This window comes from Streptomyces sp. NPDC059850 (assembly GCF_042731515.1).
GTDB lineage: Bacteria > Actinomycetota > Actinomycetes > Streptomycetales > Streptomycetaceae > Streptomyces.
Genome location: NZ_JBHWJI010000055.1, coordinates 1 through 57,671, shown reverse-complemented (window position 1 = coordinate 57,671; position 57,671 = coordinate 1). Strand labels below are relative to the sequence as shown.

At 71.2% G+C, this 57,671-nt stretch carries 44 protein-coding genes and 3 pseudogenes (1 of these 47 running past the window's edge); 11 read left to right on the top strand and 36 right to left on the bottom strand.

What is annotated here, in order from left to right; translation table 11 throughout:
• The 20 genes from ACFV9T_RS33745 to ACFV9T_RS33650 form a co-directional block, all read right to left on the bottom strand.
• Positions 1–754, bottom strand: partial view of a DUF6519 domain-containing protein gene (locus ACFV9T_RS33745; RefSeq protein ID WP_385446315.1) — the 5' end (the start) only. 806 nt of this gene lie to the left of the window's left edge; the window shows 754 of its 1,560 coding nt (coding positions 1–754); it begins with the start codon at positions 752–754; the stop codon falls past the left edge of the window.
• An 82-nt stretch (positions 755–836) separates the two neighbouring features.
• Positions 837–3,005 (bottom strand): hypothetical protein, encoded by a 2,169-nt coding sequence (locus ACFV9T_RS33740; protein WP_385446314.1) that lies wholly within the window; start codon positions 3,003–3,005, stop codon positions 837–839.
• The gene (locus tag ACFV9T_RS33735; protein ID WP_385446313.1) at positions 3,002–6,829 is read right to left on the bottom strand and encodes a putative baseplate assembly protein; all 3,828 of its coding nucleotides are present in this window, start codon (positions 6,827–6,829) and stop codon (positions 3,002–3,004) included. Before ACFV9T_RS33735 ends, ACFV9T_RS33740 begins: the two co-directional genes overlap by 4 nt.
• Positions 6,826–9,969 (bottom strand): putative baseplate assembly protein, encoded by a 3,144-nt coding sequence (locus ACFV9T_RS33730; protein WP_385446312.1) that lies wholly within the window; start codon positions 9,967–9,969, stop codon positions 6,826–6,828. The genes ACFV9T_RS33735 and ACFV9T_RS33730 overlap by 4 nt, the downstream gene beginning before the upstream one ends.
• Positions 9,966–10,349 carry a GPW/gp25 family protein gene (locus ACFV9T_RS33725; RefSeq protein ID WP_385446311.1) on the bottom strand — a complete coding sequence of 128 codons (384 nt, stop codon included), beginning with the start codon at positions 10,347–10,349 and terminating at the stop codon, positions 9,966–9,968. The genes ACFV9T_RS33730 and ACFV9T_RS33725 overlap by 4 nt, the downstream gene beginning before the upstream one ends.
• Positions 10,346–10,696 (bottom strand): hypothetical protein, encoded by a 351-nt coding sequence (locus tag ACFV9T_RS33720; protein ID WP_385446310.1) that lies wholly within the window; start codon positions 10,694–10,696, stop codon positions 10,346–10,348. Before ACFV9T_RS33720 ends, ACFV9T_RS33725 begins: the two co-directional genes overlap by 4 nt.
• Positions 10,697–10,728: 32 nt before the next feature.
• The gene (locus ACFV9T_RS33715) at positions 10,729–11,262 is read right to left on the bottom strand and encodes a phage baseplate assembly protein V (protein ID WP_385446309.1); all 534 of its coding nucleotides are present in this window, start codon (positions 11,260–11,262) and stop codon (positions 10,729–10,731) included.
• Positions 11,263–11,291: 29 nt separating this feature from the next.
• Positions 11,292–12,431, bottom strand: a complete 1,140-nt coding sequence (locus ACFV9T_RS33710; protein ID WP_385446308.1) for a hypothetical protein — start codon at positions 12,429–12,431, stop codon at positions 11,292–11,294.
• The gene (locus ACFV9T_RS33705; protein ID WP_385446307.1) at positions 12,424–12,792 is read right to left on the bottom strand and encodes a LysM peptidoglycan-binding domain-containing protein; all 369 of its coding nucleotides are present in this window, start codon (positions 12,790–12,792) and stop codon (positions 12,424–12,426) included. The genes ACFV9T_RS33710 and ACFV9T_RS33705 overlap by 8 nt, the downstream gene beginning before the upstream one ends.
• 6 nt (positions 12,793–12,798) lie before the next feature.
• Positions 12,799–13,485, bottom strand: a complete 687-nt coding sequence (locus tag ACFV9T_RS33700; protein ID WP_385446306.1) for a hypothetical protein — start codon at positions 13,483–13,485, stop codon at positions 12,799–12,801.
• Positions 13,482–13,865: a HEAT repeat domain-containing protein gene (locus tag ACFV9T_RS33695; protein ID WP_385446305.1), complete on the bottom strand. Its 384-nt coding sequence runs from the start codon at positions 13,863–13,865 to the stop codon at positions 13,482–13,484. The genes ACFV9T_RS33700 and ACFV9T_RS33695 overlap by 4 nt, the downstream gene beginning before the upstream one ends.
• A gap of 239 nt (positions 13,866–14,104) precedes the next feature.
• Positions 14,105–20,698, bottom strand: coding sequence for a DUF4157 domain-containing protein (locus tag ACFV9T_RS33690; protein ID WP_385446304.1), 6,594 nt, complete (start codon positions 20,696–20,698; stop codon positions 14,105–14,107).
• A complete protein-coding gene (locus ACFV9T_RS33685; RefSeq protein ID WP_385446303.1) occupies positions 20,695–21,015 on the bottom strand; it encodes a hypothetical protein in 321 nt (106 codons plus the stop codon). The genes ACFV9T_RS33690 and ACFV9T_RS33685 overlap by 4 nt, the downstream gene beginning before the upstream one ends.
• Positions 21,006–23,114 carry an ATP-binding protein gene (locus tag ACFV9T_RS33680; RefSeq protein ID WP_385446302.1) on the bottom strand — a complete coding sequence of 703 codons (2,109 nt, stop codon included), beginning with the start codon at positions 23,112–23,114 and terminating at the stop codon, positions 21,006–21,008. The genes ACFV9T_RS33685 and ACFV9T_RS33680 overlap by 10 nt, the downstream gene beginning before the upstream one ends.
• Positions 23,115–23,150: 36 nt before the next feature.
• A complete protein-coding gene (locus ACFV9T_RS33675) occupies positions 23,151–24,161 on the bottom strand; it encodes a DUF4255 domain-containing protein (protein WP_385446301.1) in 1,011 nt (336 codons plus the stop codon).
• 7 nt (positions 24,162–24,168) lie between these two features.
• On the bottom strand, positions 24,169–24,912 hold the full coding sequence (locus tag ACFV9T_RS33670; protein ID WP_385446300.1) for a hypothetical protein: 744 nt from the start codon (positions 24,910–24,912) through the stop codon (positions 24,169–24,171).
• Positions 24,905–25,654, bottom strand: coding sequence for a hypothetical protein (locus ACFV9T_RS33665; protein WP_385446299.1), 750 nt, complete (start codon positions 25,652–25,654; stop codon positions 24,905–24,907). The genes ACFV9T_RS33670 and ACFV9T_RS33665 overlap by 8 nt, the downstream gene beginning before the upstream one ends.
• Before the next feature lie 37 nt (positions 25,655–25,691).
• A complete protein-coding gene (locus ACFV9T_RS33660; RefSeq protein WP_055554563.1) occupies positions 25,692–26,216 on the bottom strand; it encodes a phage tail protein in 525 nt (174 codons plus the stop codon).
• A gap of 7 nt (positions 26,217–26,223) precedes the next feature.
• A complete protein-coding gene (locus ACFV9T_RS33655) occupies positions 26,224–28,071 on the bottom strand; it encodes a phage tail sheath family protein (RefSeq protein WP_385446298.1) in 1,848 nt (615 codons plus the stop codon).
• 509 nt (positions 28,072–28,580) lie between these two features.
• A complete protein-coding gene (locus tag ACFV9T_RS33650) occupies positions 28,581–28,970 on the bottom strand; it encodes a VOC family protein (RefSeq protein WP_385446297.1) in 390 nt (129 codons plus the stop codon).
• A gap of 159 nt (positions 28,971–29,129) precedes the next feature.
• Here ACFV9T_RS33650 and ACFV9T_RS33645 point away from each other — a divergent pair, with 159 nt between their 5' ends.
• The gene (locus ACFV9T_RS33645) at positions 29,130–30,017 is read left to right on the top strand and encodes a LysR family transcriptional regulator (RefSeq protein ID WP_385446296.1); all 888 of its coding nucleotides are present in this window, start codon (positions 29,130–29,132) and stop codon (positions 30,015–30,017) included.
• A 98-nt stretch (positions 30,018–30,115) separates the two neighbouring features.
• Here ACFV9T_RS33645 and ACFV9T_RS33640 read toward each other — a convergent pair whose 3' ends face one another.
• A complete protein-coding gene (locus ACFV9T_RS33640) occupies positions 30,116–30,940 on the bottom strand; it encodes a hypothetical protein (RefSeq protein ID WP_385446295.1) in 825 nt (274 codons plus the stop codon).
• Positions 30,941–31,046: 106 nt separating this feature from the next.
• On the opposite strand from ACFV9T_RS33640, the gene ACFV9T_RS33635 reads away from it, so the two are divergent.
• The gene (locus ACFV9T_RS33635; RefSeq protein ID WP_385446294.1) at positions 31,047–32,216 is read left to right on the top strand and encodes an aminotransferase; all 1,170 of its coding nucleotides are present in this window, start codon (positions 31,047–31,049) and stop codon (positions 32,214–32,216) included.
• A gap of 111 nt (positions 32,217–32,327) precedes the next feature.
• The gene (locus ACFV9T_RS33630; protein WP_385446293.1) at positions 32,328–32,957 is read left to right on the top strand and encodes a hypothetical protein; all 630 of its coding nucleotides are present in this window, start codon (positions 32,328–32,330) and stop codon (positions 32,955–32,957) included.
• A gap of 78 nt (positions 32,958–33,035) precedes the next feature.
• On the opposite strand, the pseudogene ACFV9T_RS33625 reads toward ACFV9T_RS33630, so the two are convergent.
• The 8 genes and pseudogenes from ACFV9T_RS33625 to glyA form a co-directional block, all read right to left on the bottom strand.
• Positions 33,036–33,242: pseudogene (locus tag ACFV9T_RS33625) on the bottom strand (NAD(P)-dependent alcohol dehydrogenase); the annotation flags it as partial.
• Between the two features lie 130 nt (positions 33,243–33,372).
• On the bottom strand, positions 33,373–34,065 hold the full coding sequence (locus ACFV9T_RS33620) for an HAD family hydrolase (protein WP_385446292.1): 693 nt from the start codon (positions 34,063–34,065) through the stop codon (positions 33,373–33,375).
• 28 nt (positions 34,066–34,093) lie between these two features.
• The gene (locus ACFV9T_RS33615; protein WP_385446291.1) at positions 34,094–35,188 is read right to left on the bottom strand and encodes a winged helix DNA-binding domain-containing protein; all 1,095 of its coding nucleotides are present in this window, start codon (positions 35,186–35,188) and stop codon (positions 34,094–34,096) included.
• 105 nt (positions 35,189–35,293) lie between these two features.
• Positions 35,294–35,914, bottom strand: coding sequence for a sarcosine oxidase subunit gamma (locus ACFV9T_RS33610; RefSeq protein ID WP_385446290.1), 621 nt, complete (start codon positions 35,912–35,914; stop codon positions 35,294–35,296).
• Positions 35,907–38,795, bottom strand: coding sequence for a sarcosine oxidase subunit alpha family protein (locus tag ACFV9T_RS33605; RefSeq protein WP_385446289.1), 2,889 nt, complete (start codon positions 38,793–38,795; stop codon positions 35,907–35,909). Before ACFV9T_RS33605 ends, ACFV9T_RS33610 begins: the two co-directional genes overlap by 8 nt.
• Entirely contained in the window at positions 38,792–39,088 is a 297-nt protein-coding gene (locus ACFV9T_RS33600) for a sarcosine oxidase subunit delta (RefSeq protein WP_385446288.1), read from the bottom strand. Before ACFV9T_RS33600 ends, ACFV9T_RS33605 begins: the two co-directional genes overlap by 4 nt.
• Before the next feature lie 10 nt (positions 39,089–39,098).
• Positions 39,099–40,319, bottom strand: coding sequence for a sarcosine oxidase subunit beta family protein (locus tag ACFV9T_RS33595; RefSeq protein WP_385446287.1), 1,221 nt, complete (start codon positions 40,317–40,319; stop codon positions 39,099–39,101).
• A gap of 13 nt (positions 40,320–40,332) precedes the next feature.
• Positions 40,333–41,655 (bottom strand): serine hydroxymethyltransferase, encoded by a 1,323-nt coding sequence (glyA, locus tag ACFV9T_RS33590; protein ID WP_385446286.1) that lies wholly within the window; start codon positions 41,653–41,655, stop codon positions 40,333–40,335.
• 96 nt (positions 41,656–41,751) lie between these two features.
• Here glyA and ACFV9T_RS33585 point away from each other — a divergent pair, with 96 nt between their 5' ends.
• Positions 41,752–42,417: a GntR family transcriptional regulator gene (locus ACFV9T_RS33585; RefSeq protein ID WP_385446285.1), complete on the top strand. Its 666-nt coding sequence runs from the start codon at positions 41,752–41,754 to the stop codon at positions 42,415–42,417.
• Positions 42,418–42,438: 21 nt separating this feature from the next.
• On the opposite strand, the gene ACFV9T_RS33580 is transcribed toward ACFV9T_RS33585, so the two are convergent.
• Positions 42,439–44,295 (bottom strand): helix-turn-helix domain-containing protein, encoded by a 1,857-nt coding sequence (locus tag ACFV9T_RS33580; RefSeq protein ID WP_385446284.1) that lies wholly within the window; start codon positions 44,293–44,295, stop codon positions 42,439–42,441.
• Between the two features lie 230 nt (positions 44,296–44,525).
• Between ACFV9T_RS33580 and ACFV9T_RS33575 the strand changes: the two genes are divergently transcribed.
• The 6 genes from ACFV9T_RS33575 (at position 44,526) to ACFV9T_RS33550 (ending at position 51,545) form a co-directional block, all read left to right on the top strand.
• Positions 44,526–45,875 carry an MFS transporter gene (locus ACFV9T_RS33575; RefSeq protein WP_385446283.1) on the top strand — a complete coding sequence of 450 codons (1,350 nt, stop codon included), beginning with the start codon at positions 44,526–44,528 and terminating at the stop codon, positions 45,873–45,875.
• Positions 45,876–45,913: 38 nt separating this feature from the next.
• Entirely contained in the window at positions 45,914–47,305 is a 1,392-nt protein-coding gene (locus ACFV9T_RS33570) for a protoporphyrinogen/coproporphyrinogen oxidase (protein ID WP_385446282.1), read from the top strand.
• 45 nt (positions 47,306–47,350) lie between these two features.
• On the top strand, positions 47,351–48,232 hold the full coding sequence (locus ACFV9T_RS33565; RefSeq protein ID WP_385446281.1) for a dihydrodipicolinate synthase family protein: 882 nt from the start codon (positions 47,351–47,353) through the stop codon (positions 48,230–48,232).
• The gene (locus ACFV9T_RS33560) at positions 48,229–49,743 is read left to right on the top strand and encodes an aminobutyraldehyde dehydrogenase (protein ID WP_385446280.1); all 1,515 of its coding nucleotides are present in this window, start codon (positions 48,229–48,231) and stop codon (positions 49,741–49,743) included. The genes ACFV9T_RS33565 and ACFV9T_RS33560 overlap by 4 nt, the downstream gene beginning before the upstream one ends.
• Before the next feature lie 68 nt (positions 49,744–49,811).
• The gene (locus ACFV9T_RS33555; protein ID WP_385446279.1) at positions 49,812–50,660 is read left to right on the top strand and encodes an alpha/beta hydrolase; all 849 of its coding nucleotides are present in this window, start codon (positions 49,812–49,814) and stop codon (positions 50,658–50,660) included.
• Positions 50,661–50,747: 87 nt separating this feature from the next.
• Positions 50,748–51,545 carry a hypothetical protein gene (locus ACFV9T_RS33550; RefSeq protein ID WP_385446278.1) on the top strand — a complete coding sequence of 266 codons (798 nt, stop codon included), beginning with the start codon at positions 50,748–50,750 and terminating at the stop codon, positions 51,543–51,545.
• A gap of 94 nt (positions 51,546–51,639) precedes the next feature.
• Here ACFV9T_RS33550 and ACFV9T_RS33545 read toward each other — a convergent pair.
• The 4 genes and pseudogenes from ACFV9T_RS33545 to ACFV9T_RS33530 form a co-directional block, all read right to left on the bottom strand.
• Positions 51,640–52,740: pseudogene (locus ACFV9T_RS33545) on the bottom strand (adenylosuccinate lyase family protein).
• A 65-nt stretch (positions 52,741–52,805) separates the two neighbouring features.
• The gene (locus ACFV9T_RS33540) at positions 52,806–53,189 is read right to left on the bottom strand and encodes a cation:dicarboxylate symporter family transporter (RefSeq protein WP_385446277.1); all 384 of its coding nucleotides are present in this window, start codon (positions 53,187–53,189) and stop codon (positions 52,806–52,808) included.
• Positions 53,190–53,316: 127 nt separating this feature from the next.
• Positions 53,317–53,709, bottom strand: a complete 393-nt coding sequence (locus tag ACFV9T_RS33535; RefSeq protein ID WP_385446276.1) for a cation:dicarboxylate symporter family transporter — start codon at positions 53,707–53,709, stop codon at positions 53,317–53,319.
• A gap of 27 nt (positions 53,710–53,736) precedes the next feature.
• Positions 53,737–54,462 (bottom strand): GntR family transcriptional regulator, encoded by a 726-nt coding sequence (locus ACFV9T_RS33530; protein ID WP_385446275.1) that lies wholly within the window; start codon positions 54,460–54,462, stop codon positions 53,737–53,739.
• A gap of 118 nt (positions 54,463–54,580) precedes the next feature.
• Between ACFV9T_RS33530 and ACFV9T_RS33525 the strand changes: the two genes are divergently transcribed.
• Positions 54,581–55,993 carry an MFS transporter gene (locus tag ACFV9T_RS33525; protein ID WP_385446274.1) on the top strand — a complete coding sequence of 471 codons (1,413 nt, stop codon included), beginning with the start codon at positions 54,581–54,583 and terminating at the stop codon, positions 55,991–55,993.
• A gap of 17 nt (positions 55,994–56,010) precedes the next feature.
• On the opposite strand, the gene ACFV9T_RS33520 is transcribed toward ACFV9T_RS33525, so the two are convergent.
• Both ACFV9T_RS33520 and aspA read right to left on the bottom strand, forming a co-directional pair.
• Positions 56,011–57,348, bottom strand: a complete 1,338-nt coding sequence (locus ACFV9T_RS33520; protein ID WP_385446273.1) for a dicarboxylate/amino acid:cation symporter — start codon at positions 57,346–57,348, stop codon at positions 56,011–56,013.
• A gap of 65 nt (positions 57,349–57,413) precedes the next feature.
• Positions 57,414–57,671 (bottom strand): annotated as a pseudogene (gene aspA, locus ACFV9T_RS33515) (aspartate ammonia-lyase); the annotation flags it as partial.

Here is a 57,671-nt window from a genome sequence, read left to right as displayed (position 1 = left end):
GGCACGGGTCCTCGTCCGCGTGGTCCGGCCGCTCGCTGCGCGCGGCGAGCCGGGACGCGGGCGCCCCTGCGGTGGCGGCCCACTTGGTGAACGCCTTGCGGATCAGGTCCCGCTGGTCCCCCGGGCCGTCCTCGACCTCCAGCCGCGAGCCCTCCAGCGGCAGCACCTGCCAGACCACCTTGAGCCGGGCGGCGGTGTCCGGCATCGCCGAGCCGAGGGCCACCTCGCGGAGCGCCGGGTCCTCGGCGGCGGTGACCGTGCGCTCCCATACCTTCAGGTAGGCCAGATACGGGAACTGCGTGGGCAGCCGGTCGGCCGCGCGCTCCGGGTCGCGGAAGGCATCCGGCTGGTCCCAGTACGTCCAGGTGGCGGGCGGCACGGACGACTCGGCGTCCGGTCCGGCCTCGTCGGCGGCGTTGTCGGTGCCCGGGGCTTCCGCCTCGTCGTCCACCGCCTCGTCGGGCCGCGGCCGGCTCGCGTCGCAGAGGATGCCGTCGACGTAGTAGCGGCCGCCGCCGATGAGGAGGTCGTCCAGCTCGCGGTTGCCGCCCTTGAAGTCGATCTTGAAACCGGTGTTCCCGGCCGGGCCCCCGTGCTGCCCGATCAGGTCGGTGGCGAGGGTACGGGCCTGCTGGAGCTGGATCGCGGTCTGCTCGTTGGCGTCGGCGTCGAGCTGGACGCGGCCCTGCTGGGCGACGACCGCCGAGTAGTGCCGGTCGGGCCGGAAGGTGTTGCGGGAGAGGTCTGCGTGCATCGGAAGGGTTCCCCCTCGATCAGGCGATCAGGTTCGTGAAGGCTGTGGAGAAGGCGCTGCGGGCGCTCGGCGTCAGGTCAGGTCACGTCACGTAGACGACTCCCGCGTCGGTTCCGGCCGGTGCGTACTCGGCGAGGCGGACGCGCAGGCTGTCCGCGCGCTGCGGCTGGTAGAGGTCGTGGAAGGCGCCCATCTCGGCCCCGTCCTCCGCACCCCTGCGGATCTCGTCGGCGCATCCGGCGGCCAGCTGCCCGTACACCGGGGTTCCGTAGCGCTCGCCGCTGAAGTGCGGCCGCACCCGCCATGCCTCGCTCACGCCCACGAGGTCCGGCTGGCAGCGGTGGCGGCGCGGGGTGCGCGAGCCGGGCGGGACGTAGGAGAAGCGCAGGCAGCCGATGCCACGGCGGGCCACGTGCATCCGGCCGGTGAAGACGCTGTTCTCGCCCAACTGGACGGCGTGCGCGTGGACTTCGCCGATGACGGTGGTGCGGTGGGCGTGCAGCACGGCGTGCGCGTGGCGGCAGTCCGGGGCGGAGAGCGCCGGGCGGTCGTGGCCGGTGGCATCGAGGATGCTGTCGCGGATGTGGAGGGCGAGCGGGTCGGTGTGCACCTCGTCGCCCATGACCTCGATCGTGCCGAGGATGCTGCGCTCGATCTGCACGCAGGCGGTGGTGCGCTCCAGGACCAGGCTCGGTTCGTCCGGGGAGCGCGGTTCGCACTCCGGCTCCAGGGACCAGCCGGGCACCAGGGTGCAGTGGCGCAGGACGACGGTGCCGACGGGGCCGGTGACATTGAGCCCGCGCCCGGCGATGAGCAGCCCGTCCAGCACGATGCGCGGCGCACCGCCGGGCCCGTCGCACTCTTCCGGCGCGCGGATGTTGAGCGCGTCGGGCCGGTTGCTGTACCAGTCGAGCAGCCGGATCACGGGCCGGGCCCCCTCGGCGGCGCGCACCTGGAGCCGGTCGCCGGGGTCGAGGTCGAAGTCCAGCTGCTCCTGGTAGGCCCCGCTGTGCGTGATCTCGATGATGCCGTCGGGGCCGCACCGCCCGGCCCGGCGGTCGTTCTTCCACTGCCCGTACGCGTCCATGATCCGCTGGTACGTACAGCCGGGGCCGACCCGGTAGATCTCGGCGTCCGGAGGGGGCTCGCGGTCATCGCGCGCGTACTCGCCACCGCCCAGGTCGTCGGCGAAGGCGTAGTGGTACGTCACCCATACGCCCTGCCGGGGCGCGGAGCGCGAGCCGAAGGCGATCCGGCCGAGCACCGGGTCGACGGCCACCTGCCCGCGCTTCGGGCGGTAGCGCCAGTCGGTCAGGTCGGCCACGACGAGGTCCGACGGCGGTACGGGCTCCTCGTGCCCGTCGCGCCAGATGGCGAAGGACTTGCCCGGGCCGTAATAGTCGGCGAGCCGGTCCGCGAGCTGCCTGCGGCGGATGTACGCCGGGACGTTGTCGATGGCGGCGATGTGCGAGGCCGACGGCTCCGGTTCGGGCCGGGTCACCAGCGGGGTGTCATTGCCGAGGATGGAGAAGGTGTACAGGTTGCGGGCCCGGTCTATGCAGTACGCGGGGGCCCGCGTCACCGGGTACGGCTTCAGCCGCCACACGAACAGACCGACCCCGGCCGGGGTGTAACCGCCCTGCGTGCGCCGGGAGTCGGCGCGCCGTACGTCCACCGAGCGGGCCACCGCGTCGAACGGGCCGCCCGCGAGGTCGAGCGCCGAGCCGTCCCGCAGGTCGGCGAGGCGGCCGCGGGCGAGCCTGCGCGCGTCGGCCTCACCGTTGCCTTTCAAGAGCTTGACGGGCTGCTGGTGGGAGACGTGCCGGGGCAGCTCGACGGCCCGTGCGGGCCATCCGGCCACCGACGCCGACAGCTCCTCCAGCAGCGCGAGGGTGCCCTTGCGGCGCCGGTAGCCGACGGTGGCGGCGACGTCCCGGCGCGGGGCGAGGGCCTCGGCGAGCCGCCGCCGGGAGGCGTCGGGGCGCCCCCCGTCGCGCAGGCCGGTGGCGAGTACCCGCTCGTAGCCGGGCAGCGGACGGTAGCCCACCAGGTCTCCGAGGTAGGGCAGCACCCAGTCGGCGGCGGTCTCCACGAACCAGTCCTCGTACTGCTGCTCGACCCCGTCGCGTACGCGGTCTGCCTGCTCGGCGATGACGGCGAGCAGCGCGCGCAGGGGTTCGCCCGCCTCGGCGTCGCGGAGCCGATGCCACCCCGGGAGCAGCTCGGCGATCCCGTCCGGCTCCCTGCTCATGATGTGACCTCCGTCAGAATCAGCGTGTCCGGAACCTCGGGCGTGAACAGCGCGAGCTGTGCGGGCCTGATGCCGCGGAAGACGAACACCGAGCGGCCCTTGGGCAGCCGGGCGGTGTCGGTGATGTCGGGGTTGAGGCGCAGCAGTTCGGCGAGGGTGATACCGCCGCGGGCCGCGATGCCGGTGAGCGTCTCGCCGTCTGATGCGGTGACGCGGTACGTGTCCTCGGCGTACTCGGCGCTCCGCGCCGGGACGGTGGCGCGCGGCCGGTCCGGTTCGGTGGCCAGTCGGCTCAGCTCCTGCGGGGTGCTGGAGGCGGGGACGCCGGTGAAGGCGTCGACGTCGACGTAGTCGACGCCGGGCACGGACTGGGCCGTGGCGAGGACCTCCGACAGGCGGGCCGGTTGGCCCAGCTCCCGCCCCGGGTAGCCGAGTTTCGTCAGCAGCGCCTGACGCAGCCGGGGTTCGACGAGCGCCCAGCTGTGGTCGGGCGCCACTTTCACCCTGGCGGCCAGCAGGAGGAGCACGAGTTCGCGTGTGTCGACCCGGACCGGGAGCCGGGTGTCGCCGTATGTGGCGAGTGAGGCGCGCAGGGCGCGGAGCACCTCGGCGTCGTCGGCGATCGGCACGTCGTCCACCCCGGCGACCGTCACGTGCAGCACGGTGCGCCGCCCGTCGTGGAGTTCGACGGCGTGGGCGCGGCCGATGCCCGCCCGGGAGCGGGCGAAGTCCTCGTAGTCCTGGACGGAGACGAGGCGGTCGAGCGCGGAGACCGCGAGCGGGATGGTGCGGCGGGTGAGGCCCGGGCCGTCGCCCACGGCCCCGCCGGTGGCGGGCTGCGGGTTGGTGACGGCGGTGACGCCGAGAGGGCGGGTGAGGGGCTGGGTGATGCGGTTCGCGGCGACGTTGGCCGCGCCGAGGGGGCCGAGGGTGCCGAAGCGGTAGCGGGCGCGGACGTTCTCGTGTCCGGTGGGGAGGCGGGCGCCGTTGACGCCGTCGCCGAACGTCACCGTCGTACGCCCGTCCGCGGTGGTCCCGGCGACGTAGATCCGCTCGCGCGGTCCGCGCCCGGCGAGGCTATCGGCCTGGTGCCAGAGCAGCCCGTCCACGCGGACTTCGAGGGCGGGGGTGGCGCCCAGCGGGTTGTCGGCGGGCAGCCAGGTCAGCGGGGACTGCCAGAGTCCGAAGGTCTGGTGGGCGCGCGTGGCGTCGCCGCTGCCGATCGGCTCGTCGCGGCTCTCGCCGTGCGTGGCCGGTACGACGTTGCCCTGCACGCGGACGGTGTCGCGACGGTAGCGGTACGCCAGGTCGGCGGTGAGCGTGAGGACCGTGTGGACGTGGTCGCCGGGCAGTTCCAGGTCGGCACGCTGTTCGACGGCCGCGATGACCGCGAGTTCCGTGCCGGGGATGGCGGCGGGGCCCGGCAGGTCGGTGCGCTCGCCGGAAACGACGATGCGGCGGCCGGGGCGCAGCCCCTCGTACAGCTCGGCCAGTTCGAGTTCGTTGCCGTGCACGTCCTCGCCGAGCGGCTCGTCGGCGAGGCGGAGCGGTTCCCCGCCCGCGTGGACGGTGGTGTCGCGGATCGCGGAGAGCAGGACGTCGTGTTCGTCCAGCCAGGGGTCGGCGAGGGTGAGTTCGGTGCCGCGGCCGGTGATGCCGTAGTTGGTGTACGCGGCAGTGCGGACGGCGGTGACGCGGGTGGTGACGAAGGCCAGCTTCTTGTCGCCGGGCACCCCGCCGGAGCCCTCCGCACCCTCCGTGTCCTCCGCGCCCTTGCGGGGGCGCTCGATGGCGACCCAGCTGTCGACCGTGATGCCGCTGTGGACGGAGTCGAGCGCCAGGACGTTGCGATGGGCGGGCTCGGGCACGGTCGCGATGCCGATCTCGACGGCAGGTGGCTCGCTGCCCGGGGTGTACCGGATGGTCAGCTCGTACCGGCCGAGGGGGACCTGCTTCCGCTGACCGCGCGCGAGCCGCCACTGCGGGGACTCGCCGCTGTCCACCTCCACCGCGATGTGCACCCGGCCGTCCTCGGCGGGGCGGGAGACGAACAGGGTGTACGCGGGCAGGCCGGGCAGGAACCTGGCGGTGACGCCGGGCTCCTGGGTGTCGACGGGGCGGCGGGTCAGCCAGCTCAGATCGTGGTCCTGGCCGGTGCGGGTGGACAGTTCGACCCGGCCGGGCGCCAGGTCGAAGGTCTCGTTCTGCGGCAGGTTCTCGCTGCGCTGCACCGAGGTGCCGGTCTCGGTGTGCTGGAACTCGGCCTTCACCGGCACCTTGCCCGCCGTGTCGTACACGACGCGCATGCTGGTCAGCGCGCCGCCGGTGAGCGGCCAGTCGACCTGCCGGATGACGCGGCCGCGGTCGTCCTGCACGGCCTTGAGCGGCGCGGTCGCGCCGAAGGGCGCGGCGGTGACGCGCATCGCCAGCAGTTCGCGGAGCAGGGGGGTGGCCTGATCGGGCGGGGTGGCCCGCCGCCAGGCGGCGTACAGCCCGGACCCGAGGCGCGGGTCGAGGGCGGCGAGGAGCCGCGGGGCGAGGTCGGAGCCGGGCGCGAAGAAGTGACCGGCGGGCGCGGCCCCGGACGGGGGCCGTACGACGCCGGTGCGCAGGGCGGGGAGTACGGCGTCGAGCGCGCGGAGGGCGGCCGGGGTCTGGGGGCCGTTCGCCTCCGGACGGTCGTGGGTGAGCTGTGACCTCGGGCTGATCCGCGCGGGCTGGGCCGTCTCCAGTTCCCCGGCGCGCTCGGCCAGTTCGCCGATCACCGCCTCCAGTCGCTCGAACCAGGCCGCGACCTCCTCATACGGGGCGGCGAGCGCCTGCGCCTCCGCCAGCCGGGCGTGCGGTTCGGCGAGCCGGCGGGCGAGCTGGCCGGGGCGGGTGATGTCGTCGAGGTCGGCGCGGAGGGGGCCGAGGACCTGAGCGTCGAACGCGTCGATCAGTCTGCTGATGGGGCGGGGGTTCGGGTGGTCGGGGGTGGGTTCGGGCTCACCGGCGTCCGGGTCGCCCTCCGGTGGGGCGATCCACTGGCGGAGTTCGTCCACCAGTTCCTCGAGGGACGCGGGCGGCGACTGCGGCAGGCCGATCGCCGTGACATCGTCGTCCCGGTCGACGCGTATCCGCGAGGCGGGCAGCAGCAGGCGCTGCGCGGGGGTGCCGTCGGCGGAACCGGCGAAGACGAAGAGGAGCTGATCGCCGGTGGCCAGGCCGGTCGAGGTTCCGGCGACGAGCAGTTCGGAGCGCTGTTTCAAGTCGTCGGGGGTCAGCAGGGCGGGGCGGCGGCGCCGTACCGCCAGCTCGTTCCAGGCCCAGTGGGCGGTGAGCTCCTCGTCGGTCTCGAAGGTGTGCGGCTCCTCGTCGGAGGCGGCGGGGACGCTGTGGCTGATGGCGCCGCGCGGGATCGTGACGAGGACGTCCTCGGCGCGCGGGTCGCGGTCGACGGTGTAGGCGAGGTGGGTGTCGGCGGCGACGCCCGGGCGCGGCATGTGGCCGACGAGGCGGCCGAGGAGCGCGAGCGAGCGGTGTTCGTCGGCGGTGCGCAGGTAGCCCTCGTCGGCGATCCGCTCGGAGTGGAAAGTCAGCAGGTCGCCGAGGACGGCCCAGGCGTCCAGCAGCCCGACGGCAGGGTCGTCCGGGTTACGGACGGTCAGGCCGCGCAGCGCGGGGTAGGCGGGTGAGGCGAGCCGGTCGAGCATGGCGGCGAGGAACGAGCCGTACTCCCCGACCCGGTAGTCCAGGGCGGTGCGGCCGGGCGGGTTGTAGAGGGCGTCGGGGGCGCGGCGCTCGTCGTGGCCGCCGCAACCGCAGGTGCAGCCGCCGCTCATCGCGCACCTCCGTGGTTCAGGGTGATCTCGATGCGGCCGTTCTCCGGCCGGTCGGGGTCGTTGTCGCATTGGGCGACCTCCAGCGGGCCGAGCCGCAGCACGCCTGCCTCCCTCTCTCCGTCGTCGGGGTGGAACATCCGCCGCAGCCGGGTCACCTGGATGCTTTCGACCCCGGGCACGGCCGCGGCGACGGCCACCAGACGGCTCAGCCGGACCGGTTCGCCGAAGGTGAGCGCGTCGGGGTGGAAAAAGCCGAGCCGTCCGCCGGGCAGCGGGCGGCTGCCGAGCACCCGGTACAGCTCGGCCAGGATCTGCCCGTGCTGATGGCCGGGCGCGGCGCACACCTCGACGGCGATGTCCAGCGGTACGGGTTGGGCGGGGCCGACGACCAGGTCGTGCCCGATCCGGCGGTACCGCTCCAGGGCGTGAGCGACGGAGTCGAGCAGGGTTTGCGGTGGTGTCCCGGTTCCGTGTGCGTCGATGGCGATGTGTGCTTCCTGGACACTTCCGGTCCAGCGGATCTCGGCCGCCGCCCGCTGTACGCCGGGGAGCTCGGCCGCGAGGGCCGCGTAATCCTCGGCGGTGATGGCCCGCAGCCGGGTCCGCCTGAGGTCGAGCGGGGCGAGCTGGCGTACCTGCTCGACGGGCTCGGGCTCGGTGCCGCCGACGGCCGGCAGCGGGTTGCGCACCCCGGCGACGGGCATCGGCTGTCCGGCGTCCATCTCGTCCGGGTCGCGGGCGAGGACGAGGTGGTTGATGGCCTCCGCGCCGACGTTGCCCGCCGTGCCGCCGCCGAGCCGGTAGTGCAGGTGCAGCCGGGCCCCGGGGGTCGGCTTCGCGCCGTGGCGGCCGTCGCCGAAGCGCAGCGTGATGCGGCCGTCGTCTCCCAACTCGCCGACGACGTGCCGGTCGCGGGGGCCGGATGCGAGCAGATCGCCACGCGGGGTCCACGTGGCATCCCCGTCCTCGATGCGTACGGCGGGCAGCGCGTTCCGGGGGTCGGGGGTGAGCGCGGCGGCGGGGCCGTGCAGCGCCGGATCGTCCGGGTGCAGCCCGTGCGCGTACGCCCGCCCCCAACTGTGGCCGATCTCCCAGGCGATGTGCGGGTCGAGTACGGTGCCCGCTCCGGCGCGTGCGGTCAGCACGGCGAGGCGGCGCAGCTTCGCGGCGAGCAGCTGGTCGGAGCGATGCAGCAGTTCGCGGAGGGCGCGTACGGGGTGCCGGGCGAGCTCCAGCCGTTCCAGCCACCGCAGCCCGAACAGCACGGTCAGCTCGCGCGTCTCGTCGTCCGAGAGCCCGTCGTGGTCGCGGGCGCCGCGCCACAGCTCCAGCAGACGGTGCCTGACGCGGTCCGGGATGGCGGCCAGCCGCTCGGCCTGCCCGGCGGCGATGTGGCACGGGTCGGGGAACGGCACGGTCCGGGCGACCGGGGAGCGCTGCAGCACCGGCCGGAAGCGGGATGTGATGCCCGGGTAGAGGCCCTGCGCCAGCAGCGTCCTGAGCGCCTCGGCCTGGGCGTACGCGGTGCCGGGCACGACCCTCTCCTGGCGCTGTCCGGCGCGCTCCAGGCCGAGCCCGGCGCGTTCGGTCTGGTCGTGGCCGACGACGGTGAACAGTGCGCGCACGTCGTGGGCGGTGAGCTGCCCACCGTGGCGGGTCTTGTCGAGCAAGGAGTCGATGAGACGGGCGGGCCCGTTGCCGGAGTCCTTGTCGAAGCAGCCGAAGGCGGGCGGCGCGCAGGAGCCGGCCACGGGCGGAACGGTCGGCACGGTGACGGTCTCGGGCAGGCCCGGCTCGCAGCCCCAGGTCAGCGAGCGGCCGTGGTCGGCGAGGGAGACGTTGCCGCGGGCGAGGGTCACCTCCTCGACGAGCGCGCAGTCCGTGCCCGCGCGGGTGGTCAGGCACAGCGCGAACGGCAGCGCGTCCGCCTCCGCCCAGGCGACCTCCAGCACCGGCTGTTCGGCGAGCCGGTCGAGGGTGGGGGTGACGGAGGTGAGGCGTACGACGTGCCGGTGCGCGGGGTCGGCGTCGCCGGGGGTGCCGGAGCGGGGGCCGCGAACCTCCTCGAAGAGCAGCAGGTCGCCGGGGCGGAGGTCGAGGGTCCGCTCCTCGCAGGCCTCGTCGGTCCACTCGTCGCGTAACGTCGCGGCGCTCGCGCCCCTCGGCAGCGAGCAGACCTCGTCGCCCCAGGTCCACAGGCGGATCGCGTTGTGCGCGGGCCGCAGCCGCAAAGGCCGGTCGGAGAGCGGTTCGAAGACCTCCACCGAGCCGCGCTCGTCCAGCAGGGCGAGGTCACGGTCGTCGATGACGGTGCCGATCTCAGGCCGGTCACGGGGCGCGAGCCTATGGACGTCGATGGCGGCGAAGCGGTACGTGCCGGGGCGCAGCGTCAGCCGCTCGGCGGCTTCGACGGCGACGTACGCGCGGGCGGCGCAGCCGTCGTGCATCGGGTAGTCGATGAGCCGGACGTGGCGGCGTACGGAGACGCGGCGGCGGGCGGTGTCCAGGTAGGCCTCGGTGGCGACGGCGTCCTGGTGGTAGCTGATCTGGTCGGCGGTGTACGCGAGGAGCTCGACCAGGGTGGTGCCGAGGTCGGCGGCGTTGCGCTCGATCCAGTCGGGGGTGGTGAGGCGGAGCCGGTCGAGGACGACGGCGCGGAGGGTGTCGTAGTCGCGGGCGGTGTAGTCGATGACGGGGGCGGGCGTGAAGGTGGTCGGCAGGTCCGGGGGCTCGTCTTTGCAGTCGAAGGGAGTGGGGCAGTCGGGCCGGAAGCGGAACTCGGCGGAGTAGTAGCGCTGGTCGAACCCGGGGAAGGGTTCGTGGCCGGGTCGCCCGAAGGGATCGGTTTCGACGAGCGAGAGTTTGTACGGCGACGTGTCCCCGGCCCGGTCGACGGTGACGTACAGCTTGTCGTCGAGCTCGGGGTCCTCCTCGCGCTCGACGGAGATCTCGTCGACGGTGATGCCGGTGATGCGGCGGCCGCCGTCGATGCGTACGTTCTCGGGGCAGAGGCCGTGGGGGGCCTTGCCGAGGAAGGAGACGGTGAGGGTGAGGCCGTCGTCGCCGACTTCGACGGCGTCGATACCGTTGAGGTGGGCGGCGCGGACGCGATGCCGCCGGGTTGGCGTGTTGGGGGTCATGCCGCGCCCCTCCCCTCGAACACCTCGTCGCGGAGGCTGGCGGTGGAGCGCACCACGTAGCGGAGATGGACCCGCACGACGTTCTCCTCGCTGACCACGTCGAGGTCCTCCACGTCGATCAGCTCGCCGAGCCAGCGCTGGAGCGCTGCCTGGACGGAGAGTTCGAGGGCGGAGGCCAGCTCGGGGCTGTTGGGGGTGAACACGAGGTCCAGCAGGCCGCACCCGAAGTCGGGCCGCATGACGCGCTCGCCGGGACTTGTGAACAGCAGTTGCTCGATCAGATCCCGTATGTGGTCGTCGTAGTCCGCGTGCGCGGTGCGCCCGCGGCGGTCGACTCTGAACGGGAACGCGATATCCGTACGCGATGTCTGTGCCCTCATCGGCACACCACTCCTTGTCGTCCGTCGCGCGTGGCGGCCACGACCGGGGGTCCTTGAGGCACCATCGCTGCGGTGAAGCACTGTGCGGGGGTGCTGTCGAGCAGCACGGGTACGCCGTCGACCAGCACGCCGTCGCGGTCCGGGGTCCACCGGACGGTGGTGCACGGTGTGGGGAGCCCGTCGACGGTGTGCGGGCAGCCGATGACGACGTAGGCGTCAGCGGCGGTCGGCACGGGCTGCCCGTCGAGCAGCACCACTCCGGACGACGGGACGGACATCGGCTGCGCCCTGCCCCCGTGCGGGCAGCTGATGGTGGCGGTGTGGTTGACGAGATTCCCGGACGGCACTGTCCCCTCCCCGTTCTGCTGATACTCCGCGCTTATCGCTTCCTGGGCACGGTCAACCGGCCCTCGTTCATCTCGACTTGATCGCCAACGAGCGAAATCGACGCGCCTTGGCCGTTGTTGATGTACACACCGGAAGCGTCGATCTTCACGTACGCGCCGCCGGGTGCCTGGAGCAGAATCCCGTTGGCGGGCACGTCCGACATCACGATCTTGTGCTTGCCCGGCGTCTGGATGACGACGGGATGCGCGGTGGCCGGATCGGTCCGCGCGTCCTCCGGCAACTGCTCCCGCGCCCCGAACCAGCACCCCGTCCAGATGGGGAAGCTCGGATCCCCCTGCTCGAACTCCATCCATACGCCAGCGCCGACGGACGGCACGACGTACTGCCCGGCGGGCCGTTGCTGCTCCCCGGTGAAGGGGAAGCAGGGCATGGCCCAGGTGGACGGCTCGTCGCCGAGCACGTCCGGCACGTCGGCGGTGATCCTGCCGATGCCGAGGGGGTCCTGGTTATCGCGGACCCGGCCGCGGTACTTGCCGAGGAAGCGGTTGTTGGGCGCAACGGCCATGCGGTGCTCCTGATCCTTCCTGGCGGGGGTTACGGGCGTACGAAGTTGCTGCGGGCGAGGAGTCCTTCGCGTGAAATCGTGAAGTTCTGCTGGAAGGACCCGGGCCGGATGGTGTGGGTGACGGACTTGACGTAGTACTCGCCGTCGTAGGTCTTGCCGGCGCCCCGCACGCCGACCAGCTGGCGCGGCTGGAGGATGTAGCCGTGGCGGTTTACGTCGAGCGACCCGGATCCGGAGATCGCGTCCGCGGACGTCGCCGCCCGCGCCATCGCCTCGGCCTCGGCCTGCCCCCGGTCCAGCTTGGCCGTCCCGGAGAGGGTCTTGCGTTTCAGCGCGGGCGTGGGCCGCGCGCCGAGGGGCGGGCGGAGGGGGCTGATGTCCTGCTGCGGGAGGAGGGTGGAGTTCCGGGTCCTGGGGTCCTGCCAGCGGGCCTGGGGTTCTTCGCGGGCGGTGCCGTCGTAGGCGAAGGTGAGCTGGTCGACGGTGGAGTTGACGTCCATGTTGACGTTGAGGGCGTGCTGCGGCCGGCCGATGCGGCGCTCGGGGCCCCAGTAGGCGAGGGAGCGCTCGGGAACTGGTCCGGGTGCGAGGTAGAACGTGAACCCGTTGGCCCGGGCGAGCTCGTTGAGGTACTGAAGGTCCGTGCCGGTCTGGTAGTCCACGCGCTGCTGGACATTCGGTGTCTGCGGGATCTTCTCGTCGATGATGCGGGTGCGGATCCCGTAGTCCTTGTACCTTTCGAGGATTCGCTCGACGCGCCGGGCTGGCCGGAGGCCGGGATACCGGTCGGTCCGCTCCTCGAGGTCCATCAGCAGGGTGAGGTCCTCTCCGGTGACGGTGAGGGTGGACTGGCCCGGCTGGTTGCTGGCCCCGACCTCCTGCCGCACGATCAGGCCGTCGAGGAGGACGATGGGCGTTCCTTTGACGGTCGCCGTGAGGATGATCCGGGTGCGGGGATCGAAGAACCCGTCGGGCAGCAGCCGGTCGATGATCGCGCCCTTCTTGGTCAGGTCGAAGGCGATCTGGAACCCGCTCCGCTCCCCCGCCGTCATGGTGATCTGCGCAGAGAGCAGCGCCTCGGTCACCTCGGGCGGTACGGGTCGGGTGAGCTGGGGCCCCATGCGCATCTCGAGGTGGATAGGCCCCTGCCCGACGGGCTCGTCAGCCACGGACACCTCCGGGGAACCCGCCCGGCAGCGGAATCTCGATCTCCTGGCCAGGCTCGGCGGTCAGCTCGCGGGGATCGAGAGTGGGGTTGGCATCCGCTATCCGCCACCACTGCTCGGGGTCTCCGAGGTATCGCTGCCCCAGCTGATCGGGCCGCTCGCCGCTGCTGACGATGTGCGGGACGGTCTCCTCGGCGGCCTCCGCCAGCGGCGGCAGTAACCGGTGCTTGGCGTAACGCACTTCGGTCCCGTCGGGCTGGGTGTGCACGCCGATCTCGGCGTCGTGATACCGGCTGGTGCGGGGGTAGGGGTGCGACCCCGGAATCCCGTCCAGCGCGCTCTCGTAAGGCTGAATCCCGGCCATGGTTTTCTACGCCCTCCCCGCCCCGATGTCCCCGCTGTTGAGCCCCAGCGCGCCTAGCGCTCCCCCGCGCGCGGCTGCTGCCAGCCGCTCCTTCTGGGCCAGGTGCGCGAGATACAGCTCCGCGCCCCGGTGCCCCGGGGGCAGGTCGCTGATGGTCAGCACCTTGAGGCCGATGCTGAGGGAGGCCCGTATGGGGTTGAGGTTCACGTCGAAGGCCGACTCGTTGATCGACAGCTCCGTGAGCCGGACCGGCATGACGCGCTTGCTCCCCCATGTGAAGAGGGTCAGCGGCATCTCGATCGGGCTGATCTCGATGGTCCCCTTCTTCGACAGCCGCGTGTTCTCCCGCAACTTGGCGGTGGGGGGCTGCACGAGCATCTCCAGCACGGCGAGCTGCGGATGAATCCCGTCGGGCGCCGCCACCTCGAACTGATCGGTGGCATCGATCTCGGCGGTGAACTTCCACGTCTCCTGAGCAGGGCCCTTGAGCCGCAGCGCCTCGTTCTTGTCCCCGCTTCCGCTTCCCCCTCCACCGCTGTCCGCCTGATCGCCGGCGGACTGCGGGGCAAGGGACCGCTCGAGGGTGTCCGGATTGAACTGCAGCACAATGATCCGCTGCGGCGTCCCCCGCTCGGGATCAACGATGACGATCCCGGACCGGATGGGCTTGGGTATATCTGCATAACGGGTCATGAATTCCCCACACCTTCTTGATCAAATCCTGCGAGAATTGCCGCAGCGTCGCCACGAATCTTCTCTTTTGGATCATTTCGCGCAATATCCTCAAGGAGCGGACGGTACTGCGGCCAAGGCGAGTAAGAGGTAGCCCAAACAGCAGCCTCACGCACCCATTCGTGAGAATCCCCCAAAGCATCCCGAATATGACTAAAAAAGGATTCATCGAAAGCATAGGGAGCCCCAAGCCCTGCCCTGATCACTGCCCTCGCACGAGATAGCGGATTCGGTGCATCATCGATTGTCAACAAGAGAATTCTACTTTCCCAAGGATCCAGTTCTTCTTGGACAACTCGGACAGCCTCTTGAAACCCTTCAAGATGCTCACCCTCGATCACTACGTAACAGTTTCGGGATACCGGATCTTCGATGTAGCTCAGACCCACACCCGACGCAACGGCCCAAACAATTTGACGCGCCCCATCTGTCTCGAATTCCCGAATCCGAGGCCATCCCATTTCATCCGCGAGTTGCTGAACAGCGGAGTCGCGAGGCGCACGATCCAGGACGAGTCGCCTAGACTCAAAAGGCAGTGAATTCGTCACCTGAAACCTCATTCATCATTTCTCTCTACCACTTACGAGCTAGGTTCCGAGATAGTCGAATGTTCGGGCATTCCGTATATTTGACGCACTCGAAGCCTTATTTGTCGAAAAACCTGTTCCTCAACCTTCGCCTGATCTTGCGTCGTATCCACATTTATGTCACCAGTATATTTGATCCATTGCTGGACTGCATTAATCTCGCGATCCATCATCTCCTTTCCATATCTCCCCCGGGGTTCGAGACTTTTCTTCCCCTTACCCACCTTATCCAAGTGGGTCTGCAGTTGCCTCGCACCGAGGACGGCTCCTCCGCGTGTCTTAGGTTTACCGTTCGCAGTAATTCCGTACTCCTCTCGCTTCATGGACATAGGCATGTCGGTGAGCGCTTGCTTAAAGTCCTGCCCCTTGGCTGCAGCCTGAAATCCCATAGCCGCAGTGGCCACTGCGGAGACATTCCGATGCCCTTCCTGCACCCCGGTGAGGACCGCCAAGTACGCGGCTAACTCACTACTGCCCTCCCTTGCTCGCTTCCCCCTGAAATATCGGATCACATCTCGGGCTACCGAGCGCCCTGTGCCTAGTTTGTTCACGCTATTTCCGATAATTTCGTAGTCCAGCTGATTTCTCTCCTCTTTACCTCCTATCAACATTTTAACGATCTTGTTGGTCGTGGTGCCGTTATCCTGCTGACGCGCCACACCTGCGCGCTCGAAACTGACCGCGACGGATCCGTTGCCGCCGCTCGAGAGTGCCGGTTGATCTTCGAACGACAGAATCTCTTTCCTACCCCACCCTGCGTGCAGCATCCGGCGAGCGAAGGCCAAGACCGCAGGGATCCTCACGCGGGTTGGCACCGTGTAAGTCGGAATCTGCCGAACGTTACCTTCTTTATCTTTCGACCCTGGAGTCGGCGCTATTTCTCTAACTTTACCCCTATTCCCTTTAGTTGCGTTTTCTTCAATGATTTCTTCGGATATCTCCCGAAGATACAACAGGAGGCGATCTCGATCTACCTTGACGCCATCCTGCACCTCAACGGTCGGATTGAGGTGAGCATCAATACTGAAGCGTTGCGCGCCCCTGCGACTGAGCTTCGCTAGTCGATACCAAAAACGCATCGAAGCCATGACCGCCCGTAAAGGTCCATCCGATACACCACGTTTAAGCATTGCCGTCAAGATCGGCTTAATACGCTTGACGACCTTGTTGAGACGATCCTCTTTCGCTTCCCTTGATTTCTCCTTCCTTTTCAGATCACCGTAGCGCTGCTTCCTCTGTTCTGAGTGCTGCTTCTTGCGATCGCGCATGAGATCGCGCTTCTTCTTGAAGAAGTCACGCATCCGCTTCGCGCTGTTCTTGAGCGCCTTGCCGACCTTGCTCTTCTTGAGCTTTCGGCCGAGGGCCTTGCCCGCGTTACGGACCTTCTTCAGGGCTGACTTGACCGCGCCCTTGACCCGGGACAGTGCACGCCCGAGGGGGGACTTGGGTTTGCGGGGCTTGGTGCGCTTCGGGGCCTCGGTTTCCTTGGGCTTCTTCTTGGGGGTGTCCGGCGTGTGGTCCCTTTCGGGGCCGGAGCTGCCACCCGCGCTGCGGTCCGGCCTCGTTGGTGGGGTGGTCTGCTTCTCGCGGTCCCGCTCGCGCTTGGCGTCCGCCTCGTCGCGGGTGCGCTCCTTGCGGCGGTCCGGGGTGCGGCTCGGGGGGCGGTCGGGGGTGCGGCTTGCCGGGCGGGTGGGGGTGGGGCGGCGGGTTGTTGAGGCGCCCGGGCGGGAGGGGACTCGGGGGCCCTTCGGCGTGGTGGGGCCGGCGGGGCGGGTCAGGGCCTGGTCGGCCTTGCGGACGGCGGCGCGGGCGCGGTTGACCGCCCCGCCTGCCGCCTTCCGCGCGCCCTTGCCCGCCTTCTTCAGGCCCTGCAGGATCTTCTGGGCCATGGCCTTCAGGCGGTTGCCGACGCCCTTGACCGCGCGGCCCAGGCGGGCCAGCAGGAAGTTCGTGATGAATTCGAGCAGGGCGACCACGCCCGCCGCCACCGCCTCGGCGAAGAGGCAGGCAGCGGGGCCCGCCTTGACCGCCTTCAGGAAGGCGAAGAACTTCCCGAAGGCCGCGATGATCCGGCTGATCGTCTGCCAGGCGGCCATCAGGCCCTGGATGATGGTGAGGATCGCACCGGCGGCCGGGATGATCATCGAGACGAGCTTCTCGATGATGATGGTGGCGATCATCACCGGGAGCGAGGCGACGATCGCGTCCCAGGCCATCTTGGCGATCTGCTTCATCGAGACGCAGCCCTTGACCAGGACGTTGATGATCGTCTTGCTGAGGCCCAGGATGCCTTCGACCTTGGTGTTGAACCACTCCTTCACGGCGACCTTAATGGCGCCCCAAAGGTGCTCGCTGATGCCCGTCTTGGCGGCGCTGCCCGCCTTGCTGAGCCAGCCGCCCGGGTCCGGGGCGATGTCCTTGACCAGGGCGGCGAACTGCCCCAGCAGCGCGATCGCCTTCTGCGCGAACTCGACCGCCGCGAGCAGCGCCTTGCGGTAGACCTCGATGGCGGCCTTGATGCCCGCTTCCAGGACGTCGAGGAGCTTATTGAGGCCTGCGGCGAGGGCGTCGAGGAGGGAGTTGACGGCCTTCTTCAGGCCGTCGGCCAGCTTGTTGACGGCGGCGATCGCCTTGTCGCGCAGGCCCTCGATCGCCTTGCGGAACTTGTCCCGCAGTTCGGGGAAGGCCGCCAGCAGCACGTCCCCGAGTTTGATCAGGGCGTCCGCCAGGGCCTTGATGGCCTTGATGGCGAAGTCACGCGCGAAATCGATCGCCTTGTTCACGAAGGTCTTGAAGCCGTCAATGATGCCGTTGACGACCTTGCGCGCGGCGTCGAAGACCGCGGTGACGACGCTGACGATGGCGTCGATCAGGTTGTTGATCTGGTCCTTGACCCAGCCGAAGAAGCCTCCGCCGCCCTCCTTCTTCTCCTTCTCCTCCTGCTTCTTCTTCTCCGCCTCCTTCTCGGCCTTCTCCCGTTCCTCGTCGATCTGCTTGTTGTCCGTGTCCTTCCTCTTGCCGATCTCCTTGTCCTGCTTGTCCTTCTCCTTCGTGATCTCGTCGTTCTTGCCCTTGTGCTCCTTCTCCGTCTCCTTGTCCGCGTCGTCGATCTGGCGATCCTGTTCCGTGCGCCAGGTGTCCCGTTGGCGCTGGGCTTCCTCGGCGGCTCGGCCGCGTTCGCCGGTCTGCTGCTCGGCGTTGCGGGCGACCTCCTGGTCGATCTCGGTCTGCTTCTCCCGCTTGGCCTGCTGCTCGCCCTGGCGCTGTTCCTGCTCCTTGGCCACCATCTGGCCGTGGGCCTGGCTCGCCCCCGCCCGGATCTGCGGCCCGCGCTCCTGCTGGGTGACCGCCGCGACGCCTTCGTCCGGGGCAGGGCCGCCCGCCGCCCCTGCTCCGCCGCCACGCCGGCGGCCGCCCACCGCCTTGCCGCGCAGTCGTTCGCCGGGCACGTCCGGGTAGATCCGGTCCTCACCCAGGTTCTTGGTGGTGTCCGCGCGGCCGGTCTCCTGGATCTTTGCCTGCTTGTCCTTGAGCTTCTCGGCCTGCCTGTCCGTCCGCTCCGGATCGCTCTCGCCCTCAAGCTTGATCTTGGGCGCCGGGCCGACCGTGCGGTTCAGCGCCGGGTCGGTAGTGGGCACGCTGTCGGCAGCGGCTTCGATGTTGGCCGCGTCGTGTTCGTCGGCCTTGCCGTCCGGACTGGAGGTGATGGCCGGCTTCTCCGCCCCCTGGGCGGGCTTGTCGCCCTCCGCCTTGTCGACGTCCTTGGCGCGCTGCTTCGCGGCCTGGTCCTCCGGCGTGACCTCCTCGACCTTCCCCGTCACCGGGGTTTCCGCCGCCTCCGTCGGCGGCGTGCCGGACTGCGTCTGCGGCGCGCCCGAGGGGCGTTCGCGGGTCGGGGGGTTGGCGTCGAGGCGCTGCTGCTCCTCGTTGATCTTCTTGTCGGCGGCGCCGTCCACGCCCGGCAGCGCGGCGGTGGCCTGGTCGGGAGGGAGCTGGCTGACGGTGTTCAGAGCGGTCTTCGGGTCCTGGCCCGAGACGTCAGGCGGCTCCTGCTGCTTCTTCTCGGCGCCCTGCTGCCCGCCGCCACCACCGCAGCCGGCGCCGGCTCCGTCCTGCTCCCCGGCCGGTTCCGGCGGGGCGCATCCGCCGCCGTCCTTCTCCAGGGACGCCTCGGGTGCCGCCTTCGCCCCTTCGGAGCCGGGGGCGCCTAACCTGCCGGGATTGTCCGCCTGTTCGCCCGCGGGGCTCACCGCTGCCTGCCGTGGGGACGGGGCTCCGCCCGGGCCGGCCGCCGCCGACGGTGCGGCGGCCGGCTCGCTGCCGCCCACCGCGCCGCTCGGCGCCGCGCCCGGGCCCTGCTCCTTGGGGATCTGGCTCTTCGGCGCTGCCGCCTCCCGTTCACCCTTGGGCGATTCGGCTGCGCGCCGTGCAGCTGGGGAGGGATTACGGTCCTCGGTCGGCGTCTTCTCCGTACGGGCGCCGGCTGGAGGAGTCGCGGATGTCGCGGCAGTCGGAGAGGTGCCCGCGGCGGCGCCTGCGGGGCTGCCCTGGGCACCCTGCCGCTCCGCCTGCTCGTCCCGGTCCTTGCGGTCCTGCTGTTCTTCCTGGGCTTCCTTGGCGTCCGGCTGCTCCTCGCCGTCGCCGGAGTTCGCTTCGTCGTCGTCGGCTTCCCGCTGCTCCGCCTCGGGCTCGGGGTCCTGCTTCTCGTCGGTCTCCGGGTCCGGACCGACCTCCTGGTCCACCGGTTTGTCCGGCTGGAGGTCCTTCTCGGTGCGGTCCCCGGCGTCCGCCGCGGGATTGCCCTCCGGCTGCGGCGCCTCGCCCTCGACCGGGCCCTGCTCCTGGCCCGGCGCCTTGGTCTCCGCCTCCGGCTCGTCCTCGTCCTCCTCGGACTCGGCCTCGTTCTCGCGCTCCTGCTCGATCTGCTCGGCCTTGGTCGGCGGGGGCGAGGGGAAGGTGGGGATCGTGGGCTGGGCTCCGCCGGGCACCATCTGGTCGGCCGTCGGCACCGACGAGAGGTCGAGGTCGGCGTCCGGAAGGTAGTCCTCGGGCTTGAGCTCGGGCTCGCCACCGGCACCACTGCCCTTCCCTTGCTCCTGGTCGGCGCCCGCGATGTCCTTGTCCGCGCCCGCTTCCAGGCCGAGCGGCTGTTCCTCTTCGCGTGGTTCGCCCTCTTCCTCGTCCTGCTCGTTCAGGCCGTGCCCGGACAGGGCGCTGTCGCGCTGGTCGGCGCGTTCGTCGACCTTCTCGGGGCGTACCGGGCCGGGTTGGCCCTTCGCCTTCGGGTCGACCTCCTCCTGCTTCGCGCCGTCGGCGGGCTTCTTCTCGTCGTCCTTGCGCCTGCGTTTGTCGGCACCCGGGGCGTTGGCCTGCTCAGGGTCCGCTTCCTCCCGTTCGCGCTGTTCCTTGCGCTCGTCCTTCTGGCGTTCGGAGTCCCCTTGCCGGTCCTCGGCCTTCTGCTCGTCGGCCTGGTCGGCCTTCTCCCGCTCCTCGGCCTGCTTCTCGTCGTTGTGCTGCTGCTCCTGCTCGAAAGCCTGCCGCTCCTTGGCCCGTTCGTCCCTCCGGGCCCGGTCCTCCCTGGCGTCCTTCTTCTCGTCGGCCGCGTCCGCCGCCCGGCGCTCCGCCAGCGTCTTCGGTGCCTTGGCCGGCGCTTTCGCCTGGTCCCGCTTCTCCTCGCGCTCGTCCCGTCCCTGCCGCTCCTCGGACTCCCGCTCGCGCTCCTCGGCCCGGCGGGTCGAAGCGCGCTCGTCCTCCAGCAGCTCGACCGCGTCCGGCACCGGCTCGGGGACAGGGGCGGGCTGGAGGCCCATGGGGATCTGTTCGGCCTGTTCGACCAGGTCCAGCAGCCGGTCGTGTTCGGAGGTGAGCAGCCGCACCTCCAGCCGGTCCAGTACGGAGTCCTGCAACTCCGGTGCCATCCGGGCGAGTTGCATCCGTACCCGGCCGGAGAGGTCCGCCGGGTCCCCGCGCAGCGAGCGCAGCACGTTGTTCGCCAGGCGGTCCACCAGGGTCGCCGGGTCCAGCCGCTCGGCGCGGGTGCGGTCGGCGTCGACCGTGGCGTAGCGGAGCCAGCCGGGGGTTGACTGGGCCGGTTCCACGTCCGTTCCCGGCTGGGGCTCGGTGCCGCGTACGGACTGCTGGGCCGTGCCCTCAGCCTCGCGCTCGATCGGCTCCTGCGGCAGGGACACCGCGCCCAGGTCGCGGCCCGCGCGGAGGGCGCCCAGGCCGTGGGGGTTCTGGACGGTGTGCAGCAGCTCGTGGGCGAGGAGGCGCTGGCCGTCGGTGGTGCCGGGGCGGTAGGTGCCCTGGCGGAAGAAGATGTCCTGGCCGACCGCCACCGCGTCCGCGCCGAGCATCTCGGTGAGCTGCCCGGCGTCGCGGTCGGTGTGCAGGCGGACGCGGCTGAAGTCGTGGCCGAGCTGTTCCTCCAGGTCGCGGCGGACGCTGAGGTCGAGGGGCTGGCCCGCGCCGCTGACGATGTCCTTGGGCTCGGGCGTACGGGTCCCCGCCGCGCGCTCCTTGCGCTTGCGGCGCTTGGCGGACTGAGCGGCGCGGTCGTCCTGGGTGGCGGCCTGGTTCGTACTCATCGCGCCGTCCTCCGTTGCTCCGGGGACGGCTCGCCGCGTCCCGACAGGCCCGCGTGCACGGCTCGGGCCAGGGCTTCGCCCAGGCGGGCCGGGGAGGTGGTGCGGGGCAGCGGGGGCAGGCCGGAGAGGGTGTCGAGGGCCGTGCCGTCGGCGGAGGCGGCCAGCGGGACGCCGCGGTCCCGCAGCAGGCGGGTCAGTTCGGTGTGGAAGGCCGCCGAGACCCGGTCGGGGTCCATGCGGGCGTCGAAGCCGTCCAGAACCAGTTCGCCGATGTCGACGCGGATCGCGGAGGTGCGCGGTGTCTCGTTCAGACCCATCCGTGGACCTCCGAGGGCGTGAGCGAACGGTCCAGCTTCAGGTACTCCGTACGGGCCGCCGCCAGCATGTGGCGCATCTGGAGACGGTCGCCCTCCTCGGCGGCGAGGAAGGCGCCGGAGAGCGCGATGTTGCGGATCGAGCCACCGGCAACCGTGAGTTGGGCGAGGCGTTCGGCGTCGATGTCCTTCATCGGGGCCTGGGCGGGCAGGACGCGGCGCCAGATCTCGGCGCGTTCTGGCTCGCCCGGGAAGGGGAAGTCGACGACGAAGCGGATGCGGCGCATGAAGGCCGGGTCGAGGGCCTTCTTCATGTTGGTGGTGAGGATGGCGAGGCCCCGGTAGGCCTCCATCCGCATCAGCAGGTAGCTGACCTCCAGGTTGGCGTAGCGGTCGTGGCTGTCTTTGACCTCGCTGCGCTTGCCGAAGAGGGCGTCCGCCTCGTCGAAGAGGAGGAGGGCGCCGCCCTGTTCGGCGGCGTCGAAGACCTTGCGGAGGTTCTTCTCGGTCTCGCCGATGTATTTGCTGACCACCTGGGAGAGATCGATGATGAACAGGTCCAGGCCCAGCTCCTTCGCCATCACCTCGGCGGCGAGCGTCTTGCCGGTGCCGGAGCCGCCCGCGAAGAGGGCGGTGACGCCGAGGCCGCGGCGCAGCGTCTCGGCGAAGCCCCACTCCTGGTAGACGGTGCCGCGCTGGCGTACGTGCGCGACGATCTCGCGCAGGATCCGCAACTGCCGTTCGTTCAGCACCAGGTCGGTCCAGGCCGCCTCGGGCTCGATGCGGCGGCCGAGTTCGTCGAGTCCTATGCGGGCCTCGATGAGTCCGGCGCGCCAGGCCAGCTCGGTGGCGTTCAGGTCTTCCTCGCCCGGCAGGTCGCGGCGTACGGTCGCGGCGGCGGAGCGTATGACGTGGGGCGGCAGCTGGAACTGGGCGACCAGCGCGCGGAGGTGGGCGTCCTCGACCTCGGGTACGTCGGCGAAGGCGTTCGCCCAGAGGCCGAACTGCTCCTCGTCGTCCAGCCGGGGCACGGTGACCCGCTCGCCTCGCGGCTGGCCGGTCGGGCGGGGGTCGAGGCTGGAGACGACGAGAGGGACGGCGGCGGCCGTGATGAACGCGTCGGTGGCGGCGGCCTGTTCGCGGTCCATGTCACCGACGTCGAGGAGCAGCGCGGCGGGGAGGAGGATCGCCTCGCGCTGCCAGAGGCGGGCGAGGCGGTCGCGTTCGGCGGCGTCGGTGGGGACGTCGTCGGCGGCCATGGCGTACAGGCCGAGCCCGGAGCGGCGGGCGGCCGCCGCGGCGATGTCGGTACGGGTGCGCAGGTCGCCGCCGACGAGTTCGACGCGGAGCGGGGCGTCGGGGCGGGACTCGGCCCAGCCGGCGGCGACGCGGCTCGCGGCCTGGTCGTACGAGGCGGGGAGCGTGTCCGGGACCGTGGCGCGACGGAGCAGCCCGTGCAGGCGGGCGTCGAGGTACGGCGATCCGGCGAGGAAGTGCAGGATGCGCTCGTCGAGGCGGAGGCGGGTGGTGGTGAGCCGGGTGTCGTCCTCCAGCTCCACGATCCGCCAGCGGCGCAGCGGGGCGACGGGCGTGAGCGCGCTCCAGTGCGGGTCGGTGAGCGCGGCGAGGGCGAGGGAGAAGGTGGGGTACGTACGGGCCGGGTCGCCGCTCGCGGCGGCGCAGCGCGCGGCGGCCGTCGGCTCCAACTCCGCTGCGGCGGCCAGCAGGACGATGTCCCGTTCGAAGTCGCTGAGGTCGAAGCAGGCGGCGAGTGCGTCCAGGGTGCTGGGGCCGGGGAGCGGGGTCGGCTGCGCGGCGGTCGGCGGCGCGGCGGGCTGGGTGGCCGGGCCCTCAGCCCGTCCTTCATCTTCCGCTCGCTCCGGCTCGGCGGTCTCATCGGCGTGCGGCCGGGTGCCGTCGTCCTTTCGTGCGGACGGCTCCCCTGCGGCCGTACGGCCCGGGCCCGTCGCATCGCGGGTGGCGCGGCGGGCGTGGGCGTCGACGCGGGCCAGGACCGCCTGGACGGCGCCGGCCAGTGCCAGGCCGTCGGCCCCGGCGCTGTCCGCCGCGCTCGCCGCGCGTTCGTCGTGCGTGCTGCCCATGCCCTCCCCTGCCCCCGTCCCTCGTCGCACCGCGCCTCAGCTCTCCGTGCCGTCCGAAGACCCGGACGTGCCCGGTCCGCCCGGTCCCCCCGAGCCGCCCTGGTTGCCCCCACGTGGCCGGCCGCGGCCGGTCGCCTTACGCGTACGGGGAGGCGAGGCAGCTGACTTGCCGGTGCCGCTCTTGGAACCGGCACGCTTCCTCGCGGGCGCGGGCAGTTGGGCTCCTGCCTCCGCGTCTTTCTCCGCTCGGCTCTGTTCGGCGGCCGACGCCACGCCCTTCGTGGAAGCGGACGCGCGGGACGCGGCTCGGGCCTTCCCAGCGGCAGGCGTTCCAACTCCCTCCGCCGGCTCCGCCGCCTCGCTCGGCTCCGTCGGCTCGCTCGGCTCCGCACCGGCCGGCGGCTCCAACGGCCCCGGAGGCTCCGGTGCGCCCGGCGCCCCGAAGGGCAGCACCCGCACCGTGTACCGTTCCACCGGCTTCGCCGGGACAGGCTTCTCGCGGCCCTCGATCAGGACCAGCGCGCCCTGGTAGCAGACGGAGAGGGTGTACGGCGTCTGGTAGAGCATTCCCCAGAGCTTCGAGGTCTCGTCCACGTCCATCTGCGTCGGCGTGAACCGCACCCGCTGGATCGACTCGGCGAGGTCGCTGCCCGCCAGGTACGGGTGCTGGGCGATGACCTCCTCGATCACGTCCTTCGGCAGCACGGGGATCTCGTGCAGCGTGCGCACCACGCACCCGATCAGCCGCTGCCCGATCAGTTCTGCCTCGTCCCCGTAGGCGCTGATCAGGTAGTTCAAGTCCATAGCCGCAGCCGGGCGCTTGAGGAGCGTGCCGTCCGAGGCTCGCGTCGGCAGGTCGTTGTGGCGCATGGAGGCGTTCGGCGTGACCTGGTAGAGGAAGACGTTGATGGTGGGATCGAGAGGCGGTTCGGCAGGAGGCTTCTTCGTGTCGACCGTGACCGCTATGTCGATCTCGGGGCGCAGGTTGTCGGCGATCAGACGCGCCAGGGCCTTGGTGACCGTCGCGAAGGCGAGTGCGTTGCTCATCCGTACGTCAGCCCCTCTTCTCGCCGCGCGACAGGTAGTCGTCCAGACTCAGCGCGGGCCCGCGCCGTCCCGCCTGTTCGGGGCGAGCGGCCGGTCGGCGGCCGGGCGGTTCGGCCGCGCTGACCTCCAACCGCCCGATCTGTACGTGGACGACGCGCTCCGCAGCATTGGGCCGGCGCCGGACGGCGGCGGTCCGGGCGGCGGCGCGGTCCGTGGCGGGCCCGGCTGTGGCGGACGGCAGAGGAGAGGAGGCCATGGCCGCGCGGGCGGCGGCCGCGAACGGGACGCCGGGCTCGGGTGTCACGGGCCGCCGCGTCCCCTCGCGCGCGGGGCTGGGGGCCGCGGCCCGTCGCCCGGTGCCCGGAGCGTCGAAGGCGGCCGGGCGCGGCCCCGGGGTGAGCGGGGTGGCGGGGCGCAGCAGCGGAGCGGCGGCCGGAGGGGCGGCGGGGCGGTCCGGCTCGGCGCGCGGGGCGGGCTCGGTGCCCCGTACGACGGTCTCGCGGTCGGTGGTCCTGATCTCCCGTACGAGAAACCGCTCCGGTACGGGCGCGGGGTCGGGCGGTGCCGCCAGCAGCGGGCCGGGCTCGTCCAGGAACGGCTCGGGGGCGCGCAGGGCCTCGATCCGCTCGTACGGGCCGGGCAGCCGTGGCCGTACCCGCGCCGTGGCCGCACCGTCGGCTCCGCCCGGCGATACAGCCACGGCTGAGGCGGGGGCGTGCCGCGCGATCAGCCGGTCGAAGTAGTCAGCCATCTGCGCACAGCTCCAGGTAGTAGCGGCGCCGCAGTGGGCTGAGCGCCAGGATCTCCGGCTCGCTCCAGCCGTACGCGGTGGCGAGCAGGTGGACGTCGAGCAGCAGGTCCCGGGCCCAGGAGTCGAGCTCGGTCCAGAGGTAGGAGGCGATGTCCAGCTCCGCCCGGGTGGCCTCGCCGCACTCGGGGCAGGCGACGTTCAGCGTCACGTCGGCGGCCGGGTCGGCGGCTTCCGCGGCTTCGGCGAGCCGCCGCCGTACGGGTTCGGGGAAGGTGGACGGCAGGCTGTCGGCCGGGACCGGCTGCCCTGCCCGTACGGCCGAGAGGGTGCAGCGGGCCAGAAGCACCGACGGGGCATCGGGCCCGGCCCCGGCCACCGCCTCGATGTCGGCGACGGTGGGCAGCCGGAACTCCACCACCCACTCGCCGTCCTCCACGCGGAGGGGCGACTCCGGCTGTCCCGGCCGGGGAGTCGTCAGGTCGCGCGCGTCGAGGTCGAACTCCATCGCCTCGCCGCACGCGCCGCACTCCACCCGCGTCTGCATCCGCTCGCCGAAGAGCGCGCGGCGCAGCGCGAAGAGATCCACCTCCCGCTCCCCCACCGGAGCCGACCGCAACGCGTCGGTGCCGGATTCCGGGCGGGCCGCCCGGTGCAGCAGCAGGGCGCGGCCCGGGCCGTGGTGTGCCAGGCCCGCCTCCCAGAGGGCCAGCAGCTCCGCGGGCCCGGTCCCCGTGTTCCCCATCCCTCAAGCCCGTTTCCGTTCCGTTCCCGTTGTCGCCTTACGCGGGGTGGGTGAAGGACGGCTCCTCCGGCTCCGGCACCTCGTAGTCCCGTTCCCAGCCCTCGCATTCGAGCTTGAGGCTCTGAATGGCGACCGCGTTGGCGTTGGCGTCCAGCTCGCCCAGCACCTGGTATTCGCTGGGCCAGGCCCGGTAGAGCTTGTGCGAGACGGCGACCTGGCCCGCCTCGTTGAGGACCTGGACCACGATATCCTTGCGGAAGTCGGCGAGTGAGACCTCGGAACCGAGTCCGGCGCCGACCTGCCAGACCTTGTTGGCCCAGCGGTCGAATTCGGGGTCGTGGGTGACCCCCCGCTCCAAGGTCACTCCCTCGAATTCGGAGCGGCCCGGGGACTTTCGGGGTGAGCTGGGGTCTCCGCCGTGCCGGTGTTTGACGACTTCGGTGGTGCGCTTCAGCGGGCTGATCTTGCTGATGCCAGCGACCGTACGACCGTCCCAGAGGACCAGAAACTTGAAGTTCTTGTACGGGTCGAAGCGATGGGCGTTGATCTGAAACTCTGCCATCACATTCCTAAATCTCGAACTGTCCGGCCATCTGCTGGATCTTGACGATCACGAACTCCGCGGGCTTGACCGGCGCGATGCCGACCACCACGTTGACGATGCCGCCCGCGATGTCCTCGTCGGTCGTCGTGTCCTTGTCGCACTTCACGAAATAGGCCTGGCGCGGGGTGGTGCCCTTGAAGGCGCCCTTCTCGAAGAGTGTGTGCAGATACGCCGACGCGCTGAGCCTGATCTGCTGCCACAGCTGCTCGTTGTTGGGCTCGAAGACCACCCACTGGAGTCCGCGGCGCAGGCTCTCCTCGATGTGCAGGGCGAGCCGCCGGACCGGTACGTACTTCCACTCGCTGTCGGACGCGTCCGAGCCCTCCAGCGTGCGTGCGCCCCACACCAGTGGGCCCACCAGGGGGAGGGTGCGCAGGCAGTTGATGCCGAGGGGGTTGAGCAGCCCGTTCTCGCGGTCGGTCAGCTTGACGGTGAGCGAGCACACCCCGGCGAGCCGCGCGTCGGTGCCGGCCGGGGCCTTCCAGACGCCGCGCTCGCCGTCCGTACGGGCGATGACGCCGGCGAGCGCGCCGGACGGCGGGAAGGAGCGCAGCCGGCCGGTGAGCGGGTCGGTGAGCTGCAGGTGCGGGAAGTACAGGCCGGCGTGGTTGCCGCGCACGGGCTCGAACGCGGCGATCCCGGCGCGTGCGGCGTCCACGCTGCCCCAGGCGGAGGGCGCGTCGACGAGCAGGAAGATCCGGCGTTCCTGGCAGAGCAGCTGGGCTGCCGAGATGACGGTGACCATGTCGTCGACGGACTCGTACGAGGCGAGTTCCGGCAGCGACAGCAGGTTGACGTCCTCGATGTCCCGCAGCGCCTGGAGGCCGGTCTTGCGGGCCTCGCTGCCGGTGAGGTCGCGGGGGCCGGGCAGGCCGCCGTCCTCGCCGCCCGCGAGCGGGAAGACGGGCGGATTGACGGAGGCTTCGAGGCCGAGGTCGTTGGCGCACTCCCCCAGGAAGCGCACGACATCGTCGGGGTCGACGGACCCGGCGACGACCTGGAGGCGGCGGCCGAAGGCGGTGACCTGCGCTCCCGCGTAGGCGTGCTGGCCCGGGGCGTCCGGCAGCGCGCGCAGCTTGTGCTCGAGGAGCAGGGCGAGTTCGGTGACGCTGCAGGGCGCCTCGCCGTCGTGGTCCGGGTCGTAGAGCCTGAACTCGCGCTCGACTTCGCCGATCTTGACGGTCAGCTCGACGTTCAGGCCGGGGAGTTCGGCGGCGAACTGTTTGGACACGGTGCCGGACGGGTCGGGGCGGCCTTCGCCGACGACCTTGACGCGGATCAGGCCGGAGCCGGAGCCCACGACCGTCTCGACGTAGCGGCCGTGGCTCGCGTCCATGGACAGGCCCGCGAAGGTCTCGCGAGCGGTGCCGCGGGCGTCGAGCACGTGGAGGTTGAAGGTCTCCTCCGGGCACCTGGTGTCGTAGTCGACGGCCAGCCGCAGCCCGGAACCCCACACGCCGGGCTCCTTGGCGTGGACTTCGAGCACGGGGCACTCGCTGTGCCCTTCGGTGGAGTGGAGCGTGACGCAGGCCGCCTTGCCGGTGCCGGCCTTGGCCACGCGCACGATGACGGCGACGGCCCCGCCGTTGCCGAAGAACTGGTGCACGGCGTAGCCGACGGCGCTCTGCGAGGTGAGGCCGCCGAAACGGCGTTCGAAGTCGGCGAAGCTGGTGATCCGCACGGGTGTGTTCAACGGACCCCGGCGGGTGTGCCCTATGAATGCGGTGACCGATGTGGTGACCGAGGCGACGGTACGTACGCTGCCGGGAAGTTCTTCGACGTACACGCCGGGATAGCCCGCTTGTGTCGGCATTCCCCCTCCATTCTCTGCGCGCATCAAGAGATGAGGGGAGGAAGTGGAGAAAGCGCGGGCACGTGCTGTTTCACGCACACACTTCCACCATCAGTTCCCCCGTCGCACACCCCCCGCGAAATCGGTATCGCGAGACCCAGCGCGTCGCTTGCTGCCCCTGATGCATGAGTGCCTCTTGGAGTTTCGAACGCGACTGAATGATGGTCAAGAAGACTTTCCGGCCATCTCACACAGCAACGAGCCAGAGGGTGAACTCGGCCGATGTCGCCCGAACGAGAGTCACATAAACGGACGTATCACACTTCACCATGCATGATCAATTTTTCGGCAGGCGCGCCGAGGTGACGGGAACAAGCCGAATAACCTGCCCCTCGGCGCGCCAAATTGTGACCATGAAGTCGCCGGGATAAAGCCTCGGAAAAGGATCATGGCGGCGCCCGATTCAGGGAATGGGGGGCACCCTCAGTGGTCCGACCAATGGCACATGTGAAATGACGCCGTGATGCTTCTCAGGCGTCCTGCGGATACCAGCGCAGTTCCACGGTGTTGCCGTCCGGGTCCCGGACATAGAGGGAGAGCGCGGTGCCACGGGCGCCGAAGCGCTCGCCGGGGCCGTCCAGCACCGTGAAGTCGCCGGAGTCGATGACCTGCTGCCAGTCGAGCGGCTCGACCACCAGACAGAGGTGGTCGACGTTGGAGCCCTGCGGCCGCCCGTCGGGGGCCTCGACGAGGTCGATGAGGGTGGTGGGACTCACCCGGACGGACGGGAACGAGACCTCACCCGCCCGCCACTCCCCCACCCGCACCGGCTCCAGGCCCAGCGGGCCGGTGTAGAAGGCGAGCGAGCGTTCGACGTCGGCGACGTTCAGGACGAGGTGGTCGAAGGCGATCACGCGCATGGGTGTCTCCTCGGGTTCGGGGCGCCGGGGGCGCCGGTGGGTGGTACGGGGCGCCAGCCGGGTCCGGTGGCGCGCCGCTCACTTCAGCATCGCCGGACCGGCATCCATCGGTCCAACACATGCTTGTCATGCGATCCATCGTGTTTCACGATGGATCGCATGGACCTCCAGCAGATGCGCTACGTCCTCGCGGTGGCGGAGACCACGAGCTTCACCCGTGCCGCCGAGCGGTGCCACATCGTGCAGTCCGCGCTCAGCCACCAAGTGGCGCGACTGGAGAAGGAGTTGGGCGCCCGGCTGTTCGAGCGGACCAGCCGCCGGGTGCGGCTGACCCCCGCCGGGGAGGCGTTCCTGCCCGCCGCCCGGCAGGCCCTGGAGGCGGCCGAGCGGGCCCGGGCGGAGGTGGCGGCGGCCACCGGCGAGGTACGGGGCAGGCTGGCCGTCGGCTCGATCCCCACCGTGGCGGCCGTCGACCTCCCGGCGGTGCTGCGGGACTACCGCCTGCGTTACCCGCAGGTGCGGATCAGCCTGCGGACGGGCCCCAGCGAGGAACTGATCGAGCAGGTGCGCGACGGCAGGCTGGACGCGGCGTTCCTCGGCGTGCAGCCCGGTTTCCGGCCCCAGGGCGTACGTGACCAGGAACTGGACCACGGCCAGCACGTCGCCGTGGTCGCCCCGGGCCATCCGCTCGCCACGGAACACGAGGTGGACCTGCGCGTCCTCGCCGACGAGGTGTTCGTGGACTTCGCCGACGGCAGCGCCGCCCGCGCCCAGTCGGACGAGGCGTTCGCGGCGGCCGGTCTGCGGCGCGAGGTGGCCTTCGAGGTGTCCGGCGTCGAGTTCATGGCCCGGTTGGTCCGCCACGGACTGGGCATCGCCCTGCTGCCCGCCACGTTCGCCGCCGAGCTGCCCGGCCTGCGGAGCGTGCCGGTCACGGGCGCGCCGGTGCGGGTGGAGCGCCTGGCCTGGAGCCGGTTCACCCCGTCACCCGCGGCCTCCGCCTTCCTCGCCCTGCTGGGCGTCGACGCGTCGTCTCCGGCCTCATGACGGGGGCGTCCGGTCACGCGGGTGGCCAGGACGCGAGGCTCCAGGAGCGCCGTGCTGTTCTCCCACACCCCGAGGGGTACGGTCAGCGCGGTTGCCGTTCAGCGTCGGGGCGGCTGGAGGCGCGTCATGCGGTCGAGGTCGCCGGTGAGCAGATCGCGATGGCTGATGGTGAAGTCCGCGTTGGGCAGGGTGTGCCCTTCGCCGTAGTACCGGCCCATGACGGCCGCGGGGAGGAAGCTGCGCAGGCTGTGGCGCATGGAGGCCGGGTAGTCGACGGGTTCGCCCCAGCCGGAGGGGGCCTGGTCGGTGGAGAGCAGGACCCAGTGGTCCAACGGCACGGTGGCATCGAGGTCCGGCGCCGCCCCGGTGTGGCTGTCCAGCGCGGGCACGGTCAGCTGGTCGGGGTCGAGGGGCGGGTACCACAGCAGCAGGGGCTTGGCACGTTGCGCGTCGGCGTTGTCGAAGCAGCACACGGCGATGGTGTGGTCGGGAAAGTGGTCCGCGTAGAAGCGCAGGAGGCGCGGGTCGAGGCGTGGGCGCCGCCGTGCCAGCACCTGGTACAGAGCGGTGGGGATCAGGGTGGGGTCGGCGGCCAGGAGCACCGTGTAGACGTCATGGTCGAAGACCTGGACGGGCGGCGGTTCCGCGCCCATCCACACCATGTCGTCGACGGCGGCGGTGGTGGGTTCGACGGCGGCGACCATGCGTTGCAGCACGTCGCCGGTGCGTCCGGCGGAGAGGAAGTGGCCGGGGGTGAGCTGGCGCGTGGGCAGGTGCAGCAGCATGGCGTTCGGGCCGTCCGCCAGGTTGACGGCAGTGTTCTGGTAGCCCAGGACGTGGATGAGGCCGTGCACGGGATGGCGCTGCCGCCCGCAGTACACGATCGTGCCGGAGAACGCGGCCTCACCTGTCGAAATGCACATGGCGGCAACGTACCGCCTCCGCCGGCTCGTCCGGCTGCCGCGCGAGGGAAATCGGTAGCATCGCGGTGACCGACCACGGCCAGCCCGCCCCCGAAGGAGTGCCGACGTGCGACTCAGCCCGCGAACCGTGCGTGAGATCGATTCGCCGATGGGCGCGACCTACGCGCTGCTCGCGGGGCGCGGCGGGGAGCGGGCGCTGCTCGATCTGGCCCAGGCCGCGCCGAGTTACCCGCCCGCGGACGAGATGATCGAGCACGTCGCCGCGGTCGCGCACGAGCCGAACGGCGCCGCCTATGTGCCGAGCCCCGGGCTGCCCCGGCTGCGGGAGGCCTTCGCCGCCGACCTCGGCCACGGGTACGGGAGCCCGGTGGGGGCCGACCAGATGGTGGTCACGGCGGGCTGCAACCAGGCGTTCTGTCTCGTGGCCCAGGCGCTCACCGAGCCGGGCGACGAGGTCATCGAAGTCCTGCCGTACTACTTCAACTACGACATGTGGCTGCGGATGAACGGCGTCGTGCCGCGCTACCTGGAGCCCGGGCCCGACCTGGTGCCCCGCCCGGAGGCGGCCGAAGCGCTCATCACGCCGCGCACCCGGGCGATCGTGCTGGTCACCCCGGGCAATCCGAGCGGTGTCACGATTCCGCCGGAGGTGCTCACGGGTTTCTACGAGGTAGCGAAGCGGCACGACATCGCGCTGATCCTGGACGAGACCTACCGCTCGTTCCGCGACACCGGGGATCCCGCGCACGAGCTGTTCGCCGAGCCGGACTGGGCGGGCACCCTGGTGAGCCTGCACAGCTTCTCCAAGGACCTGGCCATTCCGGGCTACCGGGTGGGCGCGGTTGTCGCGTCGCCGGAGCTGAACCGCGAGGTGATGAAGTTGCTCGACTGCGTGGCGATCTGCCCTCCGCGGATCGGGCAAGAGGCCGCCTGGGCCGGGCTGGCCTCGGCCCAGGAGTGGCGGCGTGCGCGCGCGGACGAGGTCACCGACAAGCGGCGCTGGCTGGAGAGCGTGATGGCCGACCGGCCGGGCGGTTTCGAACTGCTGAGCCGCGGAGGGTTCTTCGGGTGGGTCCGCCATCCCTTCGCCGGGCGCGCCACCGACGACGTCGTACGCGACCTCGTCACCCGCTACGACACGCTCGTCATCCCGGGCACCGCCTTCCTGCCCGACGACCGCCAGGTGTTCCGGGTCAGCTTCGGCAACGTCGACCGCGCCGGGCTCACCGAATTCGCCGGGCGGCTCCAGCTGATGGCCAAGGATCTGACGCGCTGATGTGGCTTCTGTGCGCGACAACTTGACACACCGTCACCCGTGCCTTGTCGTAATACCCGCACAAGGTCGAACGACCTCGCACACCCCCACGCATCACGAGGAGTACGGGACATGACGTCGTTACCCCGCCCCAGACGCCGGGCCCTGGCCGCCGCCCTGGCGGCCGCCACCTTCACGATGGCCGCCCCGGCCATGGCGCAGGCCGCCGCCCCCACGAAGGCGCCGATATCCGCCCAACAGCGGGTGCCCCAGGCCGCGTTGGCGACCATCACCTGGTCGCTGCAGAAGGCCCCGAACCCCACCCCGGACCAGCAGGACGCCTACAACCGGATCACCTCGGCCATGAACGCCGCGGTGGCCCGCTACAACAACCTGAGCGACCTGGGCAAGAACATCACCGTGCAGTACAACCCGGGTGTCCCCACCGCGGACGGCAACATCAACGGGACCATACGGTTCGGCAACCGCGCCTATATGACCGAGCGCACCGCCCTGCACGAGATCGCGCACACGATCGGCGTCGGCACGAGCGGGCGTTGGGCCTCGCTCACCAGCGGCGGCACCTGGCAGGGCGCGGAGGCCAACCGGCTCGTCCGGCAGTACGACGGCGCCAGCGCCAAGCTGTCCGCCGGAGGCGGCCACTTCTGGCCGTACGGCCTGAACTACGACAACGAGTTCTCCCAGACCGCCGCCGACCGGCACGTCAACATCGTCGCCGCGATGGTACGAGACGGCCTGTAGCCCGCCATCCATCCCCGGCCGCGGCCCCCGCCGATGACGTAGCGGAGTTGGGGGCCGCAGTGGCGTTCGCCGGTGAGCCGTCCGGTAGTCGAGTGCTTCGTCGGCGCCCAGGCCGCGGCCGAAGTCGAGGTTTCTCACCCCCGCGAGAGCGACGACGTGGGCACCGTACAGCTTGCCGATCCGCACCCTGACGCTGCCCACGACTCCGCTGCCTCCGCGCACCAGGAGTCGCTCACCAGGTTTGATGAAGGCCTTCTCGCGCAGAGCGGTCACCGCCGTGATCCCGGGCACGGCCTGTACGCACTCTTGGAGAGGATGTGCACCACGCAGGTGACCGACCGTGGCTTCGCCCCCGTATTCCTGGCCGGGTTCCGGCGCCCTTCAGTAACGCTCTGCGTGCCAGACCGAGGAGGGCTCAGCCGAGGAGGTCCAGGACGGGTGCGAGCCCTGCCGGGCGCTGGTCCACCGGCAGGTGGTCGACGAAGTGCACCGCGCAGCCCAGTGCCCGCGCGCCGCCGTCCGCGGTGCGGTCGTCGCCGACCATCAGCACCTCGGAGGGGGCGAGGCCGAGCGTGTCGCAGGCGGCCTGGAAGATGGCGGGGTCGGGCTTCTGCGCGCCCAGCTCGTAGGAGAGCACGTACGCGTCAACCAGTCCGTCCAGTTCATGCGCCCGGAACACCGGCCGCGGGTCCCAGCCGATGTTGCTGACCACGGCCACCGGGATGCCGCGTCGGCGCAGTTCCCGCAGCGTTGCCTCGGTGTCCGGGTAGGGCCGCCACGCGGCGGGGGTCTTGTGGCGGTCGTAGAGCGCCCGTACCAGTTCGGTCGTCGGCAGACCGGCCTCCGCGATGAGCGCCGAGTAGGCGGCGCGGTGCTGATGTGCGCTCAAGTCCCGTGCCCGATAGAGGGACTCGAGGTGCGGGGGAACGCGCAGGGGTGCCGGTTCGCCGGGAAGTGCTCCGTACTCCGTCAGCTGTCGCACCCAGTCGGAGAACGTGTCGCCGTCCGTGGGGACGGCGGCCTCCGCCAGGACGGCGCCAAGCCATTCCGTGACCGACTCGACGCGCATCAGCGTTCCGGAAAAGTCGAACATCACTCCGTTGGCCATGCCGCGATGGTAAGCCCGCCGCGCGGCGTTACGATGCGGCGATCTTGATGCGGTCGCTCTCGTCGTCGGACAGGAACGACGACAATGCCCGGCCCTCCTCCATGACGGCCGTGCGCTCGGCGCGGGTGAAGCCGCGCAGCGGGGTGACGGTCACGGTGTCCGCGTCGGCGGTCCAGGTGGCGGCGACCCGGCCGTCCACCAGCACCACACGGGCGCCCGCGACGGACAGGCCCCGGTGGGCGTCGTCGATGATCCGGCCGCGGTCGTGATAGCCGAGGATCGCGTTGTCGAACGCGGGGAGGAACCGCACCGGCGCGGGAGTGTCGGGGTCGGGGCGCGGCGCGTCGGGCAGGTCGAGCAGTTCGCGGCCGCGCGCGTCGCGGAAGGTGACCAGCTCCGCGCGGACGGCGGCCACCGCGGCGGGCAGTCCGGCGAGGCCGCACCAGGCGCGCAGGTCGGCCGAGGCCGCGGGGCCGAACGCGGCCAGATAGCGGCGTACCAGTTGCTCGCCGACCGGGTCGGTACCCTCCGGAGCGGGCGGCTCGGGCTGGCGGTCCAGCCAGCGGGCGAGCGGGGTGTTGCGCACGCCCGACTTCACGCGCCACAGTCCGCGCGGCGGCAGCTGCACGACCGGGACGAGGGCGGCCATCACCATCTCGCCCAGTGCCCGCGTACCGACCGTGGGCCAGCGGTCGGCGAGCGCGCGTGCGACCTCGGGCATCGAGCGGGGCTCTCCGTCGGCCAGCACCGCGCGGCCCGCCGCGGCGAGTTCGCCGAGGTCGACGCCGTCGAGTTCGGCGCGGTAGACGCCCAACACCCGCTGGCGCAGCATGGGGTCGTGGCGGGACCGCCAGGCCAGGGCGTCGTCGGCGGTGACGAGGTGAACGGTGCGGCGCATGAGGTGGGTGCGTACCACGCTCCGCCCGGTCAGCAGGGCGTCCAGTGCCGCCGGGTCGAAGGCGCGCAGCCGCGACCAGAGACCGGTGAACGGTTCCTGTGGCTCCTGCGCCTGCAGACCGCCGAGGTGCGCGACGGCGTCGCGTACGGGTACGTCGGCGCGGTCGAGCAGCGACTGCCGGGCCAGCGTGGCGCGGCCCAGCGCCCGGGTGTCCAGAACGGTCATCGTGGCGCGTGTTCCCTTCGGTTCCGTGGGTGCGGAACGCACGATCTCAGGAGATGCGGTCAGGGTGTGACCGCATCTCCTGAGGTATCGGCGAGGGATTCGCCGCTACGGGATCTCCGGGGCGCGGTACTCGTTCATCGCGTCGATGAGCCAGCGCGCCAGGTAGTCGGCGAACGAGGACCGTGGGAGCAGCCGGTACGTCGGCGCGTCGTCGACCTGCCAGAGCAGCACCGCGACCGGACCCACCGTGGTCGACACCGCCCGGCCGGGGCCGAAGTCCCGGGGGTGCAGGTCCAGCGGGCAGCCCTTCTCCAGCACCTGCCGGGCGGCCGGGCCGCTCAGTTCCAGGGTGGTGCGGTTCGCCGAGAGGTCCACCACCGAGCCGGGGTCTCCCGCGAGCGCTTCCCGCAACTCGGTGGCCACGGAGGGCCCGTCGGTCCGTGACACCACGAGCCACTCGTCGGGGCCGAGCCACAGGACCGTGTGGGGCCCGGAGGCGGCGGTGTGGCCGCAGCGCTGCGGGAGCGGCGCCCCCAGGGTCTTGCCGATGCGGTCGGCGGCGTCGGATGCGGGGGCGACGCGCAGGTTCACCATGGTGAGGAACGGCCACTCGGCGAGCCGGACGCCACGGGCGCCGGTGACGGCGGCGGCGCGCATCCGCGTCTCCAGATGGGACAGGGGGCTGCGGCGCAGGTGCACCGGGCCGGGGGCGGTCAGCTCAGCCATCGCGCTTGGTCCCTTCGGGGTCGTAGAGGACGGAGTCGGCCACCAGGACGGGCACCAGCTCCTCGCCCACCGGGGCGAGCAGGGTCTGTCCGATCCGCTCCCGCCCGCCCGCGACGAGGGCGAGGGCGAAGGGGCGGCCGAGGGCCGGGCTGTGGTAGCTGGAGGTGACGTGGCCGAGCATCGGTACGGGCACCGTGTCCAAGGGGACGTCCGGCGCGATGAGTTGGGCGCCCTCGGGCAGCCGGGTCGTGCCGTCGCTCGGCAGCAGGCCGACCAGCTGTTTGCGGTCGGTGCGGGCGGTGTCGGCGCGGGCGTAGGACCGCTTGCCGACGAAGTCCTTCTGTTTGGACACCACCCAGGACATGCCCGCGTCCCCAGGGGTGACGGTGCCGTCGGTGTCCTGGCCGACGATGATGTAGCCCTTCTCGGCGCGCAGGACGTGCATGGTCTCGGTGCCGTACGGGGTGATGTCGTACGGTCGGCCGATCGCGTACACCTCCTCCCACACCGCGTGGCCGTACCACGCGGACACGTTGATCTCGTAGGCGAGTTCGCCGGAGAAGGAGATCCGGCAGATGCGGGCCGGGACGCCGGAGGCGAGGGTGGTCTCGCGGAAGGCCATGAAGGGGAACGCGTCGGCGGACAGGTCGAGGTCGGGCGCGAGCTGGCCGACGACATCACGGGACCGGGGGCCGACGACAGCGATGGTGGTCCACTGTTCGGTCACCGAGGTGCAGTGGACGTCGAGTTCGGGCCACTCGGTCTGCAGCCACTCCTCCAGCCAGTCCAGGACCCCGGCGGCGCCGCCGGTCGTGGTGGTCATGAAGTAGCGGTTCTCGTCCAGGCGCAGCGTGACACCGTCGTCGAAGATCATGCCGTCGGGCTTGCACATCACGCCGTAGCGGGCCATGCCGGGCTTCAGCTTCTTGAAGCCGTTGGTGTAGATACGGCCCAGGAACTCGCCCGCGTCCGCGCCCCAGATCTCGATCTTGCCGAGGGTGGTGGCGTCCATGAACGCCACCCCGTCACGGGCCGCGCGGCACTCGCGGGCCACGGCCGTGTCCATGTCCTCGCCGGGCCCGGGGTAGTACCGGGGGCGCTTCCACTGCCCGACGTCCTCGAACACCGCGCCGTGTTCGACGTGCCAGCGGTGGATGGAGGTCGTGCGCTCCGGGTCGAACAGCTCGCCGCGCTCACGCCCGGCCAGGGCGGCGAAGGCCACCGGCGTGTACGGCGCCCGGTAGCTCGTGGTGCCGATGTCGCCGGGTGACGCGCCCGTGCCGAGGGCCTGGGCGATCACCCCGATGGCGTTGACGCCGGACGTCTTGCCCTGGTCGTTGGCCGTACCGAGCGAGGTGTAGCGCTTGACGTGCTCGACACCGCGCATACCGGCGCCGACCGACCGCCGGACGTCGGCGACCGTCACATCGCGCTGCAGGTCCACGAAGTGGGTGTCCCAGGTGGCGGATTCGCCCCCGGGCGCGGGGACCAGCCACAGCGGGCGCACCGGGCCGATCTCGGAACGCGCCTCGTCGGACGTCGGCACGGGGACCGGGAATCCGGCGTCCGTCGCGGCCCGCGCACCGGCCCGCGCCCCTTCGGCCAGACAGCCGTCGAGGCCGTACGTCCCCCTGGCCGCGCCGACGACCCGCTGGTCCCGTACGGTGCCCTCGGGCACGAAGGCGGCCAGGTCGTCGTCCCAGCGCAGCCTGCCCTGGCGCTGGCTGTGCAGGTGGACCACCGGGGTCCAGCCGCCCGAGACGGCCAGCAGATCGCAGTCGAACAACTCCATTTCGGAGCCGGTGAGTTGGCCGTCGCCGTCGAGGGCCTGGACGGTGACGCCGGTGAGGCGGTGCTCGCCCGAGGTGGCCACCACCGCGCTGCCCGTAAGCACCCGCGCCCCGGTGGCCACGGCCACTTCGGCGGCCCGGTGGGACAGTGCGGGGCGCGCGTCGGCCACCGCGGCGATGTCGACTCCGGCCGCGTGCAGATCCGCGACCGTGTCGTAGGCGCTGTCGTTGGTGGTGCTCACCACGGCCCGGGTGCCCGGCGCCACGGCGTACCGGTTGAGGTACGTGCGCACGGCCGCGGCGAGCATCACCCCGGGCCGGTCGTTTCCGGCGAACACCAGCGGACGTTCGTGGGCGCCGGTGGCCAGGACCACCTGGCGGGCCCGGATGTGCCACAGCCGCTGGCGTGAGACCCCGTCGGACGGCTGGGGGGCGTCGGTGCCGAGGTGGTCGGTGCGGCGCTGCACGGCCAGCACATAGTTGTCGTCGTAACTGCCGAACGCGGTGGTGCGCCGCAGGACGACGACCTCGGGGGCGGCGTCGAGGGCCGCGCCGGCCTCGGCGGCCCAGGCGAGGGCGGTCCGCGCACCAACCGTCTCGGTACGCCCGGCGAGCAGCGAACCGCCCGGTTCGGGCTGCTCGTCGAGGAGGATCACCCGGGCTCCTGCGTCCGCGGCGGCGGTGGCGGCGGTGAGCCCGGCGGGCCCCGCGCCGATGACGAGGACGTCGGTGTGGACGTACTTCTTGTCGTAGACGGCAGGGTCGGGCGCCGGGTCGAGGCGGCTCATCCCGGACAGCGTGGTGGCGGACAGGCCGTCGTACAGCTCCGCCGTCGTGGCGGGCAGCATGCCCTCCGCGCACGGGCCATCGATCCGCAGCAGGGCGTTGGGCTCCTCGACTCCCGCGGCGGCGATGCCGCGCGGGCGGCCTCGGTAGATCGACGGGGCGACCTCCACGAGCCCGTTCGCCAGCATGGCCGAGGCGACGGTGTCCCCGGGGTGGCCGGTCAGCTCCCGGCCGTCGAGGGTGAACCGCAGTGTGGTGGCGCGGTCGATACGGCCCCCATGAGGGAGCCGGAAACGCTGGGTCATCGGTTCCCTCCGGCCTGGGGCAGTGCGGGGCGGGGCTCGTCGAGCCGGTAGGTGGCGAGCACCTGGTAACTCGTGGTGTCGCGCAGGGCGTTGAACCAGCGGCGGCAGCCGGTGCCGTGCATCCACCGCTCGGCGAAGGGTCCCTTGGGGTTGTCGCGGTAGAAGACGTACGCGGCCCACTGCTCGTCGGTGAGGTCCGTGGTGTTTCCGGGGTAGGGGACGTGGGCCTGTCCCCCGTAGTGGTATTCGGTCTCGTCGCGAGGACCGCACCATGGGCAGGTGATCAGCAGCACGGTGTTCTCCTCAGTGGGCCACGGCCGCGGCGCCGTGTTCGTCGATCAGTGCGCCCGTCGTGAAGCGTTCGAGGGCGAAGGGGGCGTTCAGCGGATGCGGCTCGCCGGTGGCGATGGTGTGCGCGAAGGTCCAGCCCGCGGCCGGGGTGGCCTTGAAACCGCCGGTGCCCCAGCCGCAGTTGACGTAGAGGTTCTCGACGGGGGTGGCGCCGATGACCGGGGAGGCGTCCGGGGTGACGTCCACGATGCCGCCCCAGGTGCGCAGCACATGTGCCCGGGCGAAGACGGGGAACAGCTCGACGGCTGCCGCCATCTGCTGCTCGATCACATGGAACGAGCCGCGCTGCCCGTAGCCGTTGTACGCGTCGACACCGGCGCCCATCACCAGCTCGCCCTTGTGCGCCTGGGACACGTAGACGTGCACATGGTTCGACATCACCACCGTGGGGTGGACCGGTTCGTGCAGCTCCGAGACCAGCGCCTGGAGGGGGTGTGACTGCACCGGAAGCCGGAATCCGGCCAGCTCGGCCAGGACGCTGCTGTGCCCGGCGGCCGCGAGGCCGACCCGGCCCGCGAGGATACGGCCGCGGCTGGTCTCGACGCCCACGACCCGGTCGCCGTCCTTGACGAAGCCGGTGACCTCGCACCCCTGGATCAGGTCCACGCCCAGCTCGTCGGCGCGCCGGGCCAGCGCCCAGGCGACGTGGTCGTGCTTGGCGATCCCGGCCCGCGGCTGGAAGGTGGCGCCGAGGACCGGATACCGGGTGCGGGGCGAGACGTTGAGGATGGGACACACCTCGGCCACCTCGTCCGGGGTAAGCCACTGGGCGTCGACACCGTTGAGGCGGTTGGCGCCCACGCGGCGCACACCTTCGCGCACGTCCTGCAGGGTGTGCGCGAGGTTGAGGACACCGCGCTGGCTGAACAGGAAGTCGTACCCCAGCTCCTCCGGAAGCCGCTCCCACAGGCCGAGCGCGTGCTCGTACATGGCCGAGCTCTCGTCCAGCAGGTAGTTGGAGCGGATGATCGTGGTGTTGCGCGCCATGTTGCCACCGGCCAGCCAGCCCTTCTCCAGGACGGCCACGTTGGTGATGCCGTGGTTCTTGGCGAGGTAGTAGGCGGTGGCGAGGCCGTGGCCTCCCGCGCCGACGATGACGACGTCGTAGGAGGAGCGCGGCTCGGGGTTGCGCCAGAGGAAGTCCGGGTGCTCCGGCAGCGGCTGGGTGGTCATGCCGCGTCTCCGTTCAGGTGGGGGCGTTGAGGTGGGGGTAGAGGGGGAACGCACCGGCGAGCTTCTCGACCCGGGCGCGCAGCGGGCCCGCGCTCTCGTCGCCGAACCGGTCGTCCTTCAGGGCCTGGGCGATGATGTCCGCCACCTCCCGGAACTCCGTGTCGCCGAAGCCCCGGGCGGCCAGGGCCGGGGTGCCGATCCGCAGCCCGGAGGAGACCATCGGCGGGCGCGGGTCGAACGGCACCGCGTTGCGGTTGACGGTGATGCCGATGCGGTGCAGCCGGTCCTCGGCCTGCTGCCCGTCGAGCGCGGAGCCGCGCAGGTCGACGAGGACGAGATGGACTTCGGTACCGCCGGTCAGCACCGTGATCCCGGCCTCGGCCACGTCGTCGGACAGCAGCCGTCCGGCGAGGATGCGGGCACCGGCCAGGGTGCGCCGCTGGCGCTCGGTGAACTCCGCGCCCGCCGCCACCTTGAAGGCCACCGCCTTGGCCGCGATGACGTGTTCCAGCGGTCCGCCCTGCTGGCCCGGGAAGACCGCGGAGTTGATTTTCTTCGCCAGGTCGGCGCGGCTGAGGATCACACCGCCGCGCGGGCCGCCGAGGGTCTTGTGGGTGGTGGTCGTCACGACGTCGGCGTAGGGCACCGGGCTCGGGTGGAGGCCCGCGGCCACCAGACCGGCGAAGTGCGCCATGTCCACCAGCAGATACGCGCCGACCTCGTCGGCGATGCGCCGGAACGCGGCGAAGTCCAGCCTCCGGGGGTAGGCCGACCACCCGGCGACGATCATCTTGGGGCGGTGGGCGAGCGCGAGCCGCTCGACCTCGGCCATGTCGACGCGCATGTCGGACTCGCGCACGTGGTACGGCACGACGTTGTAGAGCTTGCCGGAGTAGTTGACGCGCATGCCGTGGGTGAGGTGGCCGCCGTGCGCCAGGTCGAGGCCGAGGATCGTGTCGCCGGGGTTCAGCAGCGCGAACATGGCGGCCGCGTTGGCCTGGGCGCCCGAGTGCGGCTGGACGTTGGCGGCCTCCGCGCCGAAGAGCTGCTTCACCCGGGCGATGGCCAGCTTCTCGACCACGTCGATGTGCTCGCAGCCGCCGTAGTAGCGGCGGCCGGGGTAGCCCTCGGCGTACTTGTTGGTCAGGACCGAGCCCTGGGCCTCCATGACCGCGGCCGGAGCGAAGTTCTCCGAGGCGATCATCTCCAGGGTCGACTGCTGGCGGTGCAGCTCGGCGTCCACCGCGGCGGCGACATCCGGGTCGAGCGTGTGGAGCGGGAGAGAGAGTTGGGAGGTGGGGGAGGTGACCGTGGTGATCGACGGGTTCGTTGCCATCTGTGCACCATCCTGAGAGCCAACTAATGGGCAACTGATATATCAGCCTCTGCGGTAAGGTATGGGAGCTCGCCGAACAGGTCAAGGGGGCTCTTCATGCGGCACGTGGCGACCGAGCCGGGGGGCGAGGAGCTGTCCCTCGCCGAGCGCGCCTACCGCGCCATCCGCGACCGGCTCGTCATGCTCGACATCCGTCCGGGCGCACCGATCAACGAGGACCAGCTGGCCCAGTCCCTCGGCGTCGGACGGACGCCGGTGCGCGAGGCGCTCAAGCGGCTCCAGTACGAGCGGCTGATCACGACCTACCCCCGGCGCGGCACCTTCGCCACCGACGTCAACATCACCGACCTCGCCCACATCTCCGAGGTGCGCCAGGAGCTGGAACCCCTGGCCGCCGCGCAGGCCGCGCGCCGCGCCACGGCCGCCGACCGGGCGGCCCTGACGGCCGCGCTACGGGAGCTGGGACACGTGGACGCCCGCGGGTACGACGCCGACGGCCTCATGCGCCTGGACCTCCAGGTCCACCGCGCCATCTACGCCGCCACCCACAACCCGTACCTGGAAGACACCCTCGTCCGCCACGACAACCTGGCCACCCGCATCTGGTGTCTGTTCATCGACCGGCTCTCCGACATGGCCGGTCACGTCGAGGAGCACGGGCCGCTGATCGAGGCGATCGTCGCCGGGGATTCCGAGAAGGCGGCGCAGCTCGCGCGCGACCATGTCGAAGGCTTCGAACGGGCCATTCGCGCCGCGATCTGAGACGCGTCCGGAGCTTTCGGGTCAGTGCCCGTCGTCCCGGCGCGCGCGGGGCCTGCCCGCCAGGGTGGTCCACAGATGCGGCGCGGCGGCGTCCTCGGGGAGTTGGGCGATCATGAAGCGGACGCAGCGTTCGATCTTGACCCGCCACAGCCGGGCCGCCTCGTTCCCGTCGGCGTCGCGCAACGCCTCGTAAACGCCGGTGTCTTCGTCGGTGATGGTGTCGCACGCCTGGCTGTAGTCCATGTCCAGCACCGTGACGAACATGCGCAGCCGGGCCGTGAGGCGTTCGAAGGTGTGGGCCGCCTGCGGGAGGTCGGCGGTGCGGGCGAGGGCGTCCTGAAACCACAAGTCGACTTCCCGTACCCGGGCGTCATCGCCGTCCCGAGCGGCGGCGCGGACCTCCGCCAGGGCCGCTGAGGCCGGGGCGAGCGCCTCGGGCCCGAGCATGGCGACGCGCCGGATGAGCAGCGCGCCCAGGCTGGCGCGCAGGGCGTAGAGGTCCAGCACGTCCTTCGCCGTGACGGCGGGGACGGCGGTCGCGCCGCCCGGCAGCAGGTCGAGCATGCCCTCCTCGGACAGCGCCCGCAGCCCCGCGCGGACGGCCCGGCGCGAGAGGCCGAGGCGCGCCGCGAGCGGCGCCTCCCGGACGCGGTCGCCGGGACGGAGGGGACCGGCGAGGAGGGCTTCGCGCAGCAGGCCGACCACGGGATCGGTCGTGCTGGGGGCACCGGGCGGCTCGTCAAACGATGTGAACTCGGTCGCCGTGGGAATGTCGGCGTGGCCGGACGCGCACACGTCCTGGGCGCTCGAGTCACTGTCGGAGCCGCAGATGGCCGGGGTGTCGTACGCGAGGCGCGGCGCGGCGATCCGGGTGAAGGCGGGCGCGGCCGGGGTCCAGGTGGTGGACCAGCTCAGCAGCGGGTCCCGGAGGCGGGGCACACCGGGCGCGGCCTCGGGAGGGTGGTGGGCACCGGCGGCGAAGAGGCGCCGGGTCTCATCGGTCCACGCGGCCGGGCCGGGTGGGTGGTGCCATCGCAGCCGGGAGGACGCGGCCGCTTCCGGCGATTCGGGGGCGCCGGAGCTTTCGGCGGGCAGACCGTACGCCAGCAGGTGCACCACTCCCCCGGTGTCCGCCGCCGCCCTCGCCCGCTCCAGGAACGCGCGCAGCGCGGAGTGGTCCGTCCACGGCGTGTCCTCCGGGTGCCGCGCGCCCCGCAGGGCCGCGAACGCGCAGGCCACGGCCAGTACATGAGGCACATCCCGGTCCTGGCCGAACAGCCGGGCCGCGGAGGCCGCCACGGAGGTGCGTACGGCCCCGGCCCGTCGTACGGAACCCCGACCCGTCCGGGCCGCAACGGCGAGCACGCACACCGGCGGGGCGATGAACAGGCCGACCACCTCCCCGGCGCGGTCCGGCAGGGACCACGCCCGGCGCGGCCCGACCGTGGCGCCCGCCCCCGGCTGGACGCCGTAGGCCCGCCAGAGCCGGCTCACGGTGCTCTGGCTCAGGCCGGTTTCGGCGGCCATGGAACGGGTCGACCAGTCCTGTCCGGCACCGGGCGGTGGCGGGGTGAGGGTGCGGACGAGGACGTGGGCCACGGTGTCGTCGTCCGCCGCCGGAGGCCGCCCGGGCCGGGGCTGGTCGTCCAGGCCCGCCAGCCGTTCGGCGAGGAAGCGGGCGCGCCACGTGCCGACCATGTCGCGGGAGATGCCGAGGCGCCTGGCCACACCGGTGTTGGTGGGCTCGTCCGCGCAGGCCAGCACGATCCGCGCGCGCAGCGCCCGGGCCTGCGAGCAGCTGCGGCTGCGGGTCCACGTCAGCAGTGCGGCCCGTTCGTCCTCGGTGAGGACCACGGCGTCGCGGGGGCGGCCGACCATGGCGGCAACCGTAGCCGAACTTCTGATTCGGCTGTACCCCCGGGCCGGGCGGGGCGCCGTGGGCATTGTTGGCCGCTCCTGGCGTTCACATACTTCGTTGCCATCCGGCGGCCGCCGACGACACGACCTCAACCCCGACCTGGACCGGACGGCCCTGCCCCGGGCCCGTCCGGGTACCGCTCCCGGAGGCTGTGATGACCGCAAACGCAGGAAGCAACGCAGGAAACAGAGTGGATGACGCTCCCCTGTCGGGCTTCCACAAGAAACTGGCGCTGTACTCCTCCGGGGGACCGTTCCTCGACGGCTACGTCCTGAGCATCATCGGCGTCGCCATGGTGCAGATCACCCCGCAGCTGGACCTGTCCGACTCCGCCCAGGGCCTCATCGGCGCCTCGGCGCTCATCGGCATCTTCCTCGGTGCCTTCGTAGGCGGCTGGCTGACCGACAAGTTCGGCCGCCAGCTCCTGTACACCATCGACCTGATCGCCATCATCGTCTGCTCGGTCGCCCAGTTCTGGGCCGCCGATCCGGTGTGGCTGTTCGTCCTGCGGCTGCTGATCGGCATGGCGGTCGGCGCGGACTATCCCATCGCCACCTCGCTGCTGGCCGAGTTCACACCGCGCCGCTACCGGGGGCCGCTGCTCGGTGGCCTGGTCGTCATGTGGTTCGTGGGCGCCGCCACCGCGTACGTCGTCGGCGAGCTTCTGCTGTCGACCGGCGACGACGGGTGGCGGTGGATGCTCGCCAGCGCCACGCTGCCCGCCACGATCATCGTGCTGCTGCGCCATGGCACGCCCGAGTCCCCGCGCTGGCTGGCGAACAAGGGCCGTACCGACGAGGCCGAGGCGGTCCTCAAGCAGGTGTACGGTCCCGACGCGACGATCGCCGACCTGACCGCGGAGGAGCACGAGAACGTCGACGTCAAGGCGATCATGCGCTCCGGCTACGGCGGACGCATGCTGTACATCTCCGTCTTCTGGACCTGTTCCGTGGTCCCGCTGTTCGCCATCTACGCCTTCGGTCCGAAGATCCTGGACGCGCTTCAGCTGGAAGGCGGGCTCGCCAATATCGGGGAGGCGCTGATCACCGTCATGTTCCTGCTCGGCTGTGTGATCGCCCTGCTCGGGGTGAACCGGATGGGCCGCCGCACCCTGGTCATCCACAGTTTCGTCTGGTCGGGCCTGGCCCTGCTGCTGCTCGGCATCTTCCCGCACGCCCCGTCGGGCGTGATCATGACCCTGTTCGCCCTGTACGCGATCATCATCGGCGGCACCCAGATCCTCCAGTGGATCTACCCGAACGAACTGTTCCCGACCGAGGTACGCGGCTCCGCCGTCGGGCTGGCCTCTTCGGTCAGCCGTATCGGCGCCGCCGTCGGCACCTATCTCGTCCCGCTGGCCCTGACCAGCTGGGGCATCGGCGGCACCATGATCGCCGCCGCCGCGATCAGCCTCGTCGGCGCCCTCGTGTCCGTCCTGTGGGCGCCCGAGACCCGGGGCATGGCCCTGCACGAAGCGGCCGCGTTGCCTACCCGGACCGGCGAGAGCGCCGAGACCGCCGGGCGTCCGGCGAGTGTCTGACCGCAAGTCATCTCCCCCCGCAACAGCCAGGGAAGGACATGATGAAGGACGTAGTGATCGTCGGAGGCGGCATCGCGGGACTGTCCGCGGGCTGGCGGCTGCGGCACTGGGACACGCTGGTGCTGGAGTCGGAGGGCCGGGTCGGCGGACGCATCCGCTCGGAGCGCCGCGGACCGTACTGGCTCAACTGGGGCGGACACGTCTACGCGGGCGGAAACTCCTCCACGGCGTGGCTCCTGCGCGACACCGGCATCGACTCCACGCCGGTGACGGGATCGCTGGCCGGGCTGGCCATGAACGGCAAGCTGCTGCTCAACGGCCGGGTGGAGAGCTATCCGTTCCGGATCCCGATGCCGTGGTCCGCCCGCGCCGGGATGATGAAGGCCGGTGCGAAGGTCGCGCTCGCCGTCGCCAAGTACGCGCGGATCGTGCGGTTGCGGCCCGGCGAGGACGAGGCCGCCCGCCAGCGGCGGGTCTACGCGTTCATGAACGACCGTTCCTTCAAGGACTTCATCGGCGATCTGCCGGAGGACGCCGAGGCGCTGTTCAAGCCCACGGTGACCCGCTCGTCCGCCGACATCGACCAGCTGTCGGCAGGCGCGGGCGTCGGCTACTTCAGCCTGGTGTGGAACATCGGCGCCGGTCTCTCCCAGAGCATCCTGGGCGGCCCCTCCACCCTCACCGAGGGCATCGCCGCGGCCCTGTCGGACCGGGTGCGGCGGAACGCGGCCGTCGACGAGATCGTCCAGAAGAAGGGCTCGGTCGTCGTCCGCTACCGGCAGGACGGCGTCGCGCAAGAGGTCGAGGCCCGCTGCGTGGTCCTGGCCACTCCCGCGACCGTCAGCCACCGGATCGCGGTCGACCTCGACCGCGACGTCCGAGAGGCACTGTCGAAGATCGTCTACGGCCCGTATGTGAGCGCGGCGTTCCTCACCGACGAGACCGAGCGTCAGAAATGGGACGGCGCCTACGCCATCGCGACGCCGAAGCGGTCCTTCAACGTCCTGCTGAACATGTCGAACATCGCGCGCGGTCTGGAGCCGGAGCGCCGTCCCGGCAGCAGCGTCATGGCCTTCTCACCGGGCACTCTGGCGCGGTCGCTCCTCGAACGCGACGACGACGACATCCGCCGGACCTACCTCGCCGACCTGGACCAGGTCCTGCCGGGCTGCGCCGACCACGTCGTCGAGGCCGAGGTCCAGCGCTGGCCCACCGGCTCGCCCTACTGCTTCCCCGGCCGCGGGGCGTTGCAGCAGACCCTGACCCGCCGCAGCGGCCGGGTCCTCCTGGCCGGTGACTACCTCGGAACCCTCTACACCGAGACCGCGATCCAGACCGGCCTGTCCGCCGCGCAGGAGGCGCAGAGCCTGCTGGCCACCGACCGGCAGACCATCCCGCACGGCCTGGCGCCCCTGCGCGCCGTCACCTGAGTCCACCGCCCCCTGTCCCCCAGTTACTTCCGAGGAGACTCAAGCATGTCGTCACAGCTAAGCGGTGTCCTGACCGCCCTTGCCTCACCGTTCGCGCCGGACGGACAGATCGACGAGAAGACATTGCGCCGCCTGGTCGACCGCAGCGTCGACGGCGGGGTCGACGGTGTCGTGGCCTGCGGTTCCACCGGTGAGTTCGCGGCGATGAACGGCGCGGAGCGGCGCCAGGTGGTCGAGACCGTCATCGACCAGGTGGCCGGGCGGGTGCCGGTGATCGCCCAGACCGGTGCGCTGAGCACGAAGGAGGCGGTCACGCTCTCCCGCCACGCAGAGTCCGCCGGAGCCTCGGTCCTGATGGTGGTGGCCCCGTACTACGAGCCGCTGACGCTGGAGGAGACGCTGCGCTATCTGCGCACGGTGGCCGATGCCGTGGACATCCCCGTCATGCTCTACAACCTGCCCGCGGCCACCGGTGTCCCGCTCCCGCCGGAGACGGTCGGGCAGCTCGCCCGCGAGGTCGAGAACATCCAGTACATCAAGGACACCAGCGCCGACATGGCGCAGGCCGGGCAGCTGATCCACCGGTACGGCGACGTCATCTCCACCTTCATCGGCTGGGACAGCCTGCTGCTCCAGGCCATCTCCGAGGGCGCCGCCGGGGTCATGGCCGGGACGGCGAACGTGATACCGGCCGAACTCGTCTCCATCCACCGTGCGTTGCGCGACGGCGAACTCGGGCGGGCGCGAGCGGAGTGGGCGCGGATCTACCCGCTGATGGACGCGATGATGTCCGCGCCGTTCATTCCGGCGGTCAAGGCCGCCCTGGAGGCGTCCGGGTTCCCCATCGGACCGCCCCGCGAGCCGGTGCTCGGTCTCGACGCCGCCACGGCCACCAGGATCTCCGCCCTGATCGAGGAGCTGGCATGACGACTTCCACCGGATCCACGACGGCCACCGTCCGCCGCGCACCGGACGATGCCCCGCCGCTGGTCTCCCCCGCCGGCCTCCCTCCGGCCCGTCATTTCATCGGCGGAACGTTCCCCGAGGGCTCGTCCGAGGCCGTCATCGACGTGGTCGACCCGAGCACGGAGCGCGTCATCGCCCGGATCCCCGAGGGCACCGCCGAGGACATCGACCGGGCGGTGGCCGCCGCGGTGGGGGCGAAGGACGCGTGGGCGCGGCTGGTCCCCAAGGACCGCTCGGAGGTGCTGCACGCCATCGCCGACCGGCTGGCCGAGCACACCGACCTCCTCGTCCGGCTGGAGTCGGCGAACACCGGTAAGCCGCTCGAGGTGTCCCGGGACGACGTCGCCATGACCATCGACGCCTTCCGCTTCATGGCCGGTGCGTCGCGCGCGACCACCTCGATGGCCGCCGGTGAGTACGCCGAGGACCACCTGTCGGTCATCCTGCGGGAACCGCTCGGGGTCATCGGGGTGATCACACCGTGGAACTATCCCCTGCTCATGGCGGCCTGGAAGATCGCGCCCATTCTCGCCGCGGGGAACACCCTGGTCATCAAGCCGTCCGAGCAGACGCCGCTGACCACGCTGAAGTTCGCCGAACTCGTCGCCGGTCTCCTGCCGCCGGGAGTGGTGAACGTGGTGACCGGCTACGGCGCGGTGACCGGCGCCCGGCTCGCCGAGCACCCGGACGTGGACATGATCGCCCTGACCGGTTCGGTCCCCAGCGGCCGCGCCGTGGCCCGGGCCGCCGCGGACACCCTCAAGCGTGTGCACCTCGAACTCGGCGGCAAGGCCCCGGTTCTGGTTTTCCCGGACGCCGATCTCGCGGCCGCCGCCTCGTCCCTGCGCACCGCCGCGTTCTGGAACGCGGGCCAGGAGTGCGGAGCCGCCTGCCGGATCCTCGTCCATGAATCGGTCGCCGAGCGGTTCACGGAACAACTCGTCGGCGAGGTGGGGTCGTTGACGGTCGGCGAGCCACGCTCGGGTGAGGAGACCGAGGTCGGCCCCATGGTCTCGAAGGCACACTTCGACCGGGTCACCGGGTACCTGGAGCGCGCGAAGAAGGACGGCGCCCGCGTGGCGGCCGGAGGCGAAGCCCTCGACGGGCCCGGCTACTTCATCGCCCCGACCGTGCTGGTCGACCTCCCCGAGGGAGCGGAGGCCACCCGCCAGGAGATCTTCGGCCCCGTGGTCACGGTCGAGACCTTCGCCGACGAGGACGAGGCGGTACGGCGGGCCAATGACACCCCGCTGGGCCTGTCGGCGTCGGTGTGGACCGAGAACGCCCGCCGCAGCCACGCCATCGCCGCGCGCCTGGACAGCGGAACGGTCTGGGTGAACTCACACCTCGTCCTGGCCTGCGAAGCCCCCTGGGGCGGCTTCAAGGGATCCGGCTACGGCCGGGACCTGTCGGTCTACGCACTGGAGGACTTCTCGCGCACCAAGCATGTGATGCACCACCACGGACGCTGATCCCGTGCGGTGATGAGGTCGGGAGGAGTTCGCGCCACCGCTCCGGTGCCGCTGAGTAGGGTGAGCCAATGCAGCCTACGTTTGTACTGGTTCACGGAGCTTTCGCGAACTCCTTCTCCTTCGCACCACTCCAGGCCGAACTCGGCCTCCTCGGGCACCGTTCGGTCGCCGTCGATCTGCCGGGCCATGGCTTCGGGGCGAGCTACCCGCGCGCCTATCAGGCGCCGCAGGACCTTGAAGAGTTCGCCACCGCGCCGGGCTCGATCAAGGGCGTCACCCTCGCGGACAACGCGGCGCACCTGATCGCGGTCCTGGAACGGGCCAAGCGCAATGGTCCCGTCATCCTCGTCGCGCACAGCCGCGGCGGTGTCACGGCCACCGCCGCGGCCAACGCCCGGCCGGACCTGATCGACCGCATCGTCTACGTCGCGGCCTGGTGCCCGGTCGATCTGGACGTGGGCGACTACTACGCCGAGCCGGAGATGGCCACCGTCGACGTGGCGTCGCTGGCTCCGGCGATGGCCGGGAACCCGGCGGAGCGGGGCCTGCTCCGCACCAACTTCCGCACCGCGGACCCGGACGTGCTCGCGGCGTTCAAGGCGGCGTTTTTCGCCGATGGCACCGACGACGAGTTCCTGACGTTCCTGAACACGTTCCAGCCCGACGAGAACCTGGACGTCGGCAGTTCCGCCGACCGGGCTCGGGCCGCGACCTGGGGCCGCCTACCGAAGACCTACGTACGGCTGGCCGATGACGCGAGCCTGCCGCTCGCCCTGCAGGACCGGCTGATCCGCGAGGGCGACGCGCTGACGCCGGACAACCCGTACGACGTCCGCACCCTCGACGGCAGCCACCTGAAGTGGCTGACCGACCCGGCACCGGCGGCGCGAGTCCTGGGAGAACTCGCCACGCTGTGAGCGATGTGTCACGAGCGCGTATCCGTCTCGTAGCAGACACCCACCCGGTGGATGGCGCGAAAGCGCTGTTCACTTAGGGTGTCGATCATGTCTCAGTCAAAAGCTTTCCTGCGCAACGCTCCGAAGAAGACCCTGATCGCGGCCCTCGGCATCGGCATGGCCGTCGCCCTGACCGGATGCAACGAAGACACCAAGGCCGCGGATAAGGACACCGGCGCGGCGGGGTCGAAGGCGCCCTCGGCGGACTCGACCCCGTCGTCCGCCCCGACGGGCTCCTCGGCCGACAAGCCGGTGGCCGCGGGATGGCAGACGCAGACATCGCAGAAGCACCACTTCAGCTATGACGTGCCCGCCAAGGCCGACAAGTGGAAGGTCCTCGGCGCCGACACGGCCCTCTCCTACACGGACCAGGCCGGCAAGCCGATCGTCGTCATGACCGGGTCCGCCAACTACCGTGAGGGCGGCTGCTCGTCGAGCCCCAACCCGAAGGCCATGGGTGAGGCGGGCAAGGGTCAGCTCGCCACCGTGGGCACCACGGGCGGCGGCACGGACGGCAGCCTGCAGGAGAACGCCCGCAACTGGGCGGGCAACTGGGGCTTCGCCGCGTACGGCGGTCCGGACCACAAGCCGAAGATCGAGGTCAGCCAGCCCAAGCCGTGGAAGGAAGGCGGGATCAACGGTTACACCGCGACCGCGAAGGTCACCGTCACCAACCGCCCAAGCAAGTGTGTCCCGCCGACCGCGGTCGTGCACAGCATCGCGCAGAAGCTCCCGGACGGCACCATGCACGGCTGGGTGATCTACGCGGACCAGGGTGTCCCGAACGCGCTGACGGACACCGAGATCAAGAAGGTCATGGCCACCGTCCGGTCCACGGACGGCTGACGGCTGACGGACCCGTACACCGGCCGTACCCGCCCACCACGCCACCCTGAGCTTCCCGGGGGCACGGTGGCCGGGTGCGGCCACACGGCCACCCCTATCGAGGGGTGCGGGCCACACCGCGGGCCATGGTGGTCGCGCTCCCCAGGTATCGGCCTCCGGTGATGTGGGTGTTCTGACGCATCCTGGCCACGTTCACCTCCAGTCCGGAGAGCATGAACTCGGCCGGGTGGAGGGAGCTGGACAGGAGCAGGAAGGCCTCGGGCACCGCGGCCCACTCCAGGTGCCAGGGGCCGGTGGCGCGTTCGAAGTCCTGCATCATCGCGTCGAGGACGGTCGTGGACCTGTCGCGGAGCAGTTTGGCGGCCGCGAACATCAGCTCGCTGGAGATGGGATTGCGCTTCTGCGGCATGGTCGAGCTGGCTCCCCGCCCCGGGACGAAGGGCTCCGCCACTTCGCCGAATTCGGACGAGCACATCATCATCACGTCCCAGGCGATCTTGCCCAGTGAGCCGCCGATCGCGGCGAACAGCGTGACGAGTTCGACGAGCCCGTCACGGGCGACGTGCCAGGTGATCTCGGGGTCGCGCAGCCCCAGTTCGGCGGCCAGGACGGCTCGGGTCTCCAGGCCCTCCGGGCCCGGGCCGAGGGAGGCCAGGGTGCCCGCGGCGCCACCGAACTGCACCATCAGGGCGCGTCGGCGGGCCTGTTCCAGGCGCTCGGCGTGCCGGTCCAGGGCGGAGAGCCATACGGCGCAGCGGTAGCCGAAGGTGACGGGGAGGGCGTGCTAAAGGTGGGTGCGTCCGGCGGTGACGGTGTCGGCGTGGTCGTCCGCGAGCTGCTGGAGGGCGCGGCGTACGCGGTCGAGCCGGTCCTGGAGGAGCGCGACGCCGCTCTTGCACTGGAGCATCACCGCGGTGTCCATGATGTCCCGGGTGGTGGCGCCCCAGTGGAGGTACCAGCCCGCGTCCCCGCACTGCTCCGCCACCTGCCTGACGACCGGCAGGACCGGATAGCCGACGATCTCCGTCTCCGTGCGCAGCCGCTCCAGGTCGAGGCCGTCGGCGTCGGCCCCGGCGGCGATGTTCTCCGCCGCCTCGGCGGGGATGATTCCCACCTTGGCCTGGGAGCGGGCGAGGGCGATCTCGGTGTCGATGATGCGCTGGACGTAGGCGGTGTCGCTGAAGATCTCGCGCATGTCCGGGGTGCCGAACATGTCGCGGAACAGCAGGGAATCGAAGACGGTGCTGCTCATTCGCTGGCTCACTTCGCGGTGGTGGGGCGGGGGCGGGGCATGTCGTATCGATCGGGCTCGGGAGCGGACTCGGGTTCGGGTTCGGGTTCGGGTTCGGCGAGAAACGCGTCGGGGTCGGCCAGGGCCCGCCGCACCGTGTGGACGTCCATCTCCTTGCACCACTTGGCCAGTACGAAGGTGGCGACCACATTGCCGAAGGTGTTGCAGAACGCGGTGGCCATCGACATGAAGCGGTAGACGCCGAAGAGCACGGCCGTGCCCTCGCCCGGGAGGTTGCCGGTCGCGGCGACGGTGGAGGCGAAGACGACGAAGGTCCCGCCGGACACGGTGGCCGCGCCCTTGGACGTCAGCAGCATGATGAGCAGCAGGCCGAGCTGTTCGGGGATGCCCATCGGGATCCCGTAGGCGTTGGCGACGCCAGGATGCGCCAGATGTTGAATCCGGCGATCAGACAGACGAGCCCCAGGACGCCGAACACGAACACGGCGACGACCAGCCAGTACTGGAGGACGAGTTCGGTCAGGGCCAGGAGCATCGCGCCGCCGCTGGTGCCCACCGAGTACGCGCTTCGCCCTCCCCCGCCGGGGGCGCCTGGGACACGTCGGCGCCCGAGGCGAGGTCCCCCGCGCCCTTGCCCACGCCGAAGAGGTTCGCGGCCACCAGGCCGATGAGCAGGGCGGCGGTGGAGACGACCTCGAAGTAGATGAGCGCCACGAGCCCGAGGCGACTGGCCTTCTTCGGATCTCCGGCCGAGGCCATGCCCATGACCACGGTGAAGAAGACCAGCGGCGCGACCCCGGCCTTGACCAGTGCCAGGAACAGATCGCCGATGATCTTCAGGTCCGCCGCGAAGCCGGGAAAGGCGAAGCCTACGGCGACGCCCAGGGCCATCGCGATGACGACCTGTGCCATGAGTGCGGCCGACGCGCGCCGGTCGCGCTAAGTCCGCTGCAGAACCGTCTCGTAAACGAAGTGGTCACCGGCGTGCGTACTCACGGCGACCTCGAACAGGACACCCGAGGCGTCGTAGTAGCGGCGTACGAATTCCAGCCCCGGGGTTCCCGGCTCCACCCCGAGGTATGCCGCCGCCTCCGCGGACACGCCCACCGCCCGCACCTGCTGCACCACCCGCTCCACGGCGCGCCCGGTGCGGGCTTCGATCGAGTCGGCGATCAGCCGACGGCTCTCCTCCAGGTCCCCGGCCACCGCCTTGGCGTCCTCCGGGCCCAGATACACCCGCGCCCAGGACACGACCTCATCGGGCCTTCCGGGGTCCCGCCGGGTGGAGGTGACGCACACCTGCCTGGATCCCTCGGCCAGTCCGGTGACGGCCGCGAACGCGGCGTCCACCGTCACCGGCTCCACCGACAGGACGCTCCGCACGGCGGCCTCGCCGTACTGCGTCAGATCCCCGACGCTCCCGAGCTGCGCGGTGAACGCGGCGACCGGCGCCGAGCGTTCCACCCGGGTACCCGTTCCCGGATGCCGGGAGATGAGACGGGCCTCTTCCAGACGCCGCAACGACCGCCGCAGCGTTTCCCGCGAGACGCCGTGCTCGGCGGCAAGCTCGGGTTCGGTGGGCAGCAAGTCGGCCACGGCCCACCGGCCCGCCGCGATCTTCCTCATGAGGTCGCCCGCGATCACCACGTACCGCGGCTCACCCACGACGAACTCCCTGCTGCTCCGGACCCAACCACCGGAATCCTAGTACTCCCGGCGGCCCGGCACGCCGCTGAGCTGGTCAAGCCGTGGGAGGCACGCGTCCTGGGAATACCGTGTCGCCATGGTGCGCGCCGGTACTCCGCAGGCCGATCAGCCGGACAGGGCCGGGGCTCCGGACCGGTCCCTGGCCCCGCTTCTCGCGGTCTGCGCGGGCTATTTCATGGTCATCCTGGACGTGACCGTCATCAACGTCGCCGTTCCCGTGGTGGGACGGGAGCTGTCGGCCTCGATCACCGGAATCCAGTGGATCACGGACGGCTACACCCTGGTCTTCGCCGGTCTGCTGCTCACCGGCGGCGCGCTGGGCGACCGGCTGGGAAACCGCCGGATCTTCTGCACCGGGGTGGTGGTGTTCACCGTGGCCTCGGCCGGGTGCGGAGTGGCGCGGAGCGCGGGGGCCCTGGTCGCCGCCCGGCTCCTGGAAGGGCTCGGCGCGGCATTGATCGTGCCCGGCTCCCTCGCCCTCCTCCAGCAGGCGTACCCCTCGCCCGCCGCGCGCTCGCGCGCCTTCGGACTGTGGGGCTCCATGGCGGGCATCGCCGCCTCCGTCGGCCCTCTCCTGGGCGGCCTGCTGGTCACCACCGTGGGGTGGCGCTGGGTGTTCTTCATCAACCTGCCCGTCGGATGCGCGTGTCTGCTGCTGACGCTGCGCCACGTACCCGCTTCGGTACGGCGCCTGGACCGCCCCGTGGACTGGCCCGCCCAGTGTGCGCTCATCGCGATGGTGGCCCTGCTGATCGCCGTCCTCAACGAGGCGGGACGACGGGGCCCGGCGGACCCGCTGATTCTCGTCGGGGCCGGTCTGTGTGTGCTCGCCGCTGTCGCGTTCATCCTGCGCGAGCGCCTGGCCCGCACCCCCGTACTGCCCCTGCGGCTGCTGCGCTCCCGCCCGCTGAGCGGGGGCGCCGCCATCGGTCTGCTGTTCAACTTCGCCTTCTACGGCATGATTTTCACCGCCAGCCTGTACTTCCAGCACCAGCGCGGCCTGACCGCGCTGCGCACGGGGATCGCCCTCTTCCCGGCGGTGGTGATGACGATGTTCGCCTCCGTCCTGTCCGGGCGGCTGGCGCGCCGCACCGGACACCGTCCGCTGGTGCTCACGGGCATGCTCCTGGGAGCGGCGGGGCTGGCGGGCTGGGCCGCCGCCGGACCGGAGCCGGACTACGCGCTGCTCGTGGCACCGATGATGGCGGCGGGCTTCGGCACGTCCTTCGCCCTCACCGGATCGACCGCCACGGTGATGGCAGCCGCCCCGGACGAGTACTCCGGCACCGCCTCCGCCCTGTTCAACACCGCCCGCCAGATCGGCAGCGCCGCGGGCGTCGCGCTGGGAGGGTCGCTGCTGGCCGCCTCGGCCAGCTTCAGCGCGGGGCTGCGGGCCAGTATGGCCATCGGCGCGGCGGCCTATCTGACGGCCGCCGCCCTCGCGCTCTTCTGCGTCCCCCGCAAGGCGCCCCGCAACGTGGCCGCCTGACGGGCCCTTCACGTCGGTCAGCTCTTCACGGGCTCGGGGTCGGGTACGGCCACTTCCCCCGCCTCGCGCGGCGTGTCCTGTCCGGCGTTCCTCTTGGACTCCGAACGGTCCACGACGGCGGCGGCCAGCGCGTTCCCGACGACGTTCACCGCGGTACGGGCCATGTCGACGATGAAGTCGACGCCGACCAGGAGCGCGATCCCCTCGGGCGGGATGCCGATCGTCTTGCCCGCGGCGAGGAGCACGACGATCGAGGCCGAGGTGACGCCCGCCATCCCCTTCGACAGCACCACCAGGACACCGACCATGAGCAGCAGCGACGGGATCGAGGTGTCCGTGCCGTAGGCGTGAGCGAGATACACCAGGGCGGTGGCCTGGTAGAGCACGGAGCCGTCGGTGTTGAACGAGTAGCCGAGCGGGACGACGAAGGAGGCCGTCGAGCGGCTGACGCCGAAGTCTTCGAGCTTGCCCATCAGGGGTGCCAGCACCGCTTCGGAGCTGCGCGTGATGAAGGCGATGCCGACGAGTCCGCCGATCGTCTTGAGCAGGTCCACGTACCGGATGCGGTAGATCAGCGCGATGGCCGGGAAGATCACGCCGAGGACGATGGCCAGGCCCGCGTAGACCACGGCGATGAAACCGGCCAGACTCTTGAGGTTGCCGAATCCGTAGTGCGCCACGTCGTAGCTGATGAAGCCGAGGACGCCCACCGGAGCGACGCGGATGACGTAGCCGACGACCTTGAACATGGCCGACGAGAGGGACTCCAGGACCGAGGCGACGGGCGCGGACTTCTCGCCGATGGCCGCCATCCCGACGCCGAGGAAGAGCGCGAAGACGATCGCGGCGAGCAGGTTGCCCTCGGCGAACGCGGCGAAGACGTTCTTGGGGACCGAGTGGAGGATCAGCTCGTGGAAGTCGACGCCCTGGTCCATGGTTTCCAGGCTCTTGGTGTCGCCACCGGCGACCGGGGCGCCCCTGCCGATGCCGGTGATCTCGGCCAGGGCCACCGCGACCACGAGGACCACCGTGGTGACGATCTCGAAGTACAGGATGGCCTTACCGGCGATCCGGCCCACCTTCTTCACCGACTCCATGCGGGCGACGCCCAGCACGATCAGCGGAAAGACCAGGGGCAGCACGACCATCTGCACCAGGTTCAGGAAGATGTCCCCGAGGATTTTGAGCTGCTCGCCGACGGTCGGCGCGAGCGCTCCGATCAGCGCGCCGAGGCCGACGGCGAGCGCCGACTGCACACCGAGCGGCAGCCGCCACCAGCGCCGGGTCCGCGTCGGCGGGGCCGTCACAGAGGAGTCGCCTTCGGCGCGCTCATCGGGGATCTGAGGTGTCTTCATAGGGGGGAACTCCATAGGTTGCACGCGTTACGTGGTGGCCAGCGGCTCTGCGGCCGTGACCGGCGTCAGCCGGTTGTCCTGGCGATCTCGGCCGGGCGGAGCAGGGCGGCCAGCCGGTCGGCCGGGAGCAGTCCCTTCTCCAGGACGAGTTCGGCGACCCCGCGCCCGGTGGCGAGGGCTTCCTTGGCGATGTGGGTGGCGGCCGTGTAGCCGATGTGGGGGTTGAGTGCGGTGACCAGGCCGATGGAGTTCTCGACGGTGGCGCGCAGCTCGTCGGCGTTGGCGGTGATGCCGGAGACGCACCGGTCGGCGAGGACCAGGCA

Coding starts and splice junctions, on each gene's coding strand:
- ACFV9T_RS33740 (WP_385446314.1), bottom strand. CDS start 3,005: ATGAGCAGGGAGCCGGACGGGATCGCCGAGCTGCTCCCGGGGTGGCAT.
- ACFV9T_RS33735 (WP_385446313.1), bottom strand. CDS start 6,829: ATGAGCGGCGGCTGCACCTGCGGTTGCGGCGGCCACGACGAGCGCCGC.
- ACFV9T_RS33730 (WP_385446312.1), bottom strand. CDS start 9,969: ATGACCCCCAACACGCCAACCCGGCGGCATCGCGTCCGCGCCGCCCAC.
- ACFV9T_RS33725 (WP_385446311.1), bottom strand. CDS start 10,349: ATGAGGGCACAGACATCGCGTACGGATATCGCGTTCCCGTTCAGAGTC.
- ACFV9T_RS33715 (WP_385446309.1), bottom strand. CDS start 11,262: ATGGCCGTTGCGCCCAACAACCGCTTCCTCGGCAAGTACCGCGGCCGG.
- ACFV9T_RS33705 (WP_385446307.1), bottom strand. CDS start 12,792: ATGGCCGGGATTCAGCCTTACGAGAGCGCGCTGGACGGGATTCCGGGG.
- ACFV9T_RS33700 (WP_385446306.1), bottom strand. CDS start 13,485: ATGACCCGTTATGCAGATATACCCAAGCCCATCCGGTCCGGGATCGTC.
- ACFV9T_RS33690 (WP_385446304.1), bottom strand. CDS start 20,698: ATGAGTACGAACCAGGCCGCCACCCAGGACGACCGCGCCGCTCAGTCC.
- ACFV9T_RS33685 (WP_385446303.1), bottom strand. CDS start 21,015: ATGGGTCTGAACGAGACACCGCGCACCTCCGCGATCCGCGTCGACATC.
- ACFV9T_RS33680 (WP_385446302.1), bottom strand. CDS start 23,114: ATGGGCAGCACGCACGACGAACGCGCGGCGAGCGCGGCGGACAGCGCC.
- ACFV9T_RS33675 (WP_385446301.1), bottom strand. CDS start 24,161: ATGAGCAACGCACTCGCCTTCGCGACGGTCACCAAGGCCCTGGCGCGT.
- ACFV9T_RS33670 (WP_385446300.1), bottom strand. CDS start 24,912: ATGGCTGACTACTTCGACCGGCTGATCGCGCGGCACGCCCCCGCCTCA.
- ACFV9T_RS33665 (WP_385446299.1), bottom strand. CDS start 25,654: ATGGGGAACACGGGGACCGGGCCCGCGGAGCTGCTGGCCCTCTGGGAG.
- ACFV9T_RS33660 (WP_055554563.1), bottom strand. CDS start 26,216: ATGGCAGAGTTTCAGATCAACGCCCATCGCTTCGACCCGTACAAGAAC.
- ACFV9T_RS33655 (WP_385446298.1), bottom strand. CDS start 28,071: ATGCCGACACAAGCGGGCTATCCCGGCGTGTACGTCGAAGAACTTCCC.
- ACFV9T_RS33650 (WP_385446297.1), bottom strand. CDS start 28,970: ATGCGCGTGATCGCCTTCGACCACCTCGTCCTGAACGTCGCCGACGTC.
- ACFV9T_RS33645 (WP_385446296.1), top strand. CDS start 29,130: ATGGACCTCCAGCAGATGCGCTACGTCCTCGCGGTGGCGGAGACCACG.
- ACFV9T_RS33640 (WP_385446295.1), bottom strand. CDS start 30,940: ATGTGCATTTCGACAGGTGAGGCCGCGTTCTCCGGCACGATCGTGTAC.
- ACFV9T_RS33630 (WP_385446293.1), top strand. CDS start 32,328: ATGACGTCGTTACCCCGCCCCAGACGCCGGGCCCTGGCCGCCGCCCTG.
- ACFV9T_RS33620 (WP_385446292.1), bottom strand. CDS start 34,065: ATGGCCAACGGAGTGATGTTCGACTTTTCCGGAACGCTGATGCGCGTC.
- ACFV9T_RS33615 (WP_385446291.1), bottom strand. CDS start 35,188: ATGACCGTTCTGGACACCCGGGCGCTGGGCCGCGCCACGCTGGCCCGG.
- ACFV9T_RS33610 (WP_385446290.1), bottom strand. CDS start 35,914: ATGGCTGAGCTGACCGCCCCCGGCCCGGTGCACCTGCGCCGCAGCCCC.
- ACFV9T_RS33605 (WP_385446289.1), bottom strand. CDS start 38,795: ATGACCCAGCGTTTCCGGCTCCCTCATGGGGGCCGTATCGACCGCGCC.
- ACFV9T_RS33595 (WP_385446287.1), bottom strand. CDS start 40,319: ATGACCACCCAGCCGCTGCCGGAGCACCCGGACTTCCTCTGGCGCAAC.
- glyA (WP_385446286.1), bottom strand. CDS start 41,655: ATGGCAACGAACCCGTCGATCACCACGGTCACCTCCCCCACCTCCCAA.
- ACFV9T_RS33585 (WP_385446285.1), top strand. CDS start 41,752: ATGCGGCACGTGGCGACCGAGCCGGGGGGCGAGGAGCTGTCCCTCGCC.
- ACFV9T_RS33580 (WP_385446284.1), bottom strand. CDS start 44,295: ATGGTCGGCCGCCCCCGCGACGCCGTGGTCCTCACCGAGGACGAACGG.
- ACFV9T_RS33570 (WP_385446282.1), top strand. CDS start 45,914: ATGATGAAGGACGTAGTGATCGTCGGAGGCGGCATCGCGGGACTGTCC.
- ACFV9T_RS33565 (WP_385446281.1), top strand. CDS start 47,351: ATGTCGTCACAGCTAAGCGGTGTCCTGACCGCCCTTGCCTCACCGTTC.
- ACFV9T_RS33560 (WP_385446280.1), top strand. CDS start 48,229: ATGACGACTTCCACCGGATCCACGACGGCCACCGTCCGCCGCGCACCG.
- ACFV9T_RS33555 (WP_385446279.1), top strand. CDS start 49,812: ATGCAGCCTACGTTTGTACTGGTTCACGGAGCTTTCGCGAACTCCTTC.
- ACFV9T_RS33550 (WP_385446278.1), top strand. CDS start 50,748: ATGTCTCAGTCAAAAGCTTTCCTGCGCAACGCTCCGAAGAAGACCCTG.
- ACFV9T_RS33540 (WP_385446277.1), bottom strand. CDS start 53,189: ATGGGCATCCCCGAACAGCTCGGCCTGCTGCTCATCATGCTGCTGACG.
- ACFV9T_RS33535 (WP_385446276.1), bottom strand. CDS start 53,709: ATGGCACAGGTCGTCATCGCGATGGCCCTGGGCGTCGCCGTAGGCTTC.
- ACFV9T_RS33525 (WP_385446274.1), top strand. CDS start 54,581: ATGGTGCGCGCCGGTACTCCGCAGGCCGATCAGCCGGACAGGGCCGGG.
- ACFV9T_RS33520 (WP_385446273.1), bottom strand. CDS start 57,348: ATGAAGACACCTCAGATCCCCGATGAGCGCGCCGAAGGCGACTCCTCT.